General features: G+C 71.5%; 52 protein-coding genes and 1 pseudogene (2 of these 53 only partly in view). 25 read left to right on the top strand and 28 right to left on the bottom strand.

Translation table 11 applies throughout. The features are described from left to right. Together AB5J73_RS05505 and AB5J73_RS05510 are read left to right on the top strand one after the other, a co-directional pair. Positions 1-179, top strand: the 3' end of a protein-coding gene (locus AB5J73_RS05505) for a GlxA family transcriptional regulator (RefSeq protein WP_370968617.1). Its footprint begins 799 nt before the window's first position; only the last 179 of its 978 coding nucleotides appear in the window; its start codon lies beyond the left edge, outside the window; its stop codon occupies positions 177-179. Positions 180-649: 470 nt separating this feature from the next. Beyond that, complete coding sequence (locus AB5J73_RS05510) at positions 650-1,165, top strand: hypothetical protein (protein ID WP_370968618.1); 516 nt, start codon at positions 650-652, stop codon at positions 1,163-1,165. On the opposite strand, the gene AB5J73_RS05515 is transcribed toward AB5J73_RS05510, so the two are convergent. Further along, complete coding sequence (locus AB5J73_RS05515; RefSeq protein WP_370968619.1) at positions 1,128-2,267, bottom strand: hypothetical protein; 1,140 nt, start codon at positions 2,265-2,267, stop codon at positions 1,128-1,130. The genes AB5J73_RS05510 and AB5J73_RS05515 overlap by 38 nt on opposite strands. A 31-nt stretch (positions 2,268-2,298) precedes the next feature. Continuing rightward, on the bottom strand, positions 2,299-3,384 hold the full coding sequence (locus tag AB5J73_RS05520; RefSeq protein WP_370968620.1) for a helix-turn-helix domain-containing protein: 1,086 nt from the start codon (positions 3,382-3,384) through the stop codon (positions 2,299-2,301). A 237-nt stretch (positions 3,385-3,621) separates the two neighbouring features. Here AB5J73_RS05520 and AB5J73_RS05525 point away from each other — a divergent pair, with 237 nt between their 5' ends. Beyond that, positions 3,622-4,842, top strand: coding sequence for an acetyl-CoA C-acetyltransferase (locus AB5J73_RS05525; RefSeq protein ID WP_370968621.1), 1,221 nt, complete (start codon positions 3,622-3,624; stop codon positions 4,840-4,842). Positions 4,843-4,889: 47 nt separating this feature from the next. Here AB5J73_RS05525 and AB5J73_RS05530 read toward each other — a convergent pair whose 3' ends face one another. The 3 genes from AB5J73_RS05530 to AB5J73_RS05540 all read right to left on the bottom strand — a co-directional run bounded on the left by AB5J73_RS05530 (position 4,890) and on the right by AB5J73_RS05540 (position 8,027). Next, positions 4,890-6,158: a YeeE/YedE family protein gene (locus tag AB5J73_RS05530; RefSeq protein WP_370968622.1), complete on the bottom strand. Its 1,269-nt coding sequence runs from the start codon at positions 6,156-6,158 to the stop codon at positions 4,890-4,892. 163 nt (positions 6,159-6,321) lie between these two features. Further along, on the bottom strand, positions 6,322-6,999 hold the full coding sequence (locus AB5J73_RS05535; RefSeq protein WP_370968623.1) for a hypothetical protein: 678 nt from the start codon (positions 6,997-6,999) through the stop codon (positions 6,322-6,324). Between the two features lie 194 nt (positions 7,000-7,193). Beyond that, on the bottom strand, positions 7,194-8,027 hold the full coding sequence (locus AB5J73_RS05540; protein ID WP_370968624.1) for a Bax inhibitor-1/YccA family protein: 834 nt from the start codon (positions 8,025-8,027) through the stop codon (positions 7,194-7,196). A gap of 321 nt (positions 8,028-8,348) precedes the next feature. On the opposite strand from AB5J73_RS05540, the gene AB5J73_RS05545 reads away from it, so the two are divergent. The 4 genes from AB5J73_RS05545 to AB5J73_RS05560 all read left to right on the top strand — a co-directional run bounded on the left by AB5J73_RS05545 (position 8,349) and on the right by AB5J73_RS05560 (position 14,034). Then, complete coding sequence (locus AB5J73_RS05545; RefSeq protein ID WP_370968625.1) at positions 8,349-9,794, top strand: collagen binding domain-containing protein; 1,446 nt, start codon at positions 8,349-8,351, stop codon at positions 9,792-9,794. 4 nt (positions 9,795-9,798) lie between these two features. Then, positions 9,799-10,683: a class F sortase gene (locus tag AB5J73_RS05550; RefSeq protein WP_370968626.1), complete on the top strand. Its 885-nt coding sequence runs from the start codon at positions 9,799-9,801 to the stop codon at positions 10,681-10,683. Positions 10,684-10,783: 100 nt separating this feature from the next. Next, positions 10,784-12,778, top strand: coding sequence for an SDR family oxidoreductase (locus tag AB5J73_RS05555; protein WP_370968627.1), 1,995 nt, complete (start codon positions 10,784-10,786; stop codon positions 12,776-12,778). A 116-nt stretch (positions 12,779-12,894) separates the two neighbouring features. Beyond that, positions 12,895-14,034 carry a cell division protein DivIVA gene (locus AB5J73_RS05560; protein WP_370968628.1) on the top strand — a complete coding sequence of 380 codons (1,140 nt, stop codon included), beginning with the start codon at positions 12,895-12,897 and terminating at the stop codon, positions 14,032-14,034. A gap of 97 nt (positions 14,035-14,131) precedes the next feature. Here AB5J73_RS05560 and AB5J73_RS05565 read toward each other — a convergent pair whose 3' ends face one another. Genes AB5J73_RS05565 through AB5J73_RS05580 form a run of 4 tightly spaced genes read right to left on the bottom strand, consistent with a single transcriptional unit; the run spans position 14,132 to position 16,648 of the window. Next, positions 14,132-15,457 carry an amidase gene (locus AB5J73_RS05565; RefSeq protein WP_370968629.1) on the bottom strand — a complete coding sequence of 442 codons (1,326 nt, stop codon included), beginning with the start codon at positions 15,455-15,457 and terminating at the stop codon, positions 14,132-14,134. 27 nt (positions 15,458-15,484) lie between these two features. Continuing rightward, the gene (locus AB5J73_RS05570; protein WP_370968630.1) at positions 15,485-16,087 is read right to left on the bottom strand and encodes a LuxR C-terminal-related transcriptional regulator; all 603 of its coding nucleotides are present in this window, start codon (positions 16,085-16,087) and stop codon (positions 15,485-15,487) included. Between the two features lie 46 nt (positions 16,088-16,133). Then, on the bottom strand, positions 16,134-16,391 hold the full coding sequence (locus AB5J73_RS05575) for a WXG100 family type VII secretion target (protein WP_370968631.1): 258 nt from the start codon (positions 16,389-16,391) through the stop codon (positions 16,134-16,136). Beyond that, positions 16,388-16,648, bottom strand: a complete 261-nt coding sequence (locus AB5J73_RS05580) for a WXG100 family type VII secretion target (protein WP_370968632.1) — start codon at positions 16,646-16,648, stop codon at positions 16,388-16,390. The genes AB5J73_RS05575 and AB5J73_RS05580 overlap by 4 nt, the downstream gene beginning before the upstream one ends. A gap of 175 nt (positions 16,649-16,823) precedes the next feature. Here AB5J73_RS05580 and AB5J73_RS05585 point away from each other — a divergent pair, with 175 nt between their 5' ends. Both AB5J73_RS05585 and AB5J73_RS05590 read left to right on the top strand, forming a co-directional pair. Then, complete coding sequence (locus tag AB5J73_RS05585; RefSeq protein WP_370968633.1) at positions 16,824-20,081, top strand: BTAD domain-containing putative transcriptional regulator; 3,258 nt, start codon at positions 16,824-16,826, stop codon at positions 20,079-20,081. A 224-nt stretch (positions 20,082-20,305) separates the two neighbouring features. Further along, positions 20,306-23,929: a BTAD domain-containing putative transcriptional regulator gene (locus AB5J73_RS05590; protein WP_370968634.1), complete on the top strand. Its 3,624-nt coding sequence runs from the start codon at positions 20,306-20,308 to the stop codon at positions 23,927-23,929. On the opposite strand, the gene AB5J73_RS05595 is transcribed toward AB5J73_RS05590, so the two are convergent. Genes AB5J73_RS05595 through AB5J73_RS05615 form a run of 5 tightly spaced genes read right to left on the bottom strand, consistent with a single transcriptional unit; the run spans position 23,888 to position 28,860 of the window. Then, positions 23,888-25,294 (bottom strand): GH1 family beta-glucosidase, encoded by a 1,407-nt coding sequence (locus tag AB5J73_RS05595; protein WP_370968635.1) that lies wholly within the window; start codon positions 25,292-25,294, stop codon positions 23,888-23,890. The two genes, AB5J73_RS05590 and AB5J73_RS05595, sit on opposite strands and share 42 nt — an antisense overlap. Beyond that, positions 25,291-26,115: a carbohydrate ABC transporter permease gene (locus AB5J73_RS05600; protein WP_370968636.1), complete on the bottom strand. Its 825-nt coding sequence runs from the start codon at positions 26,113-26,115 to the stop codon at positions 25,291-25,293. The genes AB5J73_RS05595 and AB5J73_RS05600 overlap by 4 nt, the downstream gene beginning before the upstream one ends. Then, positions 26,112-27,017 carry a carbohydrate ABC transporter permease gene (locus AB5J73_RS05605; protein ID WP_370968637.1) on the bottom strand — a complete coding sequence of 302 codons (906 nt, stop codon included), beginning with the start codon at positions 27,015-27,017 and terminating at the stop codon, positions 26,112-26,114. Before AB5J73_RS05605 ends, AB5J73_RS05600 begins: the two co-directional genes overlap by 4 nt. Then, positions 27,017-28,273 (bottom strand): ABC transporter substrate-binding protein, encoded by a 1,257-nt coding sequence (locus AB5J73_RS05610; RefSeq protein WP_370968638.1) that lies wholly within the window; start codon positions 28,271-28,273, stop codon positions 27,017-27,019. Before AB5J73_RS05610 ends, AB5J73_RS05605 begins: the two co-directional genes overlap by 1 nt. Positions 28,274-28,281: 8 nt before the next feature. Continuing rightward, complete coding sequence (locus AB5J73_RS05615; RefSeq protein WP_370968639.1) at positions 28,282-28,860, bottom strand: response regulator transcription factor; 579 nt, start codon at positions 28,858-28,860, stop codon at positions 28,282-28,284. Between the two features lie 145 nt (positions 28,861-29,005). Here AB5J73_RS05615 and AB5J73_RS05620 point away from each other — a divergent pair, with 145 nt between their 5' ends. From AB5J73_RS05620 to AB5J73_RS05640, 5 genes are all read left to right on the top strand, one after another. Next, positions 29,006-30,190 carry a glycoside hydrolase family 3 N-terminal domain-containing protein gene (locus AB5J73_RS05620; protein ID WP_370968640.1) on the top strand — a complete coding sequence of 395 codons (1,185 nt, stop codon included), beginning with the start codon at positions 29,006-29,008 and terminating at the stop codon, positions 30,188-30,190. Positions 30,191-30,290: 100 nt separating this feature from the next. Continuing rightward, positions 30,291-30,740: a hypothetical protein gene (locus AB5J73_RS05625; protein ID WP_370968641.1), complete on the top strand. Its 450-nt coding sequence runs from the start codon at positions 30,291-30,293 to the stop codon at positions 30,738-30,740. 92 nt (positions 30,741-30,832) lie between these two features. After that, the gene (locus tag AB5J73_RS05630; protein WP_370968642.1) at positions 30,833-31,447 is read left to right on the top strand and encodes a dihydrofolate reductase family protein; all 615 of its coding nucleotides are present in this window, start codon (positions 30,833-30,835) and stop codon (positions 31,445-31,447) included. A gap of 36 nt (positions 31,448-31,483) precedes the next feature. Next, positions 31,484-31,807 carry a YciI family protein gene (locus AB5J73_RS05635; protein ID WP_370968643.1) on the top strand — a complete coding sequence of 108 codons (324 nt, stop codon included), beginning with the start codon at positions 31,484-31,486 and terminating at the stop codon, positions 31,805-31,807. After that, positions 31,804-33,030 (top strand): RNA polymerase sigma factor, encoded by a 1,227-nt coding sequence (locus tag AB5J73_RS05640; RefSeq protein ID WP_370968644.1) that lies wholly within the window; start codon positions 31,804-31,806, stop codon positions 33,028-33,030. The genes AB5J73_RS05635 and AB5J73_RS05640 overlap by 4 nt, the downstream gene beginning before the upstream one ends. 25 nt (positions 33,031-33,055) lie before the next feature. On the opposite strand, the gene AB5J73_RS05645 is transcribed toward AB5J73_RS05640, so the two are convergent. Further along, positions 33,056-35,677 (bottom strand): tetratricopeptide repeat protein, encoded by a 2,622-nt coding sequence (locus AB5J73_RS05645; RefSeq protein ID WP_370968645.1) that lies wholly within the window; start codon positions 35,675-35,677, stop codon positions 33,056-33,058. A gap of 305 nt (positions 35,678-35,982) precedes the next feature. Here AB5J73_RS05645 and AB5J73_RS05650 point away from each other — a divergent pair, with 305 nt between their 5' ends. After that, positions 35,983-36,852: an oxidoreductase gene (locus AB5J73_RS05650; protein WP_370968646.1), complete on the top strand. Its 870-nt coding sequence runs from the start codon at positions 35,983-35,985 to the stop codon at positions 36,850-36,852. A 44-nt stretch (positions 36,853-36,896) separates the two neighbouring features. Next, a complete protein-coding gene (locus AB5J73_RS05655) occupies positions 36,897-37,304 on the top strand; it encodes a hypothetical protein (RefSeq protein WP_370968647.1) in 408 nt (135 codons plus the stop codon). Here AB5J73_RS05655 and AB5J73_RS05660 read toward each other — a convergent pair. After that, the gene (locus tag AB5J73_RS05660) at positions 37,282-38,919 is read right to left on the bottom strand and encodes an MFS transporter (RefSeq protein WP_370968648.1); all 1,638 of its coding nucleotides are present in this window, start codon (positions 38,917-38,919) and stop codon (positions 37,282-37,284) included. The two genes, AB5J73_RS05655 and AB5J73_RS05660, sit on opposite strands and share 23 nt — an antisense overlap. 109 nt (positions 38,920-39,028) lie before the next feature. Here AB5J73_RS05660 and AB5J73_RS05665 point away from each other — a divergent pair, with 109 nt between their 5' ends. Beyond that, positions 39,029-39,976 (top strand): Lrp/AsnC family transcriptional regulator, encoded by a 948-nt coding sequence (locus AB5J73_RS05665; protein WP_370968649.1) that lies wholly within the window; start codon positions 39,029-39,031, stop codon positions 39,974-39,976. Positions 39,977-39,979: 3 nt separating this feature from the next. Here the strand turns inward: AB5J73_RS05665 and AB5J73_RS05670 are convergent, their stop codons facing one another. Both AB5J73_RS05670 and AB5J73_RS05675 read right to left on the bottom strand, forming a co-directional pair. After that, positions 39,980-40,612, bottom strand: coding sequence for a class I SAM-dependent methyltransferase (locus AB5J73_RS05670; protein WP_370968650.1), 633 nt, complete (start codon positions 40,610-40,612; stop codon positions 39,980-39,982). A 44-nt stretch (positions 40,613-40,656) separates the two neighbouring features. Then, the gene (locus AB5J73_RS05675; protein WP_370968651.1) at positions 40,657-40,833 is read right to left on the bottom strand and encodes a zf-HC2 domain-containing protein; all 177 of its coding nucleotides are present in this window, start codon (positions 40,831-40,833) and stop codon (positions 40,657-40,659) included. Between the two features lie 316 nt (positions 40,834-41,149). Between AB5J73_RS05675 and AB5J73_RS05680 the strand changes: the two genes are divergently transcribed. Beyond that, on the top strand, positions 41,150-41,398 hold the full coding sequence (locus AB5J73_RS05680; protein WP_370968652.1) for a hypothetical protein: 249 nt from the start codon (positions 41,150-41,152) through the stop codon (positions 41,396-41,398). Between the two features lie 277 nt (positions 41,399-41,675). Beyond that, on the top strand, positions 41,676-42,746 hold the full coding sequence (locus AB5J73_RS05685) for a chitinase (RefSeq protein WP_370968653.1): 1,071 nt from the start codon (positions 41,676-41,678) through the stop codon (positions 42,744-42,746). 25 nt (positions 42,747-42,771) lie between these two features. Here the strand turns inward: AB5J73_RS05685 and AB5J73_RS05690 are convergent, their stop codons facing one another. The 5 genes from AB5J73_RS05690 to AB5J73_RS05710 all read right to left on the bottom strand — a co-directional run bounded on the left by AB5J73_RS05690 (position 42,772) and on the right by AB5J73_RS05710 (position 47,611). Next, positions 42,772-43,518 carry a thioesterase II family protein gene (locus AB5J73_RS05690; RefSeq protein WP_370968654.1) on the bottom strand — a complete coding sequence of 249 codons (747 nt, stop codon included), beginning with the start codon at positions 43,516-43,518 and terminating at the stop codon, positions 42,772-42,774. A 133-nt stretch (positions 43,519-43,651) separates the two neighbouring features. Then, complete coding sequence (locus AB5J73_RS05695; RefSeq protein ID WP_370968655.1) at positions 43,652-44,491, bottom strand: carbohydrate-binding protein; 840 nt, start codon at positions 44,489-44,491, stop codon at positions 43,652-43,654. A gap of 79 nt (positions 44,492-44,570) precedes the next feature. Beyond that, complete coding sequence (locus AB5J73_RS05700; RefSeq protein ID WP_370968656.1) at positions 44,571-45,467, bottom strand: AraC family transcriptional regulator; 897 nt, start codon at positions 45,465-45,467, stop codon at positions 44,571-44,573. Between the two features lie 131 nt (positions 45,468-45,598). Continuing rightward, positions 45,599-46,729 carry a thioester domain-containing protein gene (locus AB5J73_RS05705; protein ID WP_370968657.1) on the bottom strand — a complete coding sequence of 377 codons (1,131 nt, stop codon included), beginning with the start codon at positions 46,727-46,729 and terminating at the stop codon, positions 45,599-45,601. 273 nt (positions 46,730-47,002) lie between these two features. Continuing rightward, positions 47,003-47,611, bottom strand: a complete 609-nt coding sequence (locus tag AB5J73_RS05710; protein ID WP_370968658.1) for a TetR family transcriptional regulator — start codon at positions 47,609-47,611, stop codon at positions 47,003-47,005. A gap of 66 nt (positions 47,612-47,677) precedes the next feature. Here AB5J73_RS05710 and AB5J73_RS05715 point away from each other — a divergent pair, with 66 nt between their 5' ends. Next, positions 47,678-48,898 carry a cytochrome P450 gene (locus AB5J73_RS05715; protein WP_370968659.1) on the top strand — a complete coding sequence of 407 codons (1,221 nt, stop codon included), beginning with the start codon at positions 47,678-47,680 and terminating at the stop codon, positions 48,896-48,898. A gap of 65 nt (positions 48,899-48,963) precedes the next feature. On the opposite strand, the gene AB5J73_RS05720 is transcribed toward AB5J73_RS05715, so the two are convergent. From AB5J73_RS05720 to AB5J73_RS05740, 5 genes are all read right to left on the bottom strand, one after another. Further along, positions 48,964-49,710 (bottom strand): GAF and ANTAR domain-containing protein, encoded by a 747-nt coding sequence (locus AB5J73_RS05720; RefSeq protein WP_370968660.1) that lies wholly within the window; start codon positions 49,708-49,710, stop codon positions 48,964-48,966. A 42-nt stretch (positions 49,711-49,752) separates the two neighbouring features. Further along, positions 49,753-50,478 carry a GAF domain-containing protein gene (locus AB5J73_RS05725; RefSeq protein ID WP_370968661.1) on the bottom strand — a complete coding sequence of 242 codons (726 nt, stop codon included), beginning with the start codon at positions 50,476-50,478 and terminating at the stop codon, positions 49,753-49,755. Beyond that, positions 50,471-51,154 carry a sigma-70 family RNA polymerase sigma factor gene (locus tag AB5J73_RS05730; protein ID WP_370968662.1) on the bottom strand — a complete coding sequence of 228 codons (684 nt, stop codon included), beginning with the start codon at positions 51,152-51,154 and terminating at the stop codon, positions 50,471-50,473. The genes AB5J73_RS05725 and AB5J73_RS05730 overlap by 8 nt, the downstream gene beginning before the upstream one ends. Positions 51,155-51,173: 19 nt before the next feature. Then, positions 51,174-51,311: a hypothetical protein gene (locus tag AB5J73_RS05735; RefSeq protein WP_370968663.1), complete on the bottom strand. Its 138-nt coding sequence runs from the start codon at positions 51,309-51,311 to the stop codon at positions 51,174-51,176. A 126-nt stretch (positions 51,312-51,437) separates the two neighbouring features. Continuing rightward, the gene (locus tag AB5J73_RS05740) at positions 51,438-52,022 is read right to left on the bottom strand and encodes a TetR/AcrR family transcriptional regulator (RefSeq protein WP_370968664.1); all 585 of its coding nucleotides are present in this window, start codon (positions 52,020-52,022) and stop codon (positions 51,438-51,440) included. Between the two features lie 78 nt (positions 52,023-52,100). Here AB5J73_RS05740 and AB5J73_RS05745 point away from each other — a divergent pair. From AB5J73_RS05745 to AB5J73_RS05765, 5 genes and pseudogenes are all read left to right on the top strand, one after another. Next, positions 52,101-52,831: pseudogene (locus tag AB5J73_RS05745) on the top strand (DUF4389 domain-containing protein); the annotation flags it as partial. Positions 52,832-52,868: 37 nt separating this feature from the next. Continuing rightward, on the top strand, positions 52,869-53,840 hold the full coding sequence (locus AB5J73_RS05750; protein ID WP_370968665.1) for an NAD(P)-dependent alcohol dehydrogenase: 972 nt from the start codon (positions 52,869-52,871) through the stop codon (positions 53,838-53,840). 144 nt (positions 53,841-53,984) lie between these two features. Next, on the top strand, positions 53,985-54,740 hold the full coding sequence (locus AB5J73_RS05755; RefSeq protein WP_370968666.1) for an ATP-binding protein: 756 nt from the start codon (positions 53,985-53,987) through the stop codon (positions 54,738-54,740). A gap of 294 nt (positions 54,741-55,034) precedes the next feature. Continuing rightward, complete coding sequence (locus tag AB5J73_RS05760) at positions 55,035-55,190, top strand: hypothetical protein (RefSeq protein ID WP_370968667.1); 156 nt, start codon at positions 55,035-55,037, stop codon at positions 55,188-55,190. Positions 55,191-56,685: 1,495 nt separating this feature from the next. Further along, positions 56,686-57,098: the 5' portion of a hypothetical protein gene (locus AB5J73_RS05765; protein WP_370968668.1), read on the top strand. It continues 586 nt past the right edge of the window; the window shows 413 of its 999 coding nt (coding positions 1-413); the start codon lies at positions 56,686-56,688; its stop codon lies off the right edge, out of view.

Here is a 57,098-nt window from a genome sequence, read left to right on the forward strand (position 1 = left end):
CGTACGTCGAGCACGCCCGGGTCGAGGCGGCCCGCCAACGGCTGGAAACCACGGACGACACGCTCTCCCGCGTCGCCACGACCTGCGGTTTCGGCACGGTGTCGACGCTGACCCGGTCGTTCCGCCGCCGGTTGACCACGACGCCGGGCGAGTACCGGGACCGGTTCCGGATCCGGTAGGCCCCGGCAAGGCGACGCCTCCGCCAGTCAGCACGGTTCCAACTCCAACTGGTCAGCCACCAGCTCGACAAAGGTCATCCTCTGGACTCAGATTTGTAATTTTTGTAGTATTACAAATATGAGCAAGTTGACGGGGCCTCGAAAGATCTCACAGGTCAACCAAGTTGCCATTCCCGTCAAGCTGTTGCGAGCGCTCGGACTGTCCGCGGGTGACTCGGTGTACTTCGAGATGCGCGACGAGACGAGCGGCGAACTAACCATTGTGACTGAATGGCTCGTTCGCGAGCGCTACTCACAGAACGATGACAAACCTCACGCTGGTGCCCGATCGAGTGACACGTCTAGGCTGCGGAGCCGACCGCCGCGGTCGAAACAGTCAGCAGCACTCCCGGAAGAAGGCCCGACCGATGTCCACTGAGCGACGCGGCGGCTTGCTCATCTCCAGCGACTGCGTGCGCCACAGTCCAGCAATGCTCGCCGCTGAGGCACTTGATTTGACCGGCGCCCTGGTTGACGACATCACCCTGTTCGGGAGGCGAGTCTCGATCATCGCGCACGTCGACGAGCAGGCGCACGAACATCGGCGGGAAGCAGGTTTTCAGCCGGTCATCGACCGTACCTCGGTCGCGATGTGGGAGTGGCCCGAGGTCAAAGCACCACCGTCCGCTGTGTCAGTGGCAGCCGTCGTGACGTCAAGCTCTCGGTGGCAACCCGCCTTGAGCACTGTGAGCGGGTTCGGCGCGTTTGGCTCCACAGTGCTAGTCCTGCCCCGGGACACGCCCCCGCCAGCAAGCTGTATCGAGTTGGCGGAGCGGTATGGGGTTTGGGTGGTGCTCGCAAGTTCATCGGGCGTCACCGTCAACCACCGTGGCCGGACCGGTCCAGTACCGACTGCACGTCCCACGACTGTCACCAAGTGGACCAATGAAGTCGTCTACGCACGCCTCATCAAGGACGGGCTCCTTGAGGGATCGCCGGCGCGCTGAGGCCACCGGTGTCGTTTCCGCGCTTCACCCAGTTGTTGAGGTAGTCAGGGATCTCCCACGCCGAAACCGTGTTGTCGATGTCCATGTGGTTGAACTGCGCTGACGAACACTGCGCAGTCCAGGCCGCACGTCGCTGTGCGAGACCACCGGCCAGCAAAATACCGGTCCGGATGCGGAAGAGGATCTCGATGGAGTGTAGGAACGCGATTTGCTCAGGGTTCGGCGCCGAGTTGAGCTCCATGAGTGACTGGCCGTTGCACACGTCGCACGAGCAGTGCCAGTCCGGGTGGTCCGGATCCATCGCCGCAGTGAGGTCGATCTTGTCCAGGTGCACGTAGGACAGCAGTCGCTGAACAACGGCGGCCGGCTTGGGATTCCGCCCACCCCCACCACCGCCCTCCACGACGGGATAAATGTGGCGCAAGGCCGAGTGTGTGCCGACCGCGGCGGCGAGCGCACCGTAGGCCAAGGCACCGATGGACGACGTGTCGCAACGAAGGAGAAGCACGGGAACCGGCGTTTGCAGCAGCGCGACGAGCCCGTAGACCGCGTACTGCGCACTCAATGGGTCATCTTTGTGCTCGAGCGCTACCGCGATCGGGACGCCGACATCGGTCACGGCATCGACGAGCTGCCGCAGATTTTCCTGTTTCAGCCAGCTCACATGGAGGGGCAGCAGTGCAACGACGTCGGAGCCGAGGTCAGCGGTCCGCTCAAGCACATCTCGCAGTCCGGGGTAGTCACGCTCGCCGATATACCCCGCATCCGGCATGAGGGCAGGCAGACCCAGCGCACGCTGCCGCGCAACCCAGTCCGAGTCGAACGCATGCGAGGCCAAAGCCCGGTTCTTACCGGCGTATCGGGCGCGGTCGATCAGGATGGGGCGCTCATACTTCTTCTCCCGGACGAGGTGCTCGGCCTTCTGTAGCGCCTTGGCGCCGGTGAGGACGATGCCGCCACCCAACCGGTCGGAGCGCTCGATCGCGACTTCCGTGTGCGCCCCGGACGCGTCAGCCTGAACAAGGAGCACATCGGCCAATGCCGTCTTCAGGCGACTGTACGGCGCGCTCCGCGTTGTTATCGCCGTTATCGGATTGGCCACGCTGACCCCCTCGGGTCGGAAGTTGTCCGATTCATGATCGCACCACCACAGGGGTGGATTCGTCCACCACCAGGGGCATGTAGTGACGCCTGAATGGCTCCGGCAGCATCAAGGCAACCCCCGCAACGGCGTCGATGTCCTGCCCATGCCGGTCCAGCTGGGCCGAGATCAGGCCGGCGACATGACGTGGAGTCTCAGCCGGAAGGTCTCCCGGTTCGCGCTGGCTCCAGCCGTATTGGTTCAGCCGGATGCGGAAGGACTTGAACTGGCTCGCGGAGATGCATTCGAGATCGGCCGCACGCTGGATGAGCATCGCCATGGAGACCTTCCAGGTCATCTTGAGTTCTGCGAGTTTCGTGAACTGGCGGACGGTCAACCCGCGCAACAGCGGCTCGAGGGCATCCGCCGGGGCGAGAAACTCGCCCGCGAACCGGTTGGCTTCCTTCTCTTGGTCGTCGGTCGGCAGCTCATGCATCAAAAGGTGACCGACCTCGTGCGCCAACGTGAAGCGCTCACGGTCGGGTGGCAGGTCACGGTTGAGCAGGATCAGCGGTCGCTGCCCCGGGAGCCAGGTACTCACAGCATCCTGCGCGGCCGTCCCCAGATCACGGCGCATCACCCGGACTCCCGCGGATTCGAGCAGCTTTACCAGGTCGTCGACGGGACCAGCAGGTATCTCCCACGCACACCTGATAGCAGCCGCAACCGCTGCGGGGTTGCCATACTCGGTCAATGGCATTCGGCCCAGCACGCGGGATTTGGGCGACGAATCATCCACGCCTGCGGACAGGCTATCCACGGACAGGCGAGTGAGCTGAGTAAGCCCTTCGACTGCACGCATGGTCGCAACCGACATCGCGCTGGAGCGTCGACGGTGGTGCAAGCAGGTGACCTCGACGCCACCGATCGGACCGGTTGCGCGGAGCAGGTTCGTCGGGACTGCAAGGGCCTCCGCAACTGCGTCGAGGTACTCCGTTGTGAGCGGTAGGAGCCCCTTCTCTACTTTCGATACGAAACCCTGTGAGACGCCAGCGGCATCAGCTAGATCGAGCTGTGTCCAGCGCCGGGCCTCACGCGTCAAGCGCACCATGCGCGCTACCGCGGCGGCTTCACTCATCGAATCTCACACTCCCTGCCCGACTGGCACGAAGTCTACCAAAAACGCTCGCAAATATTCCGAGACAACGCCGCCGTGTCGCTGGCACGCGACTGACCTCGAAGTGCAGGCTCGAGACCGGTTCCGGATCCGGTAGGCCCCGGCAAGCTCACACCGGCTTCGACTTTGCGCGCCGCGATCCACGCGGCACTATGTGAGCAACCGCTTAGTGACCGTCGATACGAGGATGTGTCCGTCATGCCCGAAGCCGTCATCGTCTCCGCCGCGCGCTCGCCCATCGGGCGCGCCAACAAGGGCTCGCTGGTCAGCCTGCGGCCCGACGACCTGACCGTGCAGATGGTCCAGGCCGCGCTGGCCAAGGTGCCGCAGCTGGACCCCGCCGACATCGACGACCTGATGCTCGGCTGCGGCCTGCCCGGTGGCGAGTCCGGGTTCAACATGGGCCGCGCGGTCGCCGTCGAGCTGGGCTACGACCACCTGCCGGGTTGCACCATCACGCGGTATTGCTCGTCCAGCTTGCAGACCACCCGGATGGCCTTCCACGCGATCAAGGCCGGCGAGGGCGACGTCTTCATCTCGGCCGGCGTCGAGACCGTGTCGCGGTTCTCGAAGGGCAGCTCGGACTCCTGGCCCGACACCCACAACCCGCTGTTCGCCGAGGCGGAGAAGCGCACCGCGGCGACGGCCGAGTCGGGCACGGACAGCTGGACCGACCCGCGCGCCGACGACCTGGTGCCGGACGTCTACATCGCGATGGGCCAGACCGCCGAGAACCTCGCGCGGCTGAAGGGCGTCACGCGCGAGGAGATGGACGAGTTCGGCGTCCGCTCGCAGAACCTGGCCGAGAAGGCCATCGCGGACGGCTTCTGGGCCAAGGACATCACGCCGGTGACGCTGCCGGACGGCACGGTCGTGTCGAAGGACGACGGCCCGCGCGCCGGCGTCACGCTCGAGGGCGTCTCCGGCCTGAAGCCGGTCTTCCGCCCGGACGGCCGGGTCACCGCCGGCAACTGCTGCGCGCTCAACGACGGCGCCGCGGCGCTGGTCATCATGTCCGACACCAAGGCGCGCGAGCTGGGCCTGACGCCGCTGGCGCGGATCGTGTCCACCGGCGTGACCGGCCTTTCGCCGGAGATCATGGGCTACGGCCCGGTCGAGGCGTCCAAGCAGGCGCTGTCGCGCGCGGGGCTGTCGATCGGCGACATCGACCTGGTCGAGATCAACGAGGCCTTCGCGGCGCAGGTCATCCCGTCGTACCGGGACCTGGGCATCGACCTGGACCGGCTGAACGTCAACGGCGGCGCGATCGCGGTCGGCCACCCGTTCGGCATGACCGGCGCCCGGATCACCTCGACGCTGATCAACTCGCTGCAGCACCACGACAAGCAGTTCGGCCTCGAGACGATGTGCGTCGGCGGCGGCCAGGGCATGGCGCTGATCATCGAGCGCCTTTCCTGATCCCCGCGGCGAAGGCCCCCGCTCGGGAGCGGGGGCCTTCGCCGTGTTCAGCAGACGCTGTCGGTCGGCACCGGGTTCGCCAGCCCGAACAGCGGGCGCAGCTTCAGGCCGATCCACGTGCCGCCGAGGGCGAAGACGCCCCACAGCCAGCCGTGCAGGCTGCCGGTGGAGATGCCGCCGAGGTACGCGCCGATGTTGCAGCCACCCGCCATGCGCGCGCCGACGCCCATCAGGATCCCGCCGAGGACCGCCGCCAGCGCCGTGCGCCACGGGATCGAGCTGTGGATCTTCCACGCGCCCGCGGCCGCGGCGGCCACCGCCGCGCCGATCATGATCCCGATGTCGGTCAGGCTGTTCTTGTCCTTCCAGATCGGGTTCGCCAGCGACGTCGCGTTGGACTTCTGCTGCCAGAACTCCCACGACTCCGGGTGCAGCCCGAACACCTGCAGGATCTTCGCGCCCCACAGCGAAAACGCGCTGGTGACGCCCCAGATGCCGCCGGACACCAGGAACACCGCGCCGGCCAGCACCCCCAGCACGACCGCGCCGACGAGCATCGGCCACGAGCCGCGCAGGATCCGGGCGAAGCCGCGCGCGGTCGGCACGACGTCGGCCGGCGGCGGGGTGCGGCGGCGCTGCACCGCACGGGTCGCGAAGACGATCACGGCGAGCACGGCGATCGTGATCGCCCAGGACCCGAACCAGCCGAGGTGGTCGGCCAGCAGCACGCCCTTGAACTCGGGCCAGCCCGACAGCACCGGGTACGCCCAGGTGTAGAGCACCGACCCGGCGATGAAGCCGCCGAGGGTCAGCACGATCGTCGACTGGCCGGACCCGACCGCGAACAGCGTGCCGGACGCGCACGCGCCGCCGAGCTGCATGCCGATCGCGAAGAGCGTCGCGCCGACGAAGAGGGCGAGGCCGAGCGCGCCCGCCGTCGGCGCCGGCTTGCTGCCGAACAGCCCGCTGCCGGTGCCCGCGATCAGCGCGATGAGCGTCGCGGCGGTGCCGAGCAGGACGGTGTGGGCCCGCAGGCCCTGCCCGTTGCCGACGGCGATGAGCTGGCGCCAGGCCGACGTGAAGCCGAACCGCGAGTGGAACAGCGCGAGGCCGAGGCCGAGGCCGAGCAGCAGCAGGACGCCGAACTTGGCGCCGTAGCTCGCCCAGACGTACCAGGTCAGGCCGACCGCGAGCACGCCCGCGACGGCCAGCGGCACCACGCGGACGGGCTCCTCGGGCCGCGGCACGGGCGCGGCGCAGGAGGTCGGGAAATCGAGGAACTTCTTTTCACCGGCTGGGGATTCGGTCGTCGCCACCAGTACTCCAGGCTTGGGTGGGCGGAGCAGGACGATCAACGTTAGGTCCGGTGATCGGCTCGTCGCAGCCCGTCGCACAGTGTGGGACGAACGGAGCAATCCGGGTGCCCCTGAACGCCGAAAGGCCCCTCGCCGGCGTGGTGAGGGGCCTTCGCGGGAAGAGCTATTCGTTGGTCTTGACGCACATCGTCGTCGCCGGCTGCGGGTAGACGGCCACGCGCGTGGCTTCCGTGCCCTCGCAGAGGTTCTTGTCCGCCTGGCCCGAGACGACCTTCACCAGTTCGCCGTCCTTGGTGGGGTCGGTGCAGGCGACCTTCACGTAGCCCTTGGTCGTCGACGTGAAGTTCGCGAGGCAGTCGCCCTGCTTGGCGTTGATCATCAGGCACAGCTTGTACGAGCTGCGGCCGCTGACCGAGTAGGTGTCGTAGCCGGCGTCGGAGCCGCCGGGGCATTCGTCGGACGCGCTGTCGAGCTTGGCGGCGATCTTGACGTTGGCCTTCGGGTCGGCGCAGTCGGCCTTCGCCGGGTCGTCCCCGCCCCGGGTGAACTCGGTGATCGTGAGGCAGTCACCGGCGTTGGAGCTGGCCGGCGAGTTGGCGAACGACACGATCCCCACGACGACGGCGACGATCACGATCACGCCGACGATGCCGAACTTGATGAACGTGCCGGCCTTCGACTTCTTCGGCACCGGCGGCGCGGGCGGGAAGCCCTGCTGGCCCGGCGGGAACTGCCCGGGCGGCGGGCCGTACTGGCCGGGCTGGCCCTGCGGCGGCGTGCCGGGCTGGCCGTACTGCGGCTGGCCGCCGGGAGGCGGCCCGTAGGGACTGGGCTGACCCACCGGCTGCTGGCCCCCGGGGGCCGGAGGGGGAACGCTCACTGTGAACCTCACACATGTGAAATGAAGGACTGACCGGGACATCAAACACGCAGGGTGAGCGCGATCCGCAGTGGGGTCCCCGAATGCATGAATTACCCACAGAAAAGGCGCCCCGTTGATTACGGAGCGCCTTCACTGTGAGACTGTGAGCCAGGTTACTCGCGGAGGTACGACAGCAGCCGCAGGATCTCCAGGTACAGCCAGACCAGGGTCGTCATCAGGCCGAAGGCGGTGTACCAGGCCCACTTCGACGGCATGCCTTCGCGGATCATCCGGTCGGCCTGGTCGAAGTCGAGCAGGAAGCTGAACGCCGCGATGCCGATGCAGACGAGGCTGAAGATGATGGCGATCGGGCCGCCGCCGCGCAGCGGGTTGAAGCCGAAGAACAGCGAGGTGATCAGGTTGAACAGCATCAGGATGCCGACACCGACGACCGCGCCGATGATCCACTTCGTCAGCTTCGGCGTCACCTTGACCGCGCCGGTCTTGTAGACCACCAGCATGCCGATGAAGACGCCCGCGGTGCCGACGATCGCCTGCAGCGCGATGCCCTTGTAGACGACCTCGAAGACACCGCTCAGCGCGCCGAGGAACAGGCCTTCGGCGGCGGAGTAGACGAGGGTCAGCGGACCGCTCGGCTTCTGTCGGAAAATGATCACCAGCGAGATGACGAGCCCGACGACCAGGCCGCCGATCATCGCGCCGACGAGGGCGCCGGAGAGCCGGCCGGTCTCGGCCAGCGTGTTCTGGGCCCAGATCGCGGTCACGATCCCGACGAGCAGCGCGACGCCGAGGCTCATGCCGGTCTTGACGACGACGTCGTCCACCGTCATGGGACGGTCGCCTTCGCCGGAGGCGGCCTGGCCGGGGCCGTACCCGGGCACGCCGCCCTGGGGTTGGTTGAAGCCCACCGGGGGCCCGTACTGCCCGTAAGTCTGGGTTCCGCCGTGGGGCAGGTTGCGGAACGCCGGGTTGCTACTGGAACGCACCTGATCCTCCTGGATCTGCTGCTTTGTGGATCGACGCTGCATCGGGTTCAACGACCGCCGGGGACGTGCGGTTCCCGTCGAGTAAAGACGACTTTACTCGACCGCGAGCCCGTGGCCACGGCAGACACGGTAAGCGATGGAGATCACGACCGTTCGGCGACCGCCACTCGAAGGGCGGTAGACAGCCGGACCCCCTCGGCGCGACGCTCACTTGGCGTGCCCGGTCGTTCACCGAACGCGCGTCGGGGAGTTGATCAATCGTGTGACCTGCGGAGACGGCGTGAGTCGTCGCCACGCGGCCGACGAAGGAGCCTGCACACCATGAGGTGGTCGACACGCCCGCGCGCGGGCATCCGCGCGCTCACCGCCCTGTTCGCCGCGACGCTGCTCGGCACGCTCTCCGCGACCGCCGGCGCGCCCGCCGCGTCGGCCGCGAGCCAGGAGGGCGTCGGCCACCGGGTCGGCGGCGAGCACGGCCCGAGCCCGGTCTGGCTGGGGTCGTACGTCGTCGGCGGGCAGCAGGTGTTCTGCGTGAGCTTCCGGCTCCGGGCGCCGGACACCGACGAGCCGTACCAGCCGGGCGACGAGCTGCTCACGAAGTGGGGCACGAAGCTGCCCAAGGACGAAGCGGCGAACATCTCGTACCTGCTGCTGCGCTACGGCGGCACCAAGAACCCCGACGAGGCGACCGCGCTCGCGCACCTCCTGCACTCGTGGACGGCGGCGCCGCGCACCCCGGCCGACCTCGACCCGAAGCTGCCCGCGGACAAGATCGCCTACGACGCGCCCGGCTACCTGAAGGCGATGAGCAAGGACTCCGCCGGCGCCGTCGAGCGGCTGAGGACGGACGCCGAGACCAACCGCGGGCCGTGGACCGCTTCGGTCACCACGCCGAAGGGCGACCAGCACGTCGGCGAAGCGGCCGAGTGGACCGCGACCGTGAAGAACGCCCAGGGCAAGGGCGTCCCGGACGTCGCCGTGAAGCTGACGGCGACGGGCGGCACCCTGGGCGCCCCGGCCGGCGACACCGCGGGCAACGCGAGCCCACAGGCCGCGGCGAAGGACGTCACGCTCAAGACGGGCGCCGACGGCACCGTGCAGGTGAAGCTGACCCCGACCGGCGAGCGGCCGAAGCTGGTGGCCTCGCTGTCCGCGCCGGCCGCCCGGCCCTACGTCCGGGTGCCGGTCGACACGGCGGCACAGCGCGTCGTCTCGACCGGCGGCGAGCAGGAGCTGACCGCGCAGGGCGTCGTCGAGGTGGCGAAGCCCGGCAAGGTGCAGGTGACGAAGACCGACGCGAACACCGGCAAGGGCGTCGGCGGCGCGGTCCTGCGGATCACCGGCGCGGACAAGAAGTCGGCGGCGCTCGGCGCCGACGGCAAGCCGCTCACCGGCGCCGACGGCAAGCCCGCGGTCGTCACCACCGACGGTGCGACGGGCGGCGTGGTGGTCGAGAACCTCCGGGCACCGCAGGAGATCTGCGTCGTGGAGGCGAGCCCGCCGCCGGGTTACACGAACGCTTACGACCCGGCCAGCCCGCCATCGGCGTGCGGCACGGTGAAGCCGGGCGAGACGCTGGCGCTGACGGTGTCGAACAAGCCGAACGAGGTCCCGCGCGCGATCCCGGCCGGTGACGCCCCGGTGGCGATGATGCGCGGGACGGTCGAGACGAGCTACTCGGGGCTGGGGTTGGCGGGGATCGGCTTGCTGGTGCTGGTGGGCGCCGGCTTGGCGGCCTTCGCGGCGCGGCGCGCTTCGCGGAGGTAGCGGCGTGGCGAACGACGCCGGCGAGGACTGGCGGGGTGAGGACTGGTTCGTCGACGAGTGGCACCGGGGCGTCGGCTGGGCGGCGGTCGAGGACGAGCAGCACGGTGGCGCGAGCTCGGCGGCCGGCGGCGACGAGTGGCACCCCGGCACCGGCTGGGCGGCGACCGGCGACCACCGGCGCCCGGCCGCGCCCAAACCCCGTCGCGGCCGGTTGCTCGCCGGGTTCGCGCTCGGGGCCTCGACCGTCCTCGCCGTGCAGCTGGGCTCCTCCGTGGTCGCCGCGCCGCCGGTAGCCGTCGTCGCCGGTACCGCGCTGCCCGCCGCGGGAGCCGCTGCCCCGAAAGCCGCTCCGACGGCCACCCAGCCGTCCACCCCCGCCGCGCCGCCGCCACCACCGCCCGCCAGCACGCCGGCTGCCGCTCCCGCCGGTCAGCCGTCGACGCCGGGCCCGCAGCAGCCCGGCACCGTCCGGCTCCCCGCCGGCGGCACCGCCACCCTCGTGCGCAAGGACCTCGGCCCCGGCGGCGAACTGCCCGTCCCCGACAACCTCGGCCAGGCGACCTGGTGGGGCGCCGAACTCGACGCGGCCGGTGGTGCCAGCGTCTTCGCCGGGCACGTCAACTGGCGGGGCGCGACCGGGCCGTTCGCCGAGCTGTGGACCGCCCGGATCGGCGGTGCGGTGACCGTCGTGGACAGTGCCGGGAAGACCTGGCGCTACCGGATCTCCCAGCTGCTCACCGTGCACAAGGAGGACCTGCCCGCGCAGGCGGACGACCTGTTCGGCCAGTCCGGCCCGCACCGCGTGGTGCTGGCGACCTGCGGCGGCCGCTGGGTCGGCGGTTCGGACGGCTACGAGGAGAACCGCATAGTCATCGCGGAGTCCGAATAAGTTACCGGTGAGTAACTTCACGTCCCGCCACGGTGGTCACGAACCCCTCGATGGAGCAGAATGCCCAGGGTCAGGGCGTGGAGCGAGAGGTGTGAAGACGATGGCGACGTTCTTGGTGACCGGGGCGACCGGACTGATCGGGCGCCAGTTCACCCGGCTGCTGCTCTCCCGCCCCGGCGACGACCGCGTCGCGCTGCTGGTCCGCACGTCGAGCAAGGCCAAGCTGGCCGCGCTCGTCGACCAGTGGCCGCACTCCGACCGCGTCACGCTGGTGACGGGGGACCTCGGTGAACCGCTGCTCGGGGTGTCCGAGGCGGACCGCGACGAGCTGCGCGGGCACGTCGACCACGTAGTCCACCTCGCCGCCCTCTACGACCTCACCGCCGACGACGAAGCCAGCGTCAAGGCCAATGTGGACGGCACGCGCAGCGTCGTCGACCTCGCCGCGGACCTGCGCGCGGGCTGCCTGCACCACGTCTCGTCGGTCGCCGTCGCGGGTGACCACGAAGGCGTCTTCACCGAGGAGATGTTCGACGCCGGGCAGCGGCTGATCACGCCGTACCACCGGACGAAGTTCGAGGCCGAGAAGATCGTCCGCGAGCAGACCGAGGTGCCGTGGCGGGTGTACCGGCCCGCGGTCGTCGTCGGGCACTCCGAGACCGGCGAGATGGACAAGATCGACGGCCCCTACTACCTCTTCCCCGCGATCAACCGGCTCGCCGGGCTGCCGGACGTGCTGCCGATCGTCGGCCCCGACCTCGGCGACACCAACATCGTGCCGGTCGACTACGTCGCCAAGGCGCTGCTCGAACTCGTGGTCAAGCCCGGGCTCGACGGCCGCGCCTTCCACCTGGTCAACCCCGAGCCGCAGCCGGTCGTCTCCGTCTACAACGCGTTCGCGCGGGCCGCGGGGGCGCCGACGATCTCCGTCCAGCTGGGCGAAGGCCTCTCCAAGCGGATCGTCGGGCTGGTCAAGCTGACCGAGCACATCCCCGGCGTCACCATTGCCCGCGACGCCGTCATGGAGCGCTTCGGCATCCCGCCGGTGCTGCTCGACACCATGGCGTTCCCGTCGGTGTTCTCCTCGGCCGAGACGCGCAAGGCGCTGGCCGGCAACGTCGAGGTCCCCCGGCTGGAGGAGTACGCGCCGACGCTGTGGCGCTACTGGCGCGAGCACCTCGACCCGTTCCGCGCGCGCAAGCACGGCCCGCGCGGCGAGCTGGACGGCCGCCGCGTGATCATCACCGGCGCGTCGTCGGGCATCGGGCGCGCGACCGCGCTGAAGGTCGCCGCGGCGGGCGGGGTCCCGCTGCTCGTCGCCCGGCGCCAGCACGAACTCGAAGAGGTCCGCGACGAGATCGTCGCCGCCGGCGGCACCGCTTCGGTGTACCCGGCCGACCTGACCGACGAGGATTCGGTGCGCAAGGCCGTCGACGCGATGCTGGCCGAGCACGGCCGGATCGACATGCTGGTCAACAACGCCGGCCGGTCGATCCGCCGGTCGATCAAGCTGTCCTATGACCGGATGCACGACTACGAGCGCGCGATGGCGATCAACTACTTCGGCGCGGTCCGGCTGATCCTCGCGGTGCTGCCGCACATGTCGGAGCGGAAGTTCGGGCACATCGTGAACGTGTCGTCGATCGGCGTGCAGGGCATCGCGCCGCGCTTCTCGGCGTACGCGGCGTCGAAGGCGGCGCTGGACTACTTCTCGCGGATCGCGGCCACCGAGACGCACGGCGACGGGATCACGTTCACCACCATCCACATGCCGCTGGTGCGCACGCCGATGATCCGCCCGACGAAGATCTACGACGCGTTCCCGACGAAGTCGCCGGAACAGGCCGCGGACATGGTGCTGAAGGCGCTCGTCGAGCGGCCCAAGCACATCGGCACCCCCGCCGGGCAGGCGATCGGGCTGGCCTACACGCTCACGCCGGGCCTCACCGACGCCGTCGCGTACCAGGGTTTCCGGATCTTCCCGGACTCGGCCGCAGCGGGCGGTTCGGGCGGCCTCAAGATCGGCCGTGGCGAGAAACACCTTTCCAAAGCGGCGATGGCGCTCGCCCGGTTGTCCCGCGGCTTTCACTGGTGACGCAGCGTTTCCGGGGTGCGGCCGTTCCGGCGACGCGCCGCCGGAACGGCGACACGTGTTGGTGATTTGTTAAGCCGAAGGGCGTAAGCGGTCCGTGCCCAGGTACGGTCGGGCGCATGGTTCCTGAGCGCGACCCCGCCGCAACCGCCCTCAACGGCCTCCTCCCCCTCCGTCGTGAGTACACCCAGGCCTGGCACGGCTTCGACCGCAACGAAGTCCGGCAGTACCTCGACCACGTCGAGGCGCAGCTGCGCCGGGTGCTCAGCGAGCGCGACACCGCCGTGGCGCAGGCCGCGAACGCGACCCGCGAGGCGGAATCCGCCCGGCAGCAGGTCGCTTCGCTGGAAGCGCGCGTCGAGGAGCTCAAGAAACCACCGGAGCGGCTCGAGGACCTCGACGAACGGATGCAGCGGACGGTCACGCTCGCGCAGGCCCGCGCGGACGAGATCGTCAAGCGCGCCGAGGCCGCCGCGGAGAAGACGTGGGCGGGCTCGACCGAGGCGTCGACGAAGCTGCGTGAGCGGTACACGAAGCTGGTCGCGGAGCTGGACAAGCAGGCCGACCTGCTGCACTCCGAGCACGAGAACGCGCTGGCGGAGACGCGCGCCGAGGTGCAGCGGCTGACCGTCGAGGCGGCCCAGCGGCGGGAGCTGCTCGACAACGAGGCGGAGCGGAAGCGGCGGAAGCTCGAGCGCGAGTTCGAGGCGTCCCAGACGGCGCAGAAGACGGCGCTGGAGAAGCACATCGCCGACCAGCGCACGGCGAGCAAGAACCAGGCCGAGCGCCGCATCGCCGAGGCGACGGCGGAGGCCAAGCGGCGGCTCGACGAGGCGACGGCGGAAGCCAAGCGCCGCCTCGACGAGGCGACCACCCAGGCAGCCCAGCGCACGACGGTGGCGAACCGCAAGGTCGAGCGGCTGGCGGAGATCCGCGAGCAGGCCCGCAAGAGCCTGGCGATGGCGGAGGACATCCTCAACCGCAGCGAGACCCAGCTGGCGACCCTGCCGGAAGAAGCGGTGATCCCCCAGGCGTCCAAGCTGGTGGGCGGCGACCCGGAATCGGCCACGACGCCGTCCGCGCCGGTGGTCCCGGTGGTGCAGCCGCAGATCCCGGCGAAGCCCGCGGTGAAGGCGGCCCCGGCCGCCAAGCCCGCGCCCGTGGCGAAGCCGGGCAACTCGAACGGCCCGGCCACGAAGCCCGCGAACGGCAACGGCGCCAAGCCGCTCTCCCCGACGGCGAGCAAGCCCGGCTCCTGACGCTTCCCCAAGCGCCCCAATGTGGCGTTCGGTGCGTCTGACGCACCGAACGCCACATTGGGTGCGCTGGACGCAACCAACGCCACATTGGGGCGCTTTACTTGCGGGCGGTACGGGGCCAGGGGTTGGCCGCTTCCAGCTGGGCGGCCAGGCCCAGCAGGAGGGACTCGCCGCCGGGGCGGGTCACCAGCTGGACCGACGTCGGCAGGCCGGACACGACGGACCGGCCCACCGGGACCGTGATCGCCGGGTAGCCCGCGAAGTTCCACTGGCCGGTGAAGCCGGCCAAGCGCGTCGACGGCAGGACGTTCGTCAGCCACCGCTTCTCGTGCCAGCGGCCCGCCTTCACCGGCCAGTGCGACAGCGTCGGCGTCATCAGGACGTCGTGCTCCTCGAAGTACTCAGCCGCGCGCGAGAGCCAGTTCTGCCGCGTCCGCTCGCGGATCAGGCCCGCGCGCTCGACCAGCCGTCCCGCGCGGACGTGCGCGCGGGTCCGCCGCTGCAGCCGCGGGAAGTCGAACTCACGGGCCTGGGCGGCGGGGCCGGCCAGCCAGCGGGCCGTCATGCCCAGGACCATCGTCGCCGGGTAGCGCGGGGCCGACGACGTCAGCGCGTGCCCCGCCGCCGAGAGGTGGCCCGCCGCGGTCGAGACGGCCGCGACCAGCTCCTTCGGCACCGGCGTGTGCAGCAGCGGGACCGTCGTCGACGTCCCGATGCGCGCCGGGGCGGGCGAAGGCACCGAAGCCAGTGTGGGATCCGAAGCCAGCACCGAGAGCAGCACCGCCGTGTCGGCGACCGTCGTGGCCAGCGGGCCGTGCACCGACATGCCGAACCAGCCGCCCTCGGCCAGCAGGTCCGCGCCCGGCTTCAGGCCGACCAGGCCGCACATCGCGGCGGGCAGCCGGACCGAGCCCATGCCGTCGGTGCCGTGGGCCACCGGGACCAGGCCCGCCGCCACCGCCGCCGCGCTGCCGCCGGACGAGCCGCCCGAGGCGTACGTCGGCTCCCACGGGTTGCGGGCGATGCCGTCCGGGGTGTCGCTCATCGGCCAGATGCACAGCTCCGGCACGCGCGTCAGCCCGACGAGCACCGCGCCCGCGGCCCGCAGCCGCGCCGCGACCAGGCCGTCCGACGCGGCCCGCGAAGCCGGGCCCGCCAGCGAACCGTGCGACGCGAACTCACCCTCGATCTCGGTGACGTCCTTGACGGCGACGGGCACCCCGGCCAGCGGCAGCGACGCGAGGTCGGGCCGCGCGGCGACCTCAGCGGCTTCCTTCAGCGCCGCCTCGGCGCGCACCCGCCGGAAGGCGCCGACGACACCGTCCGCCGCGGCGATCCGGTCCAGCGCGTCCTGGGTCACCCGCACCGGGTCGAGGGTTCCGGCCCGGACGGAGGCCGCGATCTCCACTGCCGTCAGCACCATGATCGCGACCCTAGCCGACGGGAGGGCTCAGATGGCGCCCGCTCGCAGCGCGTAGGCGACGGCGTGCGCGCGGTTGTTGAGGCCGCAGCGGGTCATCAGGCCGTAGAGGACGTTCTTCACCGTCCGCTCGGAGTAGCACAGCTTCGCCGCGATCTCCTCGGTCCCGAAACCCTCGGCGACCAGCCGCAGGACGTCGCACTCGCGCGCGGCGAGCCCGGACAGCGTGAGCCCGTTCGGCTCCAGGACGTCCTTGCGCATCCGCTGGACCTGCGAGAGCAGCGCCCCCTGCAGCCGCGGCGGCAGGTTGGCCGTGCCGTCGCCCGCGGCGAGCACCGCCGTCACCAGCTCGGCGCCGCCCGTTTCGCGCCGCGGCAGGATCGCCACGACCCCGCACTCCAGCACCGACATCAGGTCGCTCTCGCGGAAGTGCTCGACGACCAGCACCACGTGGGACGCCTTGGCCGCGCGGATCTCGCCCAGCACGGTCTCGGTGACGTGCTCCTCCATCACCAGCAGGACGTCCGGGACCAGGTCGGTCACCCGGACGTCCGGATGGGACTCCAGCAGGCTCTCGGCGCCGGCGTGCGTGATCGGGTCCGAGGCGAGGACGGTCACTTCCACGGGCTTCATGGACGCAGTGTGGCGGGCGCGCCTTCACGCCTTCCCTATTCCGTCTTCACGCGCGTGAAGACGTCTCCAGCTCCCCGAACGCCGTCCGCGCCCGCTCCAGGCACCCCGGCATCCGCTCGGCGGCCCGCGCCCACTCGCGCTTGGCCCGCGCGTACTCCTCCTGCGCCGCTCCGGTCCAGCCGGCCAGCCCCGGCTCCACGTCCGCTTCAAGCTCGGCGAGCAGCTCGCCGAGCTCGCCGGCGATCGACCCCATCCGGTCGAGCACGAGACCGGCGAAGCTGAATTCGAGCTCCTGGCGCGTCACGGCACGCGCTGCCGCGGCACCGGGCCGCCGCCGGTCGTCTCGAGCAGGCGGTTCAGCCGCGAAAGGATCACGTCGAACTCCTGCTCCCAGTCGCTCATCGCCTGGCCGAAGCGCACCGCCGACTCGCCCCGCCACGACGCCTGCACCATCGCCATCTCGCTGTTGACGTCGCGGAGCCGGGCGCGGGCCGCTTCGATGGTGTGCGCGAAGCGGGCGGCGGCGCGCCGCATCTCGTCCGTCGGCGCGGCTGTGGCCATGCGGAACTCCTCTCGAGGCGTCCCGAGGGTGGCAAACACCGCGGCACCGGCGGAACCCCCGCCCCCGGCCGTTGCCCGAATGTCCGCCATCCTTGCCTGCCGGTTCACGACGGCCGCGTATGCTCACGTCAGGCATCCGGCGCGTGACGTTTCGTCAGCGCACGAAGGGAGACCGATGTCGGCTGCGGACGGCTCCGCACCGAGACTCCAGCTGCTCGGCCCGGTCAAGGCGTGGCACGGCGAAGTGGAGCTCGACCTCGGCTCCGCGCACCGGCGGACGGTCCTCGCCGCACTGGCGGTGAACCCGAACCGCACGGTCTCGCGCGAGGAGCTGATCGACGCCGTCTGGGGTGAAGCGCCGCCGCAGAGCGCGCAGGGCTCCATCTACACCTACGTCTCCGGCCTGCGGCGGGCGCTCGAACCCGGCCGCGCCAAGGGCGAAGGCCCGCAGCTGCTCGCGTCGATCGGGTCCGGCTACTCGCTGCGCCTCGACGCCGGCGCGATCGACGTCCACCGGTTCGAGGCCCTGCGCGAGCAGGCGCAGCGCAAGCAGTCGGCCGGTGATCTCCGCGGGGCTCGCGAGGCGCTCGAGGAAGCGCTCGGGCTCTGGCACGGCGTCCCGCTGTCCGGCCTGCCCGGGCCGTTCGCCGCGGCCCAGCGCGCGCGGCTCACCGAGGTGCGGCTCGCGACGGTCGAGCGGCGCGCCGAAGTCGTCCTGGAGTCGGGCGGGCACGCGGAGCTCGTCGCCGAGCTGACCGCGCTGACCCGCGAGCACCCGTTCCGCGAAACGCTGCGCGGGCTGCTGATGCGGGCCCTGGTCCGGGCCGACCGGCGGACCGAGGCGATCGCCGTGTACACCGACGTCCGCGACCGGCTCGTCGAGGCGTCCGGCACCGAGCCCGGCCCGGCGCTGCGGCGGCTGTACGACCAGCTGCGGGAAAAGCCCGCGGCCGCCCCGGAATCGAAGCCCGCGCCGCCCGCGCGCCCGGCCCGGCTCCCGGTCGCGGCGGTGCCCGAGCGCGCCGACCTCTTCCTCGGCCGGGAAGCCGAGCTGGCGCGGCTCCGCGAAGCCGTCGACGGGCTCGGCGCCGGGATCGGCCGGTCGGTGTGGCTCGAGGGCGAGCCCGGCAGCGGCCGGACGGCGCTGCTGGCCGAGGTGCTCGCCATGGTGCCGGACTTCCAGCCCGCCTTCGCCGCCGCGGACGCGCTCGACCAGCGGTTCGCCCTGCGGCCGTTGCTCGACGCGCTGGGCGTGCACCAGGGGGCCGCCGGGCACCGCGCCGTCCTGGCCGCCCGGCTCGCCGAGCAGCCGGGCGAAGATCCCGTCGACGGCCTGCTCGCGCTGGTCCGCGAGCTGTGCGCGGAAGCGCCGCTGGTGCTCGTGGTCGACGACCTGCACTGGGCCGACGACACCACCCTGCGCGTCTGGCGGTACCTGAGCCGGGAGACGCGGCAGCTGCCGCTGCTGCTCGTCGGCGCCTGCCGCCCGGTGCCACGACCGGCCGCGCTCGACGAGCTCCGAGCTGAGCTTGACAACGATGACACGACCGTCCTGGCGCTGCCGCCGCTGACCGACGGCGCCGCCCGGGAGCTGGCCACCGAGCTGGTCGGCGCGCCGCCCGGGCCGGGCCTGCAGCTGCTCGTGTCCTACGCGGCCGGAAACCCGCGCTACACCAGGGAAATCGTCGAGACGCTGCTGGCGCAGTCGATGATCGTGCTCGACGGCGTCCACGCGCACCTGGACGGCAACTCGTGCCAGAGCATCCCGGCGCCGCTGGGGTCGCGGATCACGCTGTACCTGAGCTTCCTCTCCAGCGGCACGCGCGACACGCTGCGCTGGGCCGCGATGCTGGGCCGCGAGTTCTCGCTGTCGGACATCGCCGTCGCCACCGAACGGCCGCCGACGGCGCTGGTCGGCGCGGTCGACGAAGCGATCGCCTCCGGGGTGCTCGTCGAGTCGGGCGACCGGCTGGCGTTCCGGCACCCGCTGGTGCGCCGGGTGCTCTACGAAAAGACGCCGGCGGCGATGCGCGTGGCGCTGCACCGGCAGCTGGCGGAGGCGTTCGCGGCGGCGGGGGCGCCCGCCGTCCGGGTCGCCGAGCAGCTCGCCGCCGCACCCGCGCAGGTCGACCCGTGGGTGACCACGTGGCTGCTCGACCACATCGGGACGGTCGCCACCGAGACCCCGCGGATCGCCGTGGACCTGCTGCGCCACGCCGTCACGCAGGGCACGCTGGCGCCGGACGCGCGCGAGACGCTGACCGCGACCCTGGCCCGGCTGCTGTTCTGGCTCGGCCGGGAGCCCGAGGCCGAGGCGCGGTCGGTCGTGGCGCGGACGAACGACAGCAGGCGCGCGGCCGAGATGCGCTGGATCCTGGCCTACGTCTACTACCGCCGCGGCGACTTCGCCGAGGCGACCGCCGAGCTGAAGCGGACCCTCGACGACACCGACGTCCCGGAGATGTGGCGCGGGCGGCACGAGTCCCTGCTGGCCACGTTGGAGCGCCTCGGCGAGGAAACGGCCTTGGCGCCCGCCGGGCTGCACCCGCTGGACGACGCGGCGCTGTCCGTGCCGAAGCTCGACAGCCTCGACGAGGCCGCGGAGCCGCTCGACGCCGCCCGCCGGATCGCCGCGACCCGCGCGGTGCCGGGCGAGATGCACCTGGCCGGCGCGGTGCACTACTACTGGCTGGGCCGCTGGCCCGAAGCGCTCGAAGAGCTGGACGCGGTGATCCGCGACGGTGCGGAAACGGCGTCGTACGTGCTGCGCAGCCCCGGGTCGGCACTGCTGGTGCACGGCGTCGGCGCCCTGATCGCCGGTCACCGCGGTGACCGGGACCAGGCCCGGACGCACCTCGACGCGGCCGACCGCCGGCAGTGGCCACCGGGCCTCGAGCCCGACGGCGGCGACTTCCTGCTCGCGGCCCGCGCGTTGCTGGCCGAGCAGGACGGCCGGCCGGAGGCGGCGCTGGCCGCGTTGCTGCCGCTGCTGGAGGAGAACTACCCGCCCGCGGCCCGCCACCAGTGGCTCCCGGACCTGGTCCGGCTCGCGGTGCGGCTCGGCGAACCGCAGCGCGCCCATCAGGCGCTGCGCCTGCTCGACGTCGACGGCGACGCCCCACCGGCCCACGCGGCGGCGGCCGCGCACTGCCGCGGCCTGGTGACCGGCGACCCCGAGCCGGTGCTCACCGCCGCCGGGCACTACCGCGCGGCCGGCCGGCTGCTCAAGCAGGCGAAGGCGACGGAGGACGCGGCGATCCTGCTGGCCGAGGCCGACCGGCTGGCCGAAGCGCGCACGGCGTTCCGCACCGCGCTGACGGCGTACACCGGGATGGGCGCGGTGTGGGACGTCCGGCGCGCGGAGGGCCGCATGCAGCCGTTCGGCATCCGCCGAGCCCACGCGGTCCGCTCCCGCGCCGTCGCCGGCGAGTGACCACCGCACCACCCGCACGCCCCCAATGTGGCGTTCGGTGCGCTCAACGCACCCAATGTGGCGTTCGGTGCGTCTGACGCACCCAACGCCACATTGGGGCGCTCGGGGCGCGCGCAACGCAGGTGGGGGTTGCCACGTCAGTAAGGTCACCGGTGTAGTCGTTACCGAGATGTCCCTGGGGGAACGGGGTCTGGGGCGCACGCCCCAGAGGGGACGGCAGTGGAATGCCAGGGGATGCGGACAGCGGCCTGCGGGTGGGTGTGCTCGGCCCGCTGCGGGCCTGGCGCGGGGCGGCCGAAATCGGCCTCGGCCCCGCGCGTCAGCGTGCCATCTTCGCCGTGCTCGCGGTCAACGCCGGGCGGCCGGTCCCCCGCGCCGAGCTGATCGCCGGCGTCTGGGGCGACGCCGCACCCGCGAGCGTCGAGGGCAGCGTCCACACCTACGTCTCCGGGTTGCGCCGCGCGCTCGAACCGGACCGCTCGCGCTGGTCGGCGGCCAGTGTCCTGGTGTCGGATCCGGCCGGGTACTCGCTGCTGCTCGCCGAAGACGCGCTGGACGCCGCCGTGTTCGAACGGCACCGCGAGCACGCCCGGCGCCACTTCGACGGGGGCGATCCGCGGGCCGCCGTCGAAGAACTCGACGCCGCCCTCGCGCTCTGGCAGGGTGAAGCGCTTTCCGGCGTGCCGGGCGGGTTCGCCGAGCGGCACCGCGAATACCTCGCCGAGCTGCGGCTGAACACCCTCGAACGACGGGCCGAAGCGGTGCTGGCCCTCGGCGGGCACCTCGACCTCGCGCCGGAGCTGGCCGTGCTGGCCGGCGAGCACCCGCTGCGGGAATCCCTGCGCGAGTCGCTCATGCTCGCCCTCTACCGCAGCGGGCGGCACGCCGACGCGCTCGACGTCTTCCGCGACGCCCGCGCCACGCTCGTCGAGGAGCTCGGCGTCGAGCCCGGTCCGGCGCTGCAGCGGCTGCACCAGCGGATCCTCGCCCAGGACCCCGGGCTCGACGCGCCCACGGCGCCGATCGTCGTCACCGGGCACCGGCTGTTCGGCCGGGAAGCCGAAACCAAGACCCTCGCCGAGCTCGTCGCCGGCGTCCGCGCCGGCCGCGGGCGAGCCGTCTGGATCGAAGGCGAAGCGGGCATCGGCAAGTCCGAGCTGCTCGCCGGCTCGCTGCCGGACGGCCCCGGCTACCAGCGGCTTTCCGCCGCCGCGGACGAGCTGAGCACCCGGTTCCCGCTGCAGGTCATCCTGGAGTGCCTGGCGATCGACGTGCATTCGGCCGACCCGCGGCGCGCGCGGGTGGCGCAGGAGCTCGCCGGCGAAGGCCCGGTGCGGCGCAGCTGGGGCCCGGCCGACCCGGTGCTCGGCGCCGTCGACCGGCTGCTGGCCCTGGTCGACGAGCTCTGCGCGCACTCGCCGCAGGTGCTGGTGATCGACGACCTCCAGTGGGCGGACGAGGCGTCCGTGCTGGTCTGGCACCGGCTCTGCGCGGCGACCCGGCAGCTGCCGCTGCTGCTGGTGGCCGCGACCCGCCCGGCACCGGACCGCGCCGAGCTCGCCCAGCTGCGCCGCGGGGTCCAGGCGCGCGACGGCGTCGTCCTCGACCTCGCGCCGCTGACCGGCGAAGACGTCGGCAGGCTGATCGAGGACCGGATCGGGGCACCGCCCGGGCCGGGGCTGCGCGAGCTGGCCGCTCGTGGCGCCGGGAACCCGTTGTACGTCAAGGAGATGGTCGACGTCCTGCTGCGCGCCGGCGCGGTCGAGGTGAGCGGGGGCGAGGCCGACGTCGACGACCCGGCCGAGTTCGAGGCGCCGAGTTCGCTGGTCGCCGCGGTCGACCGGCGGCTGGACTTCCTCACCGCGCGGACGCAGGAAGTGCTGCGCTGGGGTGCGTTGCTGGGCATGGAGTTCGCGGTCGGGGACGTCGCCGCGGTGCTCGGCAGCCGGCCGTCGGACCTGCTGGAGCCGCTCGAAGAAGCCGTCGCGGCGAACGTCCTCATCGACACCGGGACGCAGCTCGCGTTCCGCCACCCGTTGCTGCGTCAGGCGCTCTACGACCGGTTGCCCGCCGCGACGCGGGCGGCGCTGCACCGGCAGGCGGCCGAGGCGCTCGCCGGGATCGGCGCGCCGGTGAAGCGGGTCGCCGAACAGCTGGTGGCCGCACCGGCCACAGTGGACGAATGGGTGCTGGACTGGCTGGCCGGGCACCACGCCGCCGTCTCCAACCGGGCGCCGCTGATCGCCGTCGAGCTGCTGGAACGGGCGCTGGCCGCCGGGGCCGGTCCGCGCCGGGAGGTGCTGCTCGTCGCGCTGGTCAAAGTGCTGTTCCGGCTGGAGCGCAGCCCGGAAACCCAAGCGCAGCAGGCCATCGAGGTCGCCACCGACCCGGACGCCGTCGAGGAGATGCGGCACATCGCCGCGGCGTTGCGGCACCGCCGTGGCGACACCGAAGGCGCGGTCGCCACACTGGCCGGCGTGGTCGACGACCCCGCCGTGCCCGAGATCTGGCGGGTCAAGCACCGGCAGCTGCTGGCCAACTTCCGCCGCGGCGATCTGTCCGATTTGGACGCCGCGGAAAAGGCGGCGCGCGAGACGAAGGCGCTCGCCGGCGGCGACCGGTACGTGACCGCGCACGCGCTGCAGACGTTGTGGCTGCTCGATTCGGTGCGCCGCGAGCACGACCGCGCGCTCGGCCACGTCGACGCGGCGATCGAGGCCGTCGGCGACGAGCACGAGCTGGCCGACCTGCACCTCGACCTGCTCGACAACCGCGTCTTCACGCTGCAGAACCTCGACCGCCTGGCCGAGGCGGGCGACGCCCTGCGCGCGGCGGGGGAAGTCGCGGCGCGGCACGCGCTGCCGGTCGGGCTGCAGGTGTCCGCGGCGGTGCACCGGTACTGGGAAGGCCGCTGGGACGAGGCGCTGGTCGAGCTGGACACGGTCATCGAGGACGGCCCGGCGATCACGTTCTACGGCCTGCGCGAGCCCGGCCCGGCCGCGCTGCTGCTGCACGGCGTCGCGGCGCTGATCGCGGGCCGCCGCGACGACCGGGCCCAGGCCGCGGCCCACCTCGACGCGGCGGAGGAGTACGCCCCGGCCACCGGCGCCGAGCGCGAGAGCTTCGACTTCCTGCTGGTCGCCGACGCCCTCGCGGCCGAACAGCGCGGCGACCGGGTCCGCGCGCTGACCGTCCTCGAGCCGATCCTGAACCCGACGTACGCGGCGATGATGCTGCGGCACCAGTGGCTGCCCGCGTTCGTGCGGCTGGCGATGGAACAGGACGACCCCGTCCGCGCCCGCCGCGCGCTCGACGTCTGCGAGGAAGAGGCGGCGAAGGAACGGCGGCCGGCCCGGGCGCACGCGGCGGCTTCGTGGTGCCGCGGGCTGATCGAGGAGGACCCGGCCGCGGTGCTGGCCACGGCGGAGCACTTCCGCGCGGTCGGCCGCCGCCCGGAACTGGCGACGGCGCTGGAGGACGCGGCCGTGCTGCTGGCCCGCGCGGGACGGCTGGACGCGGCGCACGCGGCGTTCGAGGAGGCCGCCGAGCTGTACACGGCGTTGTCCGCGCGCTGGGACCTGCGGCGCGCGGAAACCCGCCTGCGCCGCCTCGGGGTCCGGCGCGGCGCGCTGTTCTCGCCGATCCGGCCCGGGCACGGCTGGGACTCGCTCACGCCGATCGAGGTCCGCATCGCCGGCCTGGTCGCCGAAGGCCGGTCCAACCCGGACATCGCGGCCGAGCTGTCCCTGCCGCGGCGGACGGTCCAGGCGCACGTGGCCCGGCTCCTCGGGAAACTGGAGACGCCGTCACGCTCCGGTGTCGCCGATGCCGTCCGGCGGCGCACCTAGCGCGTTGGCCTTCGCGACCCGGCCGAGGAACCGGCCGGAGTCCTTGACGGTCCGCCGCTGGGTGTCGAAGTCGACGTGCACCAGGCCGAAGCGCTGCGAGTACCCCATCGCCCACTCGAAGTTGTCGAGCAGCGACCAGGCGAAGTACCCGCGGACGTCGGCGCCGCCGCGGACGGCGTCGCGCACCGCCGCCAGGTGCTCGGCGAAGTAGCGGACGCGGTCGTCGTCGTGGACCCGGCCGTCGACCACTTCGTCCACAAAGGACGCACCGTTCTCGGCGACGACCAGTGGCAGCCCGCCGGACCGGTCGTGGATCCACGACAGCAGCTCGGTCAGCGTGCCCGGCGACTGCTCCCAGCCGAACGCCGTCAGCGGCGGCGGCGCGGGCAGCACGTCCAGGCCGCGCAAGCCGGGCAGCGGGCAGTTGCCCGGGCTCAGCGGGTCTTCGAGCGGGGTGACGCGCGCGGGGGCGTAGTAGTTCACGCCCAGCCAGTCGATCGCCGCCGCGATGACGTCGGTGTCGCCGTCGCGCACGGCCGCGGCGAACCGGCCGCCGTGGTGCTCGACGTCCGCCCGGACGTCTTCGGGATATCCCTTGCCCAGCAAGGGGTCCAGGAAGAACCGGTTGTGGATGCCGTCGAACTTCCGGGCCGCTTCGCGGTGGGCCGGGGTGTCGCCGTCCGCGATCGCCGGGGCGAAGTTCAGCGCCAGCGAGAACTCGTGGCCGGGCCGCGCCTGCTCGGTGAGCGCGCGCGTCGCCAAGCCGTGCCCGAGAAGCAGGTGGTGCGCCGCGACCAACGCGGTGTCGTGGTCCTGGACGCCCGGCGCGTGCACCCCGCTGCCGTAGCCGAGGAAGGCCGCGCAGAACGGCTCGTTGACCGTCGTCCACTGGTTCACGCGGTCGCCGAGCGCGTCGTGCACGACCACCGCGTAGTCGGCGAACCGCTGAGCGGTGTCGCGTTCCGGCCAGCCGCCGTCGTCTTCCAGCGCCTGCGGCAGGTCCCAGTGGTAGAGCGTCAGCACCGGGACGACGTCGCGGCTCAGCAGCTCGTCGACCAGCCGGTCGTAGAAGGCGAGGCCGGCCGCCGACTTCGTCCGCCCGTCCGGCATCACGCGCGGCCAGGCGACCGAGAAGCGGTAGGCGTTCAGGCCGAGATCCGCCAGCAGGCCGACGTCTTCGGGGTAGCGGTGGTAGTGGTCGCAGGCGACGTCGCCGGTCGCGCCGCCGAGCACCTTGCCGTCCACGGCCGCGAACGTGTCCCAAATGGACGGCCCGCGGCCGCCTTCGCCGACGCCGCCTTCCACCTGGTACGACGCGGTCGCCGCGCCCCACAGGAACCCCGGGGGGAATTCGGGTCCGGTCACACTGGCGCCCCTTTCAGGATTCCCTTGACGATGTAGCGCCCCAGCAGCAGGAACAACGCGATGACGGGCACCACGCCGACGGTCGCGCCGGTGAGCATCAGCGCGTAGTCGGTGTAGTAACCGCTCGCCAGCCGCGACAGGGCCACTTGCACGGTCGGCGTTTCGTTGGGGTCGAGTACCACGAGCGGCCAGAAGTAGTCGTTCCACGTGGCCATGAAGGTGAGCATCGCGAGCACCGCGGCCGGCGTGCGCAACGCGGGCACGGCGACGTGCCAGTAGGTGCGCAGGATCGAGCAGCCGTCGACGGTGGCGGCGTCGACGAGGTCGGCGCTGATGGCGTTCTCGCAGGCCTGGCGCATCCAGAACACGCTGAAGGCGCTGACCAGCGCGGGCACGATCACCGCTTCCAGGCGCCCGTACCAGCCGAGGTCGCCGACGACGAGGTACAGCGGGATGACGCCGAGCTGCGCCGGCACCATCGCCGAGCCGACGACCAGCAGGAACAGCGTGTTGCGGCCGCGGAAACGCAGGCGCGCGAAGGCGAACCCGGCGAGGCTCGCCAGCACGACGTTGGCCGCCATGACGGTGCCCGCGACGATCAGCGAGTTCCCGATGGCGAGCCAGAAGTCGACGGTGTCGAAGACGCGGCGCACGTTCTCGACGAGGTGCCCGCCCGGCACCAGCACCGGCGCCGCTTCCCCGATCGCCGAGTTGTCGCGCGTGGCCACGACGAACGACCAGTACAGCGGGAAGACGGACGCGCCGAGCACGCCGGTCAGCACCGCGTACACCCAGCCGCCCGGGCGGCGCCGCGCGGTCACGCCGCCCTCACGAACCGGCGCACCAGCCGGTAGTTGACCAGCGCGAACAGCGCGCAGACCACGAACATCACCCACGTCAGCGCCGCCGCGTAGCCCGCGTTGAACTGCGTGAAGCCCTTCTCGTACAAGTACATGACGAGCGTCTGGAACTGGCGGTCGTTGCCACCGGTGGCACCGGACCCGCCGGCGTCGAACAGCTGCGGCTCGGCGAAGAGCTGGAGGCCGTTGACCGTGCCGGCGACGGCGGTGAACGCGATCGCGGGCCGGATGCCGGGCACGGTGATCGACCAGAACGTCCGCCACCGCGAAGCGCCGTCGAGCTCCGCGGCTTCGTAGAGGTCGTTCGGGACGGCCTGCATCGCGGCCAGGTAGATCAGCGCGTTGTAACCGGTCCAGCGCCAGAGCACCATGCTCGCGACGGCGAGGTGCGACGTCCAGGTCGTCGCCTGCCAGTTGACCGGCGCGATGCCGACCCAGCCGAGCACTTCGTTGACGACGCCGTAGTCGCGGCTGAACAGCTGCCCGAACACCAGGCCGATCGCGACCACGGAGACGACGTTCGGCAGCAGGATCCCGGTGCGCCACCAGGTAGCGGCGCGCAGCGGCCGGTCGAGCAGCGCCGCGATGCCCAGTGCCAGCAGGAATTCCGGGACCGCGGCCAGCAGGAAGATGCTCACGGTGTTGGCGAGCGCGTTGTAGAAGTGCGGGTCGGCCAGCAGCTCGCCGTAGTTGGCGAGGCCGAGCCGGCCCTGGCCGCCTTCGAGGAGGTTCCAGTCGTGCAGCGAAACCCACGCCGTGTAGAGCAGCGGGTACGCGCCGAAAACCGCGAACAGCCCGAAGAACGGCGCGACGAGCAGCAGCGGCGTGACCTTGCGGTCGAAGCGGGCGAGCCGGTGACGCACTACTTCAGCAGGGCTCGGGCTTGCTGGACGGCTTGCGCCCAGGCCTGGTCGACGGTCTGGGTCCCGTCCTCGATCCGCCCGAGCGCGCGGCCGAACTCCGGCCGCACGTCGGCGTCGTGCAGCCCCCGGTAGTTCGGCCGCAGCTGGTCGGCCGAAGCCGCGAAGATGCGCCCGATCGGCGCGTCCCCGAAGTACGGATCGGTGTGCGCGATGACCTGCGGGTCCTCGTAGACGGCCGGTTCGCTGGGCAGGATGCCGTCGGAGAGGAAGAGCTTCTTCTGCTGCTCCGGCGCGGTCAGCCAGCGGGCGAGCTCGTAGGCCTCCTTCTGGTGCGCGCCCTGCTTGGGCACGGTCAGGAACGAGCCGCCCTGGTTGCCGCTCTTGCCGGGCACGGTCGTGACGTCCCACTTGCCCTTGTTGGTGTCCCCGCCGGCTTCCTTGATCTGGCTGAGCATCCACGCCGGGCACGCGACAGTGGCGAACGAACCCTGCTTGATCGCGACGTTCCACGCCTGCGTGAACGTGGTCGCCGCCGCCGTCTGCCCCTTCGCGGCGATCCCGCCGGACAGGTCGAACGCGGTGCGGACGCTGGGATTGGTATCGGCGATGAAGGAGTCGTCCCGTTGGGAGAAGTAGTTCTCCGGCGACTGGTTGAGCATCGCCGTGTAGACGGTGCCCGCGGAGTCCGCGAACTTCACGCCGGGCGTCTTCTGCGTGAAGCGGTCGGCCGCGGCGGCGTAGGCGGGCCAGTCGGGGATCAGCTTCGCGACCTCTTCGCGGTCGGTCGGCAGGCCCGCGGCCTGGAAGAGGTCGCGCCGGTAGCAGAGGGCGAGGCTGCCCATGTCGGTGCCGAGCCCGAGCACGAAGTCCCCGTCGGTGCCCTGCGCCCACTTCCACGGCGCCCACTGGTGTTCGAGGTCGCGGGCCCCGAAGGACGCGAGGTCGGCGAACTTGTCCTTCGCCTTCCGGTACTGCGGGATGTACTGCTCCTCGATCGCGACGACGTCGGCGGCACCGCGGCCGGTGGCGAGCTGCGTCGCCAGGCCCTTGTGGTGGGTGTCGAAGTCGGTGACGCGGTTCTGCACCGTGATGTCCGGGTGCAGCTTCTGGTACTCCGCGATCAGCGGCGCGTAGCCGAACTCGCCGAAGGTGGCGATCGTGAGCTTCGTCGGGCCACCGGAGTCGGCGGGACTGCAGGCGGCGAGCAGGGTGAGCGCGGCGACCGCGGCGGCGGTCCGGCGGACGGTCGTGGGCACGGGCTCCCTCAGATCACCCCGGCCCGTACGGCGTACGCGACCGCGTGCGGCCGATTGCGCAGGTTGAGCCGGTTGGTCATGGCGTAGATGACGTTCTTCACGGTCCGCTCCGAGTAGCAGAGCTTGCCCGCGATCTCGGCAGTGTCCCAGCCTTCGGCCATCAAGCGAAGCACATCCACCTCGCGCGGCGTCAGCGCCGCGCCGCTGCCCTCGTGCGCCAGCGCCTCGACCTGGTCGCGCAGCGGCGTCGTGCGCCCCCGCGCGGCGGCGAGCACGCTTTCGGTGAGCCGGTCGAGCGCGGTCCGCGGCAGCACGGCGGAGACGTGGCAGTCGGCCAGCACGCTCAGGTGCGCCGGGTCGACGTGCCCGGCGACCAGCACGATGGCGGCCGGCGACTCGGCGGCCGCGGCCCGCAGCGCGGCGACGACCTCGCGGTCGACCTGGCCGACGGCGAACACCAGGACCGACGCCTCGCCCCGGCGGGCCCGTGGCACGACCAAGAGCTCCGGGCGGGACTTCAGGTGGTTGATCAGCCCGGTCAGGGCGATCGGGTCCGACGCCCACGCCGCCACTCGCACCTGGTCCATCCAGCCCTCCTCAGCCATTTTCCGACAGGCTCACTCTGCTGGGGGCGCCTTCACGAATTCTCTAACGGCGGTGGAGCCGTTCTTCACGCGGTGAAGTCAGGCCGTCGACTACCGTCGGGGCACACGCCGACGAGTGAAGGGACCGATGAACCGCCGACGTCTTGCCGCCCTCGGGGTGGCGTTCTCCATCGTGGCCGCGTGTCTGCTGGTCGTGGGCCTGCAGCCGCGGACCGTGTCCGGTTTGGCAGTGCCCCTGCCTTCTTCCCCGCCGCCTTCTTCGTTCAGCGCGGCTGTCCCGCCCGCGGCGCCCGCCCCGACGTCGAAGCTGGCCCGCCCGGGCGACTGCGCTTCACTGGCCGGCGGCCTCGACGTCCGCGCCCAGGTCGCGCAGCTGGTCGTCGTCGGGGTCACCGGCGACAACCCCGCCTCCACGGTCTCCCTGGTGCGCGACCACCAGGTCGGCGGGATCTTCATCGGCGGTAACGCAACAGCGTTGTTGAAAGATCGCGCCCTGGCCGCGGTCCAGGCGGCGGCCAAGGTGCCGGTCGCGGTGTCGGTCGACGAGGAGGGCGGCCGCGTCCAGCGCATCGACGACCTCGACGGCGACCTCCCGTCGGCCCGGACGATGGCCGCGACGAAGTCCCCGGACCAGGTCCGCGCCCTCGCCGCCGACCGCGGCCGCCAGCTGCGCGCCCGCGGCGTGACGGTCGACTTCGCCCCGGACACCGACGTCACGGACGCCCCGGACGACGACGTGATCGGCGACCGGTCCTTCAGCCCGGACCCAGCGAAGGTGAAGACGTACGCGAAGGCGTTCGCGGAGGGCCTGCGCGACGCGGGCATCCAGCCGGTGCTGAAGCACTTCCCCGGCCACGGCCACGGCTCGGGCGACTCCCACAAGGGCACGGTGGTGACGCCGCCGCTCGCGCAGCTGCGTTCGGTCGACCTGGTCCCCTACCGCGACCTCGCCGACTACGGCCCCGTCGCGGTGATGGTCGGCCACCTCGACGTCCCCGACCTGACCGCCGGGGTCCCCGCGTCGCTTTCGCCCTCGGCGTACCGGCTGCTGCGCGGCGAGTTCGGGTTCACCGGCCCGGTCCTCACCGACGACCTCGGGGCGATGAAGGCGATCACGGCGCAGTACTCACTGCCGGACGCGGTGCTCAAGGCGCTGGAGGCGGGCGCGGATCAGGCGTTGTGGTCCTCCGGGGGCCGGGTGGACGAGGTGCTGGACCGGCTGGTGAAGGCCGTGCAGACCGGCGAACTGCCGCCGGCGCGGGTGCAGGAGTCGGTGACGCGGGTGCTGCGCGGCAAGGGTCTCTGCGCCTGATCCCGCCAGGGTCGCCCGATGGGGGTTCGGACAGCGGGCGCGCCGGGTGCGTGACGGCCGCTTGGCGCACGGCAGGCGGGTCACGGCCTTGGGTTCGTGCGTGCGGCTCTACCACCCGGTCGGCCACCGGGCGACGCTGAGCTTCCTGGCCGAACTGGCCGGGCCGTACCAGCGGCACGAACAGGCGCTGCTGCGCGCGCTGGCGGCGCTGGAAGCCAGCCGCGCGGTGTGGCGCGCGGAGGCCGCGGCGTACGTGGACTCGCGCGTGAAGGAGAAACGGCTCGGCCGGCGGCGGCCGCCACCCGGCGATCCGCCGCGAAGCCGGATGAGCGGGCACTGGTACGCATCGACGCCCGAGCTGTCCCGGCGGGCGGCCGTCCACGCGCTGAAGCTGTGGGAGCTCGAGCCGGGCACCGCGGACGAGGCGGTCCGCGCCCTCGTCCGCGACTGCACCGCCACCGGCGGCCGGCTCACCGCCGGTCGGCTGGACATCGGTGCGACCGGCTGGCCGATGCCGCTCGTGGCGTCCGCGGCCGGCTCTTCGAAATAATTCCGGAGACGTTGTCGGATCGGCGCGGTCGCGTTCGTAGCAGGGGTGAGGCCGCCCGCGAGGGGCGGCGCCGAGGCGGAGGAGCCCCGATCATGAAGCTGACGACCGTGACCCAGCTGACCATCGACGGAGTCGTGCAGGGCAACGGCGGCGCGTCCGACGAGGACCGCCGGAACGGGTTCGAGCGCGGTGGCTGGGCCCCGGGGAAGGGCGACGACGAGACCCGGGCGTTCATCGCGCGGACCTACCAGCGCGCGGACGCGTTCCTGTTCGGCCGGCGCACCTACGACCTGTTCGCCCGCTCCTGGGGATCGGTCGAGCAGCTGCGCGCGCACCCCATCGGCGTGGCACTGGAGAACGCTCCCAAGTACGTCGCTTCGACCACGCTCACCGATCCGGCGTGGTCGGGCACCACCGTCCTGCCCGGCGACCTCGCGGCGGCCGTCGCGGAGCTGAAGGCCAAGCCGGGCGGTGAGCTGCAGGTGCACGGCAGTGGCACCCTGGTCCGGTGGCTGCTGGCGCACGACCTGGTCGACGAGCTGGTCCTGACCGTGATCCCGGTGGTCCTCGGCCAGGGCACGCGGTTGTTCCCGGCCGACGGCCCCGATCTCGCGCTCGACCTGGTCGAGTCGCGAGTCGACTCGAAGGGCGTGACGACCCAGGTCTTCCGGCCGGCCGGGCGCCCGCAGTACGCGCCGACGGCGTGAAGTCCCGACCACCACACCACAGGAGGTGATCTCCGGATGCGTTATCTGGTTTCCGTGATCGACGACAAGGACAACCCGGGCAGCACGGACCGGCAGCCCGCCATCAGCGAGTTCAACGAACGGCTGATCGCCGAGGGCTACTGGGTTTTCGCGGGCGGGCTCGCGAACACCGGCGCGGCCACGGTGGTCGACAACCGCGGCGAGCGGGCGGTGGTCACCGACGGGCCCTTTCTGGAGTCCAAGGAGTACCTCGCCGGCGTCTGGGTGTGGGAGGCGCCCGATCTGGACGTGGCGCTCAAGCTCGCCACCGAGGCGTCGAAGGTCTGCGATCGGAAGATCGAGGTGCGGCCGTTCCAGTGAACGACGTCGAGCAGGCGGTCACCCGGGCCCACCGCGAGGAGTGGGCCCGGGTGGTGGCCACCCTGACCAGGCGCTTCGGTGACATCGACATCGCCGAGGAAGCGGCCGCCGAGGCGTTCGCGACCGCCGTCGAGCGCTGGCCGGCCGACGGCGTGCCGCCCGTCCCCGGCGCCTGGCTGACCACCACCGCCACCCGCAAGGCCATCGACCGGATCCGGCGCGAGAGCAAACGCGACGACAAGCAGAAGGAGGCGCTGACGGTGTACGACGACGACCCGCCCGAACCCCTCGGCGCCATCGACGACGACCGGCTCCGGCTGATCTTCACCTGCTGCCACCCGGCACTGGCGGCGGAAGCCCGCCTGGCCCTGACGCTGCGCATGGTCGGCGGCCTGACAGTGCCCGAGATCGCCCGCGCCTTCCTGGTGGCCGAGACCACCATGGGCCAGCGGATCACCCGCGCGAAGGCCAAGATCAAGGCTGCTCGCATCCCGTACCGGGTGCCGTCCGCCGAAGACCTCCCCGCCCGCGTCTCCGGCGTGCTCGCCGTCCTGTTCCTCGTCTTCAACGAGGGCTACCTGGCGACCGGCCCGGACACCGATCCGGTGCGCCACGACCTGACCGCCGAGGCGATCCGCCTCACCCGCCTGATCCGCACCCTCCTGCCGGACGACGGCGAAGTGGCCGGCCTGCTGGCCCTGATGCTCCTCACCGAGGCCCGCCGCCCCGCCCGCGTCTCGGCCGGCGGCGAACTGGTCGCCCTCGACGAACAGGACCGCGGCGCCTGGGACGCGGAGCTGATCGCCGAGGGCCACCGCTTGGTGCGCGAACGCCTCGCCACCGGCGTCGCCCCGGGCCGGTACCAGGTCCTCGCCGCGATCAACGCCGTGCACACGTCCGCCCGCGACATGCGCGACACCGACTGGTCCCAGGTTCTCGCGCTCTACAACCAGCTCGTCCGCCTCGACCCGTCCCCGGTCGTCGCCCTAAACCGCGCGATCGCACTCGCCGAACTCGACGGCCCCGACGTCGCCCTGGCGGAGGTCGGCCGGCTCGAACCCGAACTGGCGGGCTACCACCCGTTCCACGCCACCCGAGCCGACCTCCTGCGCCGCCTCGGCCGAAGCCAGGAGTCACGGGCGGCGTACGAGAAGGCCATCGAACTGGCGGACAACACCGCCGAGACCGCGGCGCTGACCCGTCGTCGGGACCAGCTGGGGTAACGGCCGCCGGCCGGCCGTGGCGCGGTCAGCGGCTCGGGAGGGTGCTGGGGACCAGCACCTTCACCAGCCAGTGCGTTGCCGCCGCGATGCCCTCTTTGTTGTTCGCCTCCGTGTGGACGGCCAGGGCCGCGCGGAACGCGGCAATCGCTTCCGCGCGGGTGTGGTCGTGCAGGCAGATGCCGAGGTGAAGCCACGCGTCGGCTTCGCGCTTGGCGTCGCCGATGCGGTGGAACAGGCCGGTCGCTTCGCGGAAGGCCGCACCAGCGGCGGCTGGTTCCCCGGTCCGGTGGTGCAGGACGCCGATGTTCGCCAGCGTCATGGCCTGCCCGAAAAGGTCGTCGTGGGCCCGGGTGAGGCTCAGCGCGGCCTGGTGCGCGACCGCCGCACCCCCGGGGTCGCCCGACTCCGTCAGCACGTGCCCGAGGTTGTTCGACGTCATCGCCTCGCCGTGCCAGTCGCCGATGCGGTGGTAAGCGCGGACGGCTTCGCGGTGCGCCGCCGCGGCTCCGGCGTAGTCGCCCTCCTGGGATCTCGCGTGCCCCAGGTGGGTCCACCGCAAGGCGACCGTTCCCGTCGGCTCTTCCCCGCCCTCCAGGGCGATGCTCCGCCGGTAAGCGTCATCGGCTTCAGGGGCGCGTCCGAGGCGGCGGAAGAGGAACCCGAGACTCGACCACGCCGCGGCCTCGGCCGCGACGTTCCGCTTCGCCCGGCCGACCGCGATGGCGGCGCGGTTCACCCGGACGGCATCCGCGGACCGGCCCGCGTCCAGCAGCGCATCGGCCATTCTGGACCGCGCCGTCACCTCGTTCTCGACGTCGCCGATGTCCCGGCAGATCCCGGCGGCCTCCTCGTAGGCGAGGACGGCGTTCTCCGTTTGCTCATCGGCCGCCAGCGCGCTCCCCAGGTTGATCCACGCACCCGCCTCTTTCCGGGAGTCGCCGGCTCTGCGGTAGGCGTCGACGGCGGTGCGGCAGGCGTGCACCGCCTCTTCGCGCCGCCCCGCCACCTTGAGCGTGTTTCCGAGGTTGTTCCACGCTTTGGCGGCCGCATGGGTGTTGTCGTTCCGGGTGTGCAGGTCGATGGCGACCCGGTAGAGCTCGATCGCCTCGGCGGCCAGCCCGACTTTGCCCAGCGCGATCCCGAGGTTGCTCGCCATGTCCGCACGTGCCGCCGGGACGCCGGAAAGACACGCGCTGGCATACCCGAGGCGCGAGATCATGAGCAGATCGGTCAGGTGGTCGTGCCGGTTCTGGTACGTGGTCAGGTGGCTGCACAGCACCATGGTGTAGCGGTGGTTCCCCGATTCAGCGGTCTTGTGCGCGACCGCGAGCAGCGTCGGGTACTCGGTGGCCAGCCAGCGCACGGCGTCTTCGGTGCGGGTGAAGCGGTTGTGGACCGGCCGTTCCGCAAGGGCGGACAGGTGGTGCACGGCGTCCTGTGCGGTGAACACGTAGTGGTCGACCAACCGGGTGTCCGCCGCGTGGATCTCGGCCGCGCTCAGCCCGGCATCGCAGGTTTCCGCGTGGGCGCGAACGAGGTCGTGCATCCGCCAGCGCTGGTCGGCGTGGGCGAGCAGATGGGCCTGACGCAGCGTGCGCAGCAGCGGCACAGTGCGGGCACCGGACGAGCCGTTGAGGACGGCGGCGACTTCCGTGGGGCAATCCGGACCCACGGTCAGGCAGAGCAGCCGCAACAGCCGGGCCGCGGCCCGGTTGCGGCGAACCAGTCGGTGCCAGGAGAGGTCGAGCACCGCTGCCAAGGCCCGCTCGCCGTGCGCGAAACCCACGATTCCGGCCTCGGTCAGTTCGGCCGCCAGGTGCGCGGGTGTCAACGCGGGTTCGTCCGCGAGCAGGGCCGCGACGATCCGCAGAGCCAGCGGGAGCCGCCCACAGGTGCGGATCAATTCCCGCGTCCCGATCGGATCCGCGGAAATCCGCCGCTCCTCCGAAACCAGATCGCGGATGGCCCGGTCGAGCAACACCCTCGCGTTCTCGTTCGTCAGCACACCGAGCGAGAACCCGCGGGCCCCGGGGAGGTCCAGAGTTTCGCGGGTCGTGAGCACCACCCGGTGACCGTCGCCGGCGGGGAGCAGCCCCTGGATCTGTTCCGCGGTGGAGACGTTGTCGAGCACCAGCAAGACCGCTTTCCCCGACTGGCCCAGCCGGTCGAGCAGTTGCTGGTAGGCGGCCAGCTGCTCGCCCACGTCCACGGGGATCTCGTGCGGGTCGACGCCCAAGAGCCGCATCAACGGACGCAGGATCGCCCGCGCGGGAACGCCGCCGTCAGCTCGGTAGCCCTGCATGTCCACCGAGAAGACGCCACCGGGGAACCACTCGGCTTCGCCCGCCAACCGCGCGCAGTGCAGCGCCAGCGCCGTCTTGCCCACACCGCCCATCCCGGCGACGTACGAGACCGAGCTCCCGGAGCCGGATCGCAGCAGCGACGACAAGCGTTCGGTTTCTTCCTCCCGGCCCACGAAGACCTCGGCGCACGCTCCGACGTCACTTCGCACCGGCAGCACCACGGCGACAGCGGTGCCCGCCGGAGGCTGGACGAGGTTGACAGCGCCGATCGTGCCCGCCTGCACGACCGTTCCGATGTCTCCCCGCGCGTCGATGGCGTTGCCGACGTGCTTCTTCGCCTCCACCGAAAGATTGTCCCGGATCTCAGGCTCCTCCCGGTGGCGGGGTGGAGCCGCCAGGCATCAAGGCGTTGTTTTCAGGTGACCTCCTTTCCCAGGTCCGCTCTCCCGGCCACACCACCGACGTTACCGAACAAACGTGCGACGGGTCATCGCTGGATCGGGTGAAACCAACAGCCGGTTTCCCTTTCCCCGCAAGGGAAACCTCTCGAGCAGCCCCCGATTCCATCCTACCGGGGAGCACCGACAAAACCGGTCACGCGAGCACTCCGCCTAGACTCCTCGCAACGGCACCCGGAGCAAGGAGCGGCATGGCGAACCTCGGCGGCACCTACCCCCTCGGCGGCGAAGTACCGGTCGCCCGCATGGGATACGGCGCCATGCAGCTGGCCGGCCCCGGGGTCTGGGGGCCGCCGCGGGAGCACGACACCGCCGTCGCCGTGCTGCGGGAAGCCGTCGAGCGCGGGGTCACCCACCTCGACACCAGTGACTACTACGGCCCGCACACCGTGAACGCGCTCATCAAGGAAGCCCTCCACCCCTACCCCGAGAACCTCTGCATCGTCACGAAAGTCGGCGCGCGGCGAACCGAGGACAAGGCCTGGCCGCCCGCGCTGTCGGCCGACGAGCTCACCCAAGCCGTGCACGACAACCTGCGGAACCTCGGGGTCGACGCGCTCGACGTCGTCAACCTCCGGCTGAGCAACGCCGCCGGGGACTACCCCGTGCCGATGTCGCTCGCCGAGCCGTTCGGGGTGCTCGCGGAGCTTCGGGAGCAGGGGCTCATCCGGCACCTCGGCGTCAGCCACGTCACCGCCGCGCAGCTCGACGAGGCCAAGACCATCGCGCCCGTCGTCTGCGTGCAGAACCAGTACAACCTCGCCCACCGCGAGAACGACGACCTCGTCGACAAGTGCGCCGCCGAGGGGATCGCCTTCGTGCCGTACTTCCCGCTCGGCGGGTTCAGCCCGCTGCAGTCCGGGCTGCTCGACGACTGCGCCGCGCGGGTCGGGGCCACGCCGATGCAGGTCGCGCTGGCCTGGCTGCTGCAGCGGTCGCCGTCGATGCTGCTCATCCCGGGTACGTCGTCGCCGGCGCACCTGCGGGAGAACCTCGCCGCCGCCGACCTCGAGCTGCCCGCCGATGTTCTCGCCGATCTCGACCGGATCGGCGCACCCTGATCGCTACGCTGAGCGCGCACACAGGCACGAGAACGGAGAAAAGCGTGGCGGAGTGGGGCGATCTGGTCGCTTACATCAGGGAGTCGTACCGGGTGGTGCGCGACGAGCCCGACGAGCTCCGCATCCGCCTGATCTTCGGGGACGAGCCCGACACCGAACAGCGCGCCCAGATCGTCGTGATCGCCCGCGAGATCCTCGACCAGCGCGAGGACTGGGTGCAAATCGCGACGCCGTTCGCCCGGCACGACGAGGTCGACCTCCTCGCCGTGCTGACCGAGGTCGGCGAGGCGATCGTGGTGGGCGGGATCGCCGTGATGGGCGACCACCTCGTGCTGCGCCACTCGCTGCCGCTGGTCAACCTCGACATCAACGAGTTCATCGATCCCCTCGAGCTGGTCGCCGGCGCGGCCGAGCTGCTGGAGCAGCAGTTCACCGGCCGCGACGACTACTGAGCGGAACCACCGCGGCAGCGGCGGCGACCACCAGCCCGGCCCCGACGCCGAGCGGGGCCGCCGCCGTCCCGCTGCCCAGGTAGAGCCCGCCGAGGAGAGCGACGCCGAGGGTGCCGCCCAGCTGCTGGACGGCGTTGAGCAGCCCGGCCGCCGAGCCCGTCTCGTGCGGCCGGACGCGGGCCAGCGCCGCGGTGAAGAACGGCACCGTGAAGGTGCCCATCCCGAGCCCGCACAAGGCGAGCGCGACCGGCAGCGGCCACGGGTAGCCCGGCACCGAGGCGTAGACCGCGACCGCGGCCAGGATCCCGAGCAGCAGCACCGCCAGCCCGCCGAACATCACGCGCGCGCCGAACCTCGGCACCAGCCGCGCCCCGGCGAACCACGACGAGACCGCGAGCCCGGCCGAGAGCGGCAGCAGGGTCAGGCCCGCGGTGCGCACGTCGGCGCCCAGGCCCAGCTGGAGCTGCATCGGTACCACCTGCATCAGCCCGGTCATGGCCGCGAAGAACAGAAGGGACCCGGCGAGCGCCGCCGGGAAACCGCGGTGGGTGAACAGGCTCGGCTCGACCAGGGGTGCGGCCGACCGGCGCTGGTGGAACCCGAACACCACGAGCACCCCGACCCCGGCAGCGAGCGGCCGCCAGTCCGGCCCGGCGGGATCGATCAGCGGGTACACGAGCAGCCCCGCCCCGGCGACGGCGAGCGCGGTACCCACGAGGTCGAGCCGCGGTCGGGTGGCGGGCCGGTGCTCACGCGGCCCCGCAGCGGCAACGCCGGGTGCGGCACCGGTCGGGTCGAGCCGCGATCGCTTGGCGGCCCGGTCTCCGCCCTGCCCAGCGCTGGCGACAACGGGTGCGACGACGGTCGGGTCGAGCCGCGGTCCGATAGCAGGCCCGCCTTCACACGACCCCACGCCAGCGACGACGGACCCCGCGCCGGCCGGATCGCGCCGCGGTCCGATGGCAGGCCCGCCTTCACACGACCCCGCACCAGAAACGACAGACTCGGCGCCAGCGGGATCGAGCCGCGATCGGGCGGTGGCAGCCCCGTCTTCGCGCAGCAGCCGCGCGGCCAACAGCACCGCCAGCCCCAGCGGGACGTTCACCAAGAACACCGCCCGCCACGACGTCGCCTGTGTGAGCAGTCCCCCGAGCAGCGGGCCGGTCACCGCCGACAGGCCCATCACCGGGCCGATGGTGCCCAGGGCCTTCGCGAGTTCGTTGCCCTCGAACAGAGCGCGGATCAGGCCGATCGTCTGCGGGATCACCAGCGCCGCCGCCGCGCCCTGGAGCGCTCTCGCGCCGATGAGCAGTCCCGCGTTCTGGGCCGCCGCGCACCCCAGGGACGCGAGGACGAAGCCCGATACGCCGATCTTGAACACCTTGGCGCGCCCGAGGATGTCGCCGAGGCGGCCGCCGGTGATCAGGAAGGCTGCGAACGGCAGGGTGTAGGCGGCGCTGAACCACGGGATGTCGGCGGCCGGGCCGGGTAGGGCCGTGTGGATGACCGGGCCCGCGACCTGCACGATCGTGGCGTCGAGCAGGTTCATCGCCTCCGCGGTGAGCAGCACCGCGAGTGCGGCCCAACGCCGCCGGTAAGCCGTTGTGGTCGGCACGACGTGCCTCCTTCCGTCCGCCGCCACCTTGGCTTCGCCGCCACATCCGCTTCCACCCACGAGCGGGAACCAGCGGATTTCTTCCAGCCGATGCGGTTGGATGAGCGATATGACCACCCTGGACGCCGTCGACCGCGCGCTGGTCCACGCGCTGCACGTCGACGGCCGGGCGCCGTTCACGAAGATCGGTGACGTCCTCGGCGTCTCGACGCAGACCGTCGCGCGGCGCTACCGGCGGCTTCGCGCCGAAGCGTCCCTTCGCGTCGTCGGCTTGCCGGATCCGCAACGCGCCGGGCAGGCCGAGTGGATGGTCCGGCTGACCGCGACGCCGCAGGCCGCGCAGGACATCGCCCACGCGCTCGCGCGCCGCGCGGACACCGCGTGGATCAAGCTCGTGTCCGGCGGCACCGAGATCTGCGTGAACGTCCAGACGCCGGCCGCGAGCGATCATTCGCTGCTGCTGCGCGACATCCCGCGCACGGCGAGCGTCACCGCGGTGTCGGCGCACCAGCTGCTGCACCGCTACTTCGGCGGCCCGACCGCGTGGCTCGGCCGGGCGAACTCGCTCGACGCGGCGCAGGTCGCGGCGTTGACGCCACCGGCGACGGGCGGAGGCAAGCCGCTGACCGGCGACGACACCGATTTACTGGCCGCACTGCAGCGGGACGGCCGCGCGAGCCTCGCCGAACTGGCCACCGCGACCGGCTGGTCGGCGGCGACCGTCGCGCGCCGGCTGGCGGACCTCCAGGCCGGCGGCACGGTGTTCTTCGACCTCGAGATCGACCCGGCGCCGCTGGGCGCGACGACGCAGGCGCTGCTCTGGATGGCCGTGGCGCCGGCGCACCTCGACCACGTCGCGAAGACCCTCGCCACGCACGAAGAACTCGCGCTCGTCGCCGCCACGACCGGCCCGGCCAACCTGGTCGCGCTGGCCCTCTGCCCGGACGCGGCCGCGCTGCACCGCTACCTGACCCGCCGGTTGGGCGCGCTCGACGAGGTCCGGACACTGGAGACCGCGCCCGTGCTGCGGACGATCAAGGCCGCCGCGTCCCGCTGAAGTTCACTCCGGTTTCCGCGCCAGCACCCTCCCCTGCGGCACCCGCGCCGCCGGATCGCGCAGCACCTGCGTGACGACCTCGAACCCGGCCTCGGTCACCAGCGCGCAGACCCGCTCCACCGGCAGCCAGTAGATGTCGAGCGAAAACCCGTCGTGGCCGTAGCCGTCGCTGCGGTGGTGCCGCCGGTCACCGACGTGGAACCCCAGCTGCAGGTAGCCGCCCGGGCGCAGCACCCGGAACAGCTCGGCGCACACGGCCGGCAGCCGCGACGGCGGTGTGTGGATGATCGAGTACCACGCCACCGCGCCGGCTAGACCGCCGTCCGGCAGGTCCAGCGCGAGCAAGGATCCCTCGGAAAACCGCAGGCCGGAGTGCTCGCGACGGGCGACGGCGAGCATCTCCGGCGACAGGTCGACACCGACGACGTCCAGGCCCGCCCCGGCCAGGAACGCCGTCACGCGCCCGGTGCCGCAGCCGAGGTCGGCGACCGGGCCCTCGCCCACCAGGTCGGCGAACGCCGTGAACAGCGCGCGGTCTTGGACGTCTTCGGCGAGCGGGGGCACGAACCGGTCGTAGCTCTCGGCCACGATCGCGTACGTGGCCCGGGTGGGGTTCAGGAACTGGTCGTCGGTCACGGCGCGGACGCTACCGGCGGGCACCGACAGTTTCCGGATGTGTCCTAAGTGGACTTGACCTGGGCGAGGTGGTCGAGCATGCCGCGGACGGCCTCGAACTCGCGGACCTCCTGGCGGCAGTCCTGGCACGCCGCCAGGTGCCGCTCCACGCGTGCCGCCTCGGCGGTCTCGAGCAACCCCAGGCTGTAGGCCCCGAGGTCGGTCCGGTCGTACCGGCCCATGGATCGCGTCTCCGTTTCCGCATCCCGCGAGGGAACGCCCGCACTACCGGACGCCTCCAGGGTCCTGTCCGGGACGCCTCCCGGGCGAGGTTCCCCCGTTTTCCACCCGATCGGCGGACAACGGCAGTAGGCAGCCGAGCCGTGTGAGTGACAAGGCCGGTCACCGTACCCACCGGTCACGACACGGAAAGCGTTTGTGCGCGGAACTTCGCCGATTCCGCGTCATGGCTCCGCCACTCCGTCGTCCGACCTGCGTCGGACCGGGATTTTCCGGCTCCGACCTGGGCAAGCAGGGCGATCCGAAACGAGGAGAGCGATGACCGTACGGAGCCACCGGGCGGACGACGTCGTGGACGAGGTCGGGGTGTGGCTGGCCGGGGAGTTCGCGGGCAGGCTGCCCGCCTCGGAGATCGACCGCGTCGTCAAGGTGACGCGGGTCGACCTCGAAGGGAGCATCGCGTCGGAGGAGCTCGGGGAGATGCTCCACCGGCTGGGCCGCGCCCGGCTGCAGCGCATCCTGCAGCTCGCGCCGGCCGCACGGGTGCGGATCCCGCAAGCGCGGTGACGAGGGGACGGCCGGGCCCGGGCCCGGCCACTCCCCCCGATCAGGCAGCAACGCGTGATCCCGCGGTGAAGAACCGGCGCGCTGACCGGATCCGGGACCGCGTCCCGGCGGACGTTCGCGCAGACCCGTTGCCCGGATCGGCGGCTTTCTTGACTGGACTAGACCAATCTGCTCTAGTGACCGGTGTCACCCTCGTCCCGGCCGGATGAGCACACCCCCTCCGACACCGGGCGCCCCCGCGCCCGGACTCCGTCGTGGCCGAAGGAGTGAGCCAGTCTTGAGAAGACGTCTTGTCGCGGTCCTGTCAGCGTTCGCCGCCGCCGCACTCGTGCTCGGCGTGCCCGCCGCCACCGGTCAGGCCCCGCAGGCCGCGGCCGCCGCCTGCAGCGGGCCCAACTGGGTCGCCGGCCAGTGGTACGACGTCGGCGCGGTCGTCAAGTACACCAACGGCAGCTACTACCGCGCCAAGAACGCCAACCCGGGCTACGACCCCATCATCAGCACCTGGTACTGGGAGCCCTACAGCTGCGACGGCGGGGGCGGCGGCACCACGTGCAGCTACCCGAACTGGGTCGCGGGCCAGTGGTACGACGTCGGTGCGATCGTCAAGTACACCAACGGCAGCTACTACCGCGCCAAGAACGCCAACCCGGGCTACGACCCCATCATCAGCACCTGGTACTGGGAGCCCTACAGCTGCGGCGGCGGCACCGACCCGGGCAACCCCGGCTCGTTCGTCGTCAGCGAGGCCCAGTTCAACCAGATCTTCCCCGGCCGCAACAGCTTCTACAGCTACAGCGGCCTGACCGCGGCCCTGTCGGCGTACCCCGGCTTCGCGAACACGGGCAGTGACACCGTGAAGAAGCAGGAAGCGGCCGCGTTCCTGGCGAACGTCAACCACGAGACCGGCGGGCTCGTCTACATCGTCGAGCAGAACACGGCCAACTACCCGCACTACTGCGACTGGAACCAGTCCTACGGCTGCCCGGCCGGCCAGGCCGCCTACTACGGCCGCGGCCCGATCCAGTTGAGCTGGAACTTCAACTACAAGGCCGCCGGCGACGCGCTCGGCATCGACCTGCTCGGCAACCCCTGGCAGGTCGAGCAGAACTCGGCCGTCGCGTGGAAGACCGGGCTCTGGTACTGGAACACCCAGAGCGGTCCCGGCACGATGACCCCGCACAACGCGATGGTCAACAGCCGCGGGTTCGGCGAGACCATCCGCAGCATCAACGGCTCGATCGAGTGCAACGGCGGCAACCCCGCCCAGGTCGAAAGCCGGGTCTCGAAGTACCGCCAGATCGCCTCGGTCCTCGGGGTCGACCCCGGCGCGAACCTCTACTGCTGAACCCGGACGCGGACGGCTCGCTCGCTCAGCGGGCGAGCCGTTCGCCGATCAGCCGGATGACCGCCGCGGCGTGGTCGTTGAGGTAGAAGTGGCCGCCCGGGTAAGTGCGCAGCTCGAACTCGCCGGACGTCCGCTCCGCCCACTGCCGCGCCTCGGCCTCGGTGACCTTCGGGTCGCGGTCGCCGATCAAGGCGACCACCGGGCAGCCGACGTCCGGGCCCGGGCGGTAACGGTAGAGCTCCGCCGCCTTGTAGTCGCTGCGCAGCGCGGGCAGCACCATGCGGAGGATCTCGTCGTCCTCCAGCACCCGCGAGTCGGTGCCGCTGAGCCGCTTGACCTCGGCCAGCAGCTCGTCGTCGTCCTTCTCGTGGACCCGCTCGTCGCGGAACGCCGAAGGCGCGCGCCGCCCGGAGACGAACAGGGCGAGCAGCCGCGTACCGCGTTCCTCGAGCCGCCGCGCCACCTCGAACGCCAGGCTGGCGCCCATGCTGTGGCCGAAGAACGCGACCGGCCCGGTGAGCTCCGGGGCGAGCACCTCCACCAGCTGGTCGGCCAGCACGAACAGGTCGTCCACCGGCGGTTCGGCGTACCGGTCCTGGCGGCCGGGGTACTGCACGGCCAGCACCTCCACCGACGGGGCCAGCGCCGCCGACACGGGGTGGAAGTAGCTCGCCGATCCCCCGGCGTGCGGGAAGCACACCAGCCGCGCCGGCGCGGCCGGCGCCGGGTGGAAGCGCCGGATCCACTCCGCGGCTTCGATGGAAATGCTCATGCTCGCCAATCTGGCAGGCCGTCCGTCCCGCGTCGACCCCTAACGGGCGGATTCTGGGGTCGGCGGGCCCCGGTGTGCGGACCGGGACCCGCCGGTTCTTCCCTCCCTCCTCAGGAGCTCCTCGGCAGGCGAGTCACCCGGCCCGCCACAGGGCGGGGACGTTCGGGGGTTCCCAGCCCGGCTGGGCGGTGTGCCCCTGCAGGCACACGTACCCCTGCCCGCCGTAGGTGACCCGGGCACCCGCCGCGTAACTGGTGCCCACCGCCCAGGAGGTGCCCCCGGGTGGCGTGGAGGTCGGTCCGCCGGTCGGCGTCGTCGTGGACGTCGGTGGCGTCGGGGTGCCGGTCTGCGGCACGTTGAGCACGAAGTCGAACGCGGCCTCCTTCGCGGAGCCGTTGTCGCGCACGGTCATCAGCAGCCGCGCGTCGAAGATCGTGTCGGTGTTGTTGCGCGGCTCGTTGGGGAAGTAGAGCTGCGTGGTCAGGATCGGCCGGCCGGGGGCCTGCACCTTGACGTGGATGTGCCGCGTCCGGCCCGGGTAGAGGCCGGGCACGATCGTGGACAGCGTGAACGCGCCTTGGGCGTTGGTGTACTGGTGGCCGCGGAAGGTGTAGCCGGTGTTGTCGTAGGCGCCGTTGACGTCCGCCTGCCAGAAGTCCAGCAGGGCGCGGTTGACCGGCTGGCACGCGAGGCCGAAGACGTACCCGGTGACGGTGAGCCGGGTGCCCTGGGTGCCGGGCGTGACGAGGTTGGTCCGCTCGGGCGAGTTCGGCTTGAAGTACGGGCCTTCGGTCTGCGCGATGGTCGGCTCGTCGCCGTCGTGGCACTCCGGGGTCAGCGCCGGGACGGTGCCGGCGGCGACGGTGGTGCGGGCGAGCGCGGGGCCGCCGATCAGCGCGACCGGCGCGGCGACGCCCGCCGCGAGCGCGGCCTTGAGCACCGTCTTGCGGCTGAGCTTGTTCTCTTCGTCCATGCCTTGCTCCTCGTGGGGGCGTCGGGGATCCCCTCGAACGTAGGCAGCGCACCCGCCGGGCGACGATGGACTGGACCGGTCAGTCGTGGTGAATCTCCCCGCCGCGCCGGAAGTCGCCGGGGCTGAGCCCGGTCTCCCGGCGGAAGAACCGGCAGAAGTAGGCGGGGTCGGCGAACCCGACGCGGCTCGCGACCTGCCGGACGGTCAGGTCCGTCCGGAGCAGGAACCGCTGCGCCTCCCGGGTCCGCGCCTCGCGCAGCAGCTGCGCGGCGGTGCGGCCGGTCGCCGCCTTCACCGCTTCGGTGAGGTGACCGGGGGTGACGCCGATGCGTTCGGCGTGCGCGGTCACCGACCACAGCCCGAGTTCGGTGCGGGCGGCGAGCCGGGCGAACTCCGCCGCCACCGCCCCGGCGGGCGCGGGCGGCGCTTCCGGCGTCCCCGGCAGCCGGCCCGCGCGCACGACGAGGACGTGCAGCAGCGCGCGCAGCACCGACTCGGATTCCTCGCCGCCGCGGCGGTGTTCGTCCGCCAGGTCGGCGATCAGCCGCGTGACGCCGGCGTTCGCGCGGGCGTCCAGTTCCAGCCACGGCCGCGCGCTCAGCCGGCGCAGCAGCTCGCGGTCGGCCGGGTAGTCGAGGAGGAACTCGTCGGTGAACACGACGACGTGGCCGGTGAGGCCGCGGACGTCCGCCCACTGGTGCACCTGCCCCGGCGCGATGAAGCCGAGGTGGGGCGGGCGCAGCGGCCAGCGCGCCAGCTCGACGACGTGCGTGCCGGTGCCGCCGGTGACGTGGACGAGCTCGTGGAAGGTGTGCCGGTGCGGGAACTCCGCGCGCGACAGCGGCCCGAGCTCGTCGAAGGTGCCGACGGCGATCGGGGGCGCGTGCGGGGCAGGCACCTCCAGCCGGTGCATCGGCAGTTCGCCCGCCCGCGGTGTCGGGCAGGGGGTCCCCAGCGGAACGGTGGTACCGCGCATGGCGGAAAAGTCTAGACCAATTACCGGGCGATTCGTCCGGTTGTGCCCCGATGATCGCAATCCGAACGTCGTAGTCCGGACACGAAAACGGGGCCGGTCCACAGTGGACCGGCCCCGTTCACGGGTCTTGCTTACGCGCGGCTGCGACGCCGGTTGACCAGCAGCATCAGCGCGCCGCCGCCCAGCAGCAGGCCGCCGACGCCGAACGGAACCGCGGCGTCGACACCGGTGTTGGCCAGGTCGCCGCCACCGGACTGCGCGCCACCCGGGGTGGTCGGCGCGGTGCTGGTGGCCGGGGCGCCCGCCTCGGTCCAGGTCGCGGCCGCCTTCGCGGTCACCTGGGTCTTCTCCGAGTCCGCGACGATCAGCGACTGCGCCGGCTTCTTGGCGTAGTTGTCGGCGACGAACAGGCGGCCGGTGTCCAGCTCGCCGGTGACCTTGAGCGAGAACGAGCCGTTGCCCGGCTTCGCGTCGGCCGGGACGTCGACGAACAGCTTGCTGCCGTCCTTGACGTCCGCGGACTTCAGCTCCTTGCCGTCGGCGTCGGTGACCTTGACGCCGTCGGGCAGCTCGGTGGTCAGCGACGTGATGTCACCGGAGGTCGCGACGCTGAACGGGCCGATCTTGGTGCCCGCGGCGCCTTCGGTCTTGTCCGCGGCGACGTTCAGGGTCGGCTTCGGCTGCTGGGCGATGCCCTTGTTCTCGTCGCCGGTCAGGTAGCCGTACAGCGCGGCGACGTCGGCGTTGGCCTCGGCCGGGTTGTTCTCGGCCAGCGGCTTCGTGAGGTTCAGGTTCACGCCGTCGCTGAAGTGCCACACGGCGGCCTGCGTCGCGGCGATGGCCTCGCGCTCGGAGATGCCGTCGTTGACCTTGACGCCCGCCTTCGCCAGCGTGCTGCCCAGCGCGTCGAGGGCGACACCCGGGTAGCCGTGGTGCAGCACCCAGTTGATCTTCGCGCTGTTCTTCTCGAACGGCGAGTTCGCGGCGGGGTACTTGTTCCACGGCCGCTCGACCATGTCGACGTCGGTGCGCATGCCGACGGTGATCTGCACGCAGTAGAGCTTGAGCGTGCTGCCGTCGGACAGCTTCAGCGAGAACAGCTTGGTGATGTAGTCACCGCCGCCCTCGAGGTTGAGCCGGTAGCCGACGGTGCCCGCGTTCTCGCTGACCCGGCCACGCGCCGCGCCGTCGTCCGCGAGGGCCGACGGGGCGCTGACCATGACGGCGGCGGCCGCGGCGAGCACCGCGATCCCGCCACGCACGAGAGCTGACCTGACCTGCATAAATCTCCTATCCGAGCCCGAACCACGACGTGAGGGCCGCGCAGATGACAGGCGTCGATCGCGGCGGCCACCGATTCGGGTGAGTGATCACCCGGTCAAGCGAATCCGGAGCTTACACAGACTCCACAAGTGCTACGCAGGGTGCCCCCTTAAACACGAATGTGTCCGAATAGCCGCAGAAGCCCCCTTGAAAAAGGTGTCCGGCGCCGTTCTTTCCGGAACGAACGGCCTCGCGGCGACGAATCGTCGCCGTCACTTCGAGGGGCGCAACCCCGCGGCCATCCGGCCGATGACGGCAGTGTATTCGGCCTTCAGCCGCGCTTTGTCCACATCGGACGCTTCGGCCAGCGCCATCCCGGCCGTGCCGAGCATGCCGAACACCAGGCGGGTCGTCGTCTCCAGCGGCTGGTCGTCGATGTCGCCACCGTCCACCAGCGCCTTGATCAGCTGTTCGACGAGGCCGTACGCGAACTGTTCCTCGGCCGCCTGCCAGCGCAGCCAGCCGAGGGCGATCGGGGCTTCCTGCCAGACCAGCCGGCCGTACACCGGGTCGCAGCAGCGGTCGAGGAACGCGTCGAGCGCGGCGAAGGCCGCCGCCCACGGATCGGCCGCGCGGCCCGCGGCCGCCGCGGACAGCTCCATCGCGTCGGTCTCCAGCTGCTCGAACACCGCCTCGAAGAGTGCCGTCTTGTTCGCGAAGTGGTGGTAGATCGCGCCGCGCGTCGCCTGGATGTCGGCGGCGATGTCCTCCAGCGCCGTGCCGCCGAAGCCGCGTTCGGCGAACCGGCGGGTGGCCGCCGACAACAGGGCGGCCCGGGTGGCCTCGGAGTACTGCTCCCGCCGGCTCTTGACGGTCGACATGCGCAAAGCATAGGACATACACTGCGTATGTCACCGACACGGCGTAGGTATCTCTGGGGGTTTGCGATGACGAACACCGACGAGCTGCTCTTCAACCCGTTCGCGCCAGGGTTCTTCGAAGACCCGTACGCGCACTACAAGCTGCTTCGCGACGAAGACCCGGTGCAGAACCACCCGCTGGGTTTCTGGTTCGTCTCGCGCTACGAAGACGTCTCGGCGCTGCTGCGCGCCGGGCTGTCGGTGGAGGTCCGGCACCTGGCCGCGGGCCCGCTGCTCGACCAGCAGGCCGCGCTGGCCCCCGACGCGGAACCCGGCGCGCTGAACCTGTCGATGCTCGACCGCGACCCGCCCGACCACACCCGCCTGCGCTCGCTGGTGACGAAGGTGTTCACCCGCCGCGCGGTCGCCGCGCTCGAACCGCAGATCGTCTCGCTCGTCGACGACGCACTGGAGCGGATGGCCGAGAAGGGCGCCTCGGACCTGGTCGAGGAACTGGCGTTCCCGCTGCCGTTCGCGGTCATTTCGACGATGCTCGGCATGCCGCCGACCGACCACGCGCGCATCCGCGAGCTGAGCGGAACCCTGGTGCGCTCCTTGGAGGTCGTGGCGGACGAGGAAACCGCCCGGGCGATCACGGAGGCGGACGCCGAACTGTCGGCGATCACCCGTCAGGTGATCGCGTGGAAGCGCGACCACCCGGCCGACGACCTGCTGACGGCGTTGATCGCGGCGGAGCACGACGGCCAGGTCCTCGACGGCGACGAGCTGGTGGCCCAGGTGGTCCTGCTGTACGTGGCGGGCCACGAGACGACGGTCAACCTGATCGCCAACGGCGTGAACGCGTTGCTGCGCAACCCGGATCAGCTTTCCCTGCTGCGCTCGCGACCGGACCTGGCGCCGAACGCGGTCGAGGAGTTCCTGCGCTACGACTCGCCGGTGCAGCAGACCCGGCGGATCACGACTTCCCCGCACACGGTGGCCGGGAAGGAAATCCCGGCGGGCACCTTCGTCCTGGCCTGCTTGGCCTCGGCCAACCGCGACGAGCGGTTCTTCGGCCCGGACGCGGCCCGGCTGCGCCTGGACCGCCCGGAAGCCCGCCACCAGGTGTCGTTCGGCGCGGGCCCCCACCACTGCCTGGGCGCGGCGCTGGCCCGGCTGGAAGGTCAGGTGGCCATCAGCCGCCTCGTGCAGCGGTTCCCGGACCTGGGGTTCGCGGGAACGCTGGAGTGGAACGGCCGGATCAACCTGCGCGGCCCGGCGAAGTTCCCGGTGACCGTCCGGGCCTGAGCCCGGCGCCGGCTGAGCGGGTCCCGGTGAAACCCCGATGTCCACTGAGGACGGTCCGGGTCCGGTCAGCCGGAGCGGGGCGTCCCCGACGGGGCCAGCACGAGCGCGGGCGCGAGGTCCCGGTCGGCCAGGGCGCGGGCCACGTCGCTGAGCCGGAGGTTGTTCCGCCGGGCGTAGCCGCGCAACACCGAGAAGGCCGCTTCCATGCTGAGCTGCCCGCTGATGGCGAGCACGCCCTTGGCCTGCTCGATGATCACCCGGCTGTTCAACGCGGTCTGCAGCTGCTCGGACAGGATCTCGCCTTGGCGGAAGGCCCGTTCGTGGAGGATGCCGATGGTCGCGGTGTCGGCCAGGCCTTGCGCCAGCGCGACGTCGTCGGCCGACAGCTCGCCCGGGTTTTGCCCGAACAGGTTCAGCGCGCCGATCGTCTGCCTGCGCAACCGCAGGGGCAGCGCGTGCACCGACGCGAACCCCTCCTTGGCCGCCTCGGCCGCGAACCGCGGCCACCGCCCCGACTGCGCGGCGATGTCGGCCACCAGCACCGGCGTGCTGGTGGTGAAGCATTCGACGCAGGGGCCTTCGTCGATGTCGAGCTGGAACAGCTCCAGCAGCCGCGCCTGCTCGGTGGAAGAGGCCAGCACCTGCAAGCCACCCCGCTCGTCGGCCAGCGTCAGCCCCGCCGCCGCGACGTCGAGCAAGTCGACGCACTGCCGCACCAAGGTGTGCAGCAGATCAGCGACGTCGTAGTCGTCGACCAGCGTGTCCGCCAGCGCGACGAACGCCCGGGTCACCTGTCGTTCACGGTCGGCCATGCCCACCATCTCCTGGTTCCTCGGCTGCTTCCATGGTGGTCCTCATCCGAACTCCTCGTCCAATCTCAGCCGCCCGGCCACGATGTCGCCCGCGACGTCGAGCAGGGAACGGCCGTGCCCGTACGCGTAAGCACGCAGCCGGGCCAAGGCGGCGGAGGCGGGCAGGTCCAGGTGGGCGATCAGCATTCCGGTGGCCTGGTGCACCTCCCGGTACCGCATTCCCGTGCTTTCCATCCACCGCCCGTCGCCGTCCAGCCAGCGACCGCCCCCGCCGCGCAGCCCGGACAGCGCGAGGGCGGCGATGTCGGCCACCTGCAGCGCCGTCGACAGCTCCCCGGCGGTCAGCGAACCCGGCGTGCTGCGGTAGGTGTCGAGGGTCGCCACCCGCACCGCCCCGATCTGCACCGGAAAGGTGAACAACGCCGCCACCGGGTGCGCCGCGGCCTCGGCGGCGAACACCGGCCACGCCGGCGGCGGCCCGGCGGCCAGGTCCGGCACCAGAACCGGCCCGCCGACGGTGTACGCCTCGAAACACGGCCCTTCACCAAGGGAAAACTGCAGTTCCGCCAGCGCCGTGCTCACCGCGTCGCTGGCGTAGACGACCTCGCGGTGCCCGGCCTCGACCATCACCGACACCGCCGCGCCGTCCACCGGCAGCAGGCGCACGCACGCCCGGCACACCCGGCCGACGACGTCGACCCCGGTCCCGGCGCCGATCTCGCCCAGTGCGGCCAGCACGCTCGCGCGCAGGACCTCGACCTCAGCCACCGCGCATCACCACCGGCACGCTTCGCGTTCCAGCATCGGGTTCCTTCCGGGTCGGTGCTCGTGATCGCCACACCAACTCGGACACGACCGGGTCCGGATCAGCTCCGCTGTCGCGGCTTCGTCCGCCGATCCTACTCACACCAACGGTCCCGCCCACGCCGTCACGGAACCCGCGAGGCGGCGATGTGCCGGCGATCCCGGGCACGTCGGCCGTGTCCCGGCCGGACAGGCCGAACATCACCCGCAGGATCACGACGTCCCGCTGCTGCGGCGCCAGCAGGTCGAGCAGGCGGTGCAGCCGCTGCCGCCGCTCGAGGTCCTCGAGGTGGCCGAGCGGCCCCGGTTGCGGCGAGGGCGCCTGGACGAATTCCGGGACCGGGACGCTGACGTCTTCCCCGTGCCGTCGGTGCGCGTCGACGACCTCGTGCGCGGCGACGCCGTGGACGAAGTCCAGGAACTCGCCGGCGCCGCACCGGTAGCGCGGCAACGCCTTCAGCACGCCGAGCAGGACCTCCTGCGCGCAGTCTTCCGCGTCGCTGTCGCGGTGCCGCCGATCTCCCAGCCGCGCGCGGCAATACCGCAGAACGTCCGGGCGCAGCATGCCGAGCAGCGCTTCCGTCGCGGTGCGGTCCCCCGCCACCGCCGCCGCGAGGAGCGTGCCGTCGACCGTCGCCATGGTGCGCCTCCCCACCCGGTCAATTCCGGGTGACCGGGTGCGGACGGGGATCGCGGTCGAGCGCGTCGGTGGCGAGCACGGCCACGGCATTGCCCGGCGTGCGCGGGACACCGATCGCGGCCAGGAGGCGAACCGGCCCGATCAGGACCACCACCACGCGTCCCACCATCGTGCGCCTCGCCGTCCGGGCCGGGCGCCGGACCGAACCGGCCGGCACCGGGAAACAGGTCGCCGAGGTCTGGGGCTCGGTTCCCAGTCTAGTCCTCGGAGTCCGGCCGGACAGTCACGAATTGCCGGTGGTCACGGCGTGCGCGGCGAGGCCGTCGAGCAGCCGGTCGATGCCCCAGCGGAACCGGGTGGCCGCCACGCCGTCCCCTTCCGGTGCCGCGGCGACTTCCATCGCCACCGAGCCGAGGATGTGCACGTTGATCAGGTAGGACGCGTCGGCGGCGGCCGCCGGCCCCAACCCGGCGTCGGTCAGGATGGCCAGCAGTGTTTCGCGGACGGCCTGCGTGTGGGGGCCGTCGGGCGGGTGGCCGAGCATGAGGTGCACCGACCCGGGATGGGCTTGCAGCTCCGCGCGCAGTTCGAGGGCGAGGGCCCGGATGCGGTCGCGCCACGGCTGCGCCGGATCGGTGAACCGGTCGTGGTTCACGCGGCCGAGGAGGTGCTCCGCCAGTCCGCGCACCACCGCGGCCTTGTCCGGGAAGTAGGTGTACACCGCGTTGGGCGCCACGCCGACCCGGGCCGCGATCCCGCGGACCGAAACCGCGTCCGAACCGCGCTCGGCGAGCAGCGCCAGCGCCGCGTCGAGGATGACCTGCTCGCTCAAAGTCCGCCGGGGACCGGGGCGGCCCTTTTTGTCCACTTTTCCTCCTGCTCGCCGTATCGGAACGTCTCTGTACGGCGTACAGTTATTGTACGCCGTACAGATTGGGGCGAGGAAATGACCGAGACCCATGCGCAACCACGGAACGCCGGCCCGCCGGACCGGTCCTACCCCGTCCGCGTCCGGGCCGTGCTCGACACCCCGTTGTCCCGGGGGCTTTGGCTGGTGAAATGGCTGTGCTCGTCCCGCACGTACTGGTGCTCATCGCCCTGTGGGTCGCGTTCTGGGTGCTCAGCGTCGTGGCGTTCTTCGCGATCCTGATCACCGGCCGGTACCCGCGGAAGATCTTCGACTTCAACGTCGGGGTCCTGCGGTGGAGCTGGCGGGTGACCTACTACGGCTACGGCGCCCTCGGCACCGACCGCTACCCGCCGTTCAGCCTCCGCGAAGCACCCGGCTACCCGGCCACGCTGCACGTCGAGTACCCCGAACAGCTGTCGCGCGGGCTCGTGCTGGTCAAGTGGTGGCTGCTGGCCATCCCCCACTACCTCGTCCTCGCGATCCTGATCGGCGGCGGAACCGGCGCGGCTTGGGGCCTCGACGACCGCAGCTGGGCGTGGGGCGGCAGCCTCGTCGGCCTGCTCGTGCTGATCGCGGCGATCGTCCTGACGTTCACCGGCCGCTACCCCCGGCCGTTGTTCGACTTCATCGTCGGCATCCAGCGCTGGGGCCTGCGCGTCGCGGTCTACGCCGCGCTGATGACCGACCGGTAGCCGCCGTTCCGCCTCGACGGCGGCGGCGAGGAGCCCGGTGGCCCCGAGCCCGTGGAGCCCACCGAGACGCCGGTGCCCGCGAACCACGCGGGTCCGTGACGAGGAGACCACCATGCGGGCGATCGTCCAAAACACCTACGGCCCGGCCGAAGTCCTGAGCCTGCAAGACATCACCCGACCGGTCGTCGGCGACGCCGACCTGCTCGTCCGGGTGCACGCGGCCGGTCTCGACCCCGGCGTCTGGCACGTGATGACCGGGCTGCCGTACCTGATCCGGTTGCTCGGGTACGGCTTCCGGGGCCCGAAGGACCGGGTGCGGGGCCGCGCTTTGGCCGGGCGCGTCGAGGCGGTCGGCAAGGACGTGACGCGGTTCCGCCCGGGCGACGACGTGTACGGGACGTGTGACGGCTCCTTCGCCGAATACGCGATCGTCCAAGCGGGCGATGTGGCGCCCAAGCCGGCCCGTCTCACCTTCGACCAGGCCGCGGCGGTCCCGATTTCGGCGACGACCGCGTTGCAGGGACTTCGCGACGTCGGCCGGCTGCGGGCCGGGCAGCGCGTGCTGGTCATCGGCGCCTCCGGCGGGATCGGGACGTTCGCGGTCCAGCTGGCCGAGGTCTACGGCGCGCACGTCACCGGCGTCTGCAGCACGTCGAAGACCGACCTGGTCCGCCGGCTCGGCGCGGCCGAGGTCGTCGACTACACCCGCGAGGACTTCGCCGACGGGACCCGCCACTACGACCTCATCCTCGACACCGCGGGCAACCGCCCGCTGGCCCACCTGCGACGTGCACTGGCCCCCGAAGGAACCCTCGTCATCGTCGGCGGCGAAACCGGCGGGAGGTGGACGGGCGGGTTCCAGCGCTCGGTCCTCGCCGCGCTGCTTTCGCCGTTCATGCGCCAGCACCTGCGCATGCTGACGTCGAAGGAGAACGGCGCCGACCTCCGCGCGCTCGAAGAACACTTCGAAGCGGGCCGCCTCACGCCGGTCATCGACCGGACCTACCCGCTCAGCGAAGTCCCCGAAGCCGTCCGGTACCTGGCGGAAGGCCACGCGCGGGGCAAAGTCGTCATCACCGTCTGACTCCGGACCGGGCTATCCTCGGTCGCGTCCGCCCCGGACCCCGGCGGTGCCACCCCGAAGTGGCCGAACCGGGCGGAGGGCAGTGATGATCACCGCGACAGCGGCAGTGGCAGCGCGGGCTCGTGGCGCCGCCGAGGCGGAACAGTGACCACCGGAGGCGGTCTGCTCCTGGTCCTGGAGGAGCGGGCGGAGTCCACCGTGGCGACCGTGACCGGCACCTTGACCTCGGCCGGCTACCCCGAACTCCGCGACACGGTGCTCAAGGTGGCCACCGAAGCGCCGGAGTGCGTCATCGCCGACATCCGGGGCCTCGACATCGGCGACGACACCGCGATGACGGTGTTTTCGGTCATCGCCGGGCGGATCAGCCGGTGGCCGGGGATCCCCTTCGCCGTCGTGACCGACCGCGAGGACCACCTGACCGCCATGGCGGCGCAGCGACGCTTCCCGGTCTTCGCGGACGTCCCCACGGCCGAGCGGGCCCGCGACCACCCGCCCCGCCTGCGGGCGGTGCAGCTGCTGACCGCCTCGCCGAACGCGTCCGCGGTCAGCCGGGAGTTCGTGAGCCGGGTCTGCGCGGCGTGGAACGCACCGGGCTTCGTCGACGACGCTTCGGTGATCGCGACCGAGCTGGTCGAGAACGCGATCCGGCACACGACGTCGAACCCGAGGCTCCGGCTGGAGCTGTGCCGCGGCGTCTTCACCGTCGCGGTGGCCGACAACGACCCGCGGCCGGCCGTGCTGCGCGAACGGCCCCACCACCGCCAGCACGGGGTCGGGCTCATGCTGGTCGCCCAGACCGCGCGACACTGGGGGTACAGCCGCTCCCGGGCCGGCGGCAAGGTCGTCTGGGCCGTACTGGCCCGGCGCGGCCGCTTCGAACTCGGCACCGCCCGGTAGCGAGACCACTCGGCTGGGCGAACCCCGCCCGGCGTCTCCCGTTCTACGCTGGAAGACCGCGCCCCGGACCCCGGCCACCCGATTACGTGCACCCGGTGCACCGCGAGCGAAGGCGCGCTGATGGATGGCGAGCAAACCGATCGGCGTGAAGCAGGCCGGACAACCGCCGACCCGAACCGAACATGGCCCACCCGCCACGGCGGCGGCTACCCCCGCGGCTGGCTCATCCGCTACCGCCGCCGCGCACGCCCTGGCTCGTGCTCAGCGCCGGTGTGGCGCGAGCACACCGGAACCGTGGCTGGACAGAGCCTGCGCGACGAGCACACCAGCACCACCTGGGTACCCGTCCGCCCACAGGGATCAGCCGCCGACGAGCAGGTCAGCCTGGTCCGAGCCACCGACATCCTCGACGCCCGCCCACCGGGCTTCGACGAGCGTTTCCGGAACTGAAGGAGTCGGAATGGCAGCGGTTTTCGCGAGTCGGCCAAGCCGGTGACCCGCTTACGGCGGTCGCCGGCCATCGAGGCGGACCCGTTCGCGTTGACGGGCGAGGTGCGGCACCGGGCCGCTCGGCTGGTGGCGTCGACGTCGCACGATGCCGCGGATTGCCAGCTGCTGCTGGCGATGCTGGGGCTCACTCCCGCCGATGGTCTTGATGTGGTGGACGATGAGGTGGTTGGTGGCCGCGGGGCTGGGGGGTACGTCCGTCCGCGGGGTCAGTTGGGGGAGAGTCGGCGGGCTTAGTTGTGAGGTGCTGGGCTTTTTGCTGCCCACAACACTTCTCGCACCTGCGGGGCGACCGGCAGCACCTCTCCGACTAAGGAAAAGCGTGCCCCGGCGCTCAAATTTGACATCAGCAGCGAACGACCCCGCCCACTCTCGACGAGGAGCTGCGTGGTGCCCCGACCGGACTCGAACCCGCACTTTGTCGATTTGCAGGCCAGATCAGCCGCCATCGGTCGTTGTTGATCGACATGGGCCACCTCCTGCAAGATTAGCGCTTGCGAACGGTCGTCGCCCACCAAGATCAGCCATCATTGGGCGTTGATAGTGGGGCGAAACTGGGGCACCTGATCTTGACTCCCCCGCCTGGCCGGTGAGACTTGAACCAAGATCCCCTTGCCCCAATCGACAGAAGATCTGACGTCGTTTGCGTACACCACGACCACGGCTGACCTGCGGAAACCTGGGCACTGTCGGTGGTTGTTGGTCGCTGTTTGGTGGTGCCGTGTGGCGTGTATGTGACACGAATTTTTGGCCAGCGACGCTACTGGTCTGGAAAGAGGGCCGAGACAGCGTGGTGAGAGCTCTCGATCACAGTACGTGCCATGGCTGGCGTCCACAGCTCTTGGCCTGCTCCGTGCACTGTCTTGTTACGTAGCAGACGGCCGGCATCAAGGCGGTCGCCATCCCAGGCGGGCTTCGGCAACAATCCCTGGCGCTCGGCAGTTTTTACGAGATCGACGAACGGAATCTTCGTGCTCGCTTTCAAGCGGGACCGCAGAGCCACTTCCACCGCGAAGATGGACCATGTCCCTCCGACGGCGAACAGAGTGTAGGCGTAGTAGCCCTGGGTGTAGAGGTCTCGACTTGCTGTGAGTAGCTCTGCGGCACCTTGGGGTGTCGAATCGGTTCTAGGCCACGTCGATGCCTGCCTGCGTAGCTCGTGGTACCCCGAGTGCGCCGCCCCGTTCAAGCCTGCGAGGTTGATCATTCGTGGGTCCGGAGGAGGGGGCTCCCTATGGCCGAGATCCGCTCCCGCTGGGGTCCAAAGAGTCATGTAGAAATGATAACAAGATAGCCTATGAAGCACGGCCAAACGTGGTGGCTATTTGCAGCCTCCGTCGAACGCTGACGGCTCCTAGCAAATAGGACGAACGGGTGTAACGCGAGAAGTTGTCGCGACGACTATGCACGATCAAGGTCATCTAGGTGAGGAGTGGTCGTGGGGTCAGCAAAGCAGTCGAGAAGTACACCGTTTGAACTTGCACACCCTGTCTACCTCGACACTCCAATGTTGGTTAGTTTCTTGGCTGCACTCGAAGATGGGGTGAGTTACCACAGCGAAATTGCTGAAAAGCAAGCGCAGTCGAAAAAATCGACCGGCGAGGCGTCCGGCGCAGTCAAACTTCCGAGCCTTGCGTCCCTGCTGGGGTTAAATCTTTCTGTTAATGGTAAGTACTCCCGAGAGTCGGGTGGCGACCAAAGTACTGAAAGCAAGTTCATTCGTGAACACACATCCGCATCACTTTTTAATCGCCTGCGATCTCGTTTGCACGCGGACGGTCTTGTTCGTGAGATACCGGAGGGTGGCTCGATAGTCGACGTAGTTTCCGGTGACATCGTGGAGGTTGCGGG

Source organism: Amycolatopsis sp. cg9 (assembly GCF_041346945.1).
GTDB lineage: Bacteria > Actinomycetota > Actinomycetes > Mycobacteriales > Pseudonocardiaceae > Amycolatopsis.

Coding starts and splice junctions, on each gene's coding strand:
- AB5J73_RS05690 (WP_370968654.1), bottom strand. CDS start 43,518: ATGAGCATTTCCATCGAAGCCGCGGAGTGGATCCGGCGCTTCCACCCG.
- AB5J73_RS05730 (WP_370968662.1), bottom strand. CDS start 51,154: ATGGCGACGGTCGACGGCACGCTCCTCGCGGCGGCGGTGGCGGGGGAC.
- AB5J73_RS05635 (WP_370968643.1), top strand. CDS start 31,484: ATGCGTTATCTGGTTTCCGTGATCGACGACAAGGACAACCCGGGCAGC.
- AB5J73_RS05700 (WP_370968656.1), bottom strand. CDS start 45,467: ATGCGCGGTACCACCGTTCCGCTGGGGACCCCCTGCCCGACACCGCGG.
- AB5J73_RS05620 (WP_370968640.1), top strand. CDS start 29,006: ATGAACCGCCGACGTCTTGCCGCCCTCGGGGTGGCGTTCTCCATCGTG.
- AB5J73_RS05520 (WP_370968620.1), bottom strand. CDS start 3,384: ATGAGTGAAGCCGCCGCGGTAGCGCGCATGGTGCGCTTGACGCGTGAG.
- AB5J73_RS05510 (WP_370968618.1), top strand. CDS start 650: ATGCTCGCCGCTGAGGCACTTGATTTGACCGGCGCCCTGGTTGACGAC.
- AB5J73_RS05615 (WP_370968639.1), bottom strand. CDS start 28,860: ATGGACCAGGTGCGAGTGGCGGCGTGGGCGTCGGACCCGATCGCCCTG.
- AB5J73_RS05675 (WP_370968651.1), bottom strand. CDS start 40,833: ATGGGCCGGTACGACCGGACCGACCTCGGGGCCTACAGCCTGGGGTTG.
- AB5J73_RS05555 (WP_370968627.1), top strand. CDS start 10,784: ATGGCGACGTTCTTGGTGACCGGGGCGACCGGACTGATCGGGCGCCAG.
- AB5J73_RS05585 (WP_370968633.1), top strand. CDS start 16,824: ATGTCGGCTGCGGACGGCTCCGCACCGAGACTCCAGCTGCTCGGCCCG.
- AB5J73_RS05695 (WP_370968655.1), bottom strand. CDS start 44,491: ATGGACGAAGAGAACAAGCTCAGCCGCAAGACGGTGCTCAAGGCCGCG.
- AB5J73_RS05580 (WP_370968632.1), bottom strand. CDS start 16,648: ATGGCCACAGCCGCGCCGACGGACGAGATGCGGCGCGCCGCCGCCCGC.
- AB5J73_RS05525 (WP_370968621.1), top strand. CDS start 3,622: ATGCCCGAAGCCGTCATCGTCTCCGCCGCGCGCTCGCCCATCGGGCGC.
- AB5J73_RS05650 (WP_370968646.1), top strand. CDS start 35,983: ATGGCGAACCTCGGCGGCACCTACCCCCTCGGCGGCGAAGTACCGGTC.
- AB5J73_RS05570 (WP_370968630.1), bottom strand. CDS start 16,087: ATGAAGCCCGTGGAAGTGACCGTCCTCGCCTCGGACCCGATCACGCAC.
- AB5J73_RS05720 (WP_370968660.1), bottom strand. CDS start 49,710: ATGGCCGACCGTGAACGACAGGTGACCCGGGCGTTCGTCGCGCTGGCG.
- AB5J73_RS05680 (WP_370968652.1), top strand. CDS start 41,150: ATGACCGTACGGAGCCACCGGGCGGACGACGTCGTGGACGAGGTCGGG.
- AB5J73_RS05560 (WP_370968628.1), top strand. CDS start 12,895: ATGGTTCCTGAGCGCGACCCCGCCGCAACCGCCCTCAACGGCCTCCTC.
- AB5J73_RS05590 (WP_370968634.1), top strand. CDS start 20,306: ATGCCAGGGGATGCGGACAGCGGCCTGCGGGTGGGTGTGCTCGGCCCG.
- AB5J73_RS05715 (WP_370968659.1), top strand. CDS start 47,678: ATGACGAACACCGACGAGCTGCTCTTCAACCCGTTCGCGCCAGGGTTC.
- AB5J73_RS05710 (WP_370968658.1), bottom strand. CDS start 47,611: ATGTCGACCGTCAAGAGCCGGCGGGAGCAGTACTCCGAGGCCACCCGG.
- AB5J73_RS05565 (WP_370968629.1), bottom strand. CDS start 15,457: ATGGTGCTGACGGCAGTGGAGATCGCGGCCTCCGTCCGGGCCGGAACC.
- AB5J73_RS05750 (WP_370968665.1), top strand. CDS start 52,869: ATGCGGGCGATCGTCCAAAACACCTACGGCCCGGCCGAAGTCCTGAGC.
- AB5J73_RS05545 (WP_370968625.1), top strand. CDS start 8,349: ATGAGGTGGTCGACACGCCCGCGCGCGGGCATCCGCGCGCTCACCGCC.
- AB5J73_RS05665 (WP_370968649.1), top strand. CDS start 39,029: ATGACCACCCTGGACGCCGTCGACCGCGCGCTGGTCCACGCGCTGCAC.
- AB5J73_RS05630 (WP_370968642.1), top strand. CDS start 30,833: ATGAAGCTGACGACCGTGACCCAGCTGACCATCGACGGAGTCGTGCAG.